We start from the raw sequence: 57671 nt of genomic DNA on the forward strand, positions 1-57671 counted from the left end.
ATATTCTATAAAACATTTGAATTGTTTCATTAATCTTTGAAATAAACCATTGAAAAGTATTGTAACCGCTTTTATAATCTTATTATATCTAAAATAGTTTAGCACTTCATGAATCAAATGAACCATTTGATTAACAAAACTTCGAAGATACCCTCTATCACCTCCCCGGTATCGAAATTTTAAATGATTATAATCATAGGTAAATCAACGGTTATGAACTCTAAATAATACTCCTAAACATATTTTATTTTATAAAAATGTAAAATGTTTTAATAAAGTATTGACTAAAGTGGATAGTATTTGATAAATTTAACAACAGAAATCTTATTTCACGCAATTGAATACGGTTACAAATTCAGATCAGGAGGGGTTCAGATGGTAAAGAAAAAGAGTTGGGTCACGTTTATGCTTCTTATGCTGGTTACTGCACTTGTCTTAGCAGGTTGCGGTGGAGATAGCGGTGGGGCGAGTGGTAACAAAGAACTGACATTTATGTTCCGAGGCGGTACAGATGAACAGAAGGCTTATCAAGCGGTCGTCAAAAAGTTTGAAGAAGAAAATCCTGGCATCAAAGTTAAGTTGATTGTAACGGCTGCGGATCAATATGCTACCAAGCTGAGAGCGGCGATCACGGGCAATAGCCTACCAGATATTTTTTATTTTAACCCTGGTGACGTGAAAGCGTATGTGAACAGCAATGTACTGATGAATCTGACTCCTTATGTTGAAAATAACCCGGATGTGGATCTGAATAATATTTGGAAATATGGTGTGGATTTATATCGTTACGATGGCCAAATGGCAGGACAAGGAGACCTTTACGGTATGCCGAAAGATCTTGGTCCATTCGCACTTGGTTATAACAAAACGCTGTTTGAAAAAGAAGGCATTCCACTTCCAGACAAAGACAAGCCATATACGTGGGATGAGTTCATTCAAGTGAATCAGCAAGCAACGAAAGATACGAACGGAGACGGCAAACCGGATGTATTTGGTACAGGCTTCAACGTAAACTGGGCGCTTCAATCCTTCGTATGGAGTAATGGTGCTGACTGGTTGGATGAGACCAAAACAAAAGTAACGATTGATGATCCGAAATTTGCGGAAGCGCTACAATTTTTCGCAGACATGCAGAATAAATACAAAATCACACCTTCTATTGAAGAAGCACAAACACTGGATACGTACCAACGTTGGATGAAAGGGGAAATGGCATTCTTCCCTGTAGGTCCGTGGGATATGAGTACGTTTGAAGGATTACCTTTTGAATATGATCTGTTGCCATTCCCAGCTGGTTCTAGTGGTAAGTCCGCAACGTGGATTGGTTCCCTGGGTATCGGTGTTTCCGCCAAAACAAAATACCCTGAAGAAGCAGCTAAACTGGTGAATTACCTTACAGCTTCTAAGGATGCAATGCAGCAGCTTGTCGATGCCAAAGTACAGATTCCAAACCTGCTCGACATGGCTGATGAATGGGCCAAAGATACATCAACGAAGCCAGCGAATAAACAGGAATTCCTTGATATCGTTGAAGACTATGGTCGCTCCCTTCCAGGGAACTACACGTATAACGCAGAGTGGTACGATCTGTTCTTCACAGACGTTCAGCCTGTGCTGGATGGCAAAATTACAGCCGCAGAATATGTGAAGCAGCAACAGCCGAAAATGCAGAAGTTGTTGGACAAAGCGGTAGAGCAAGAGAAGAAATCTCAGAAATAAGATAAGCAACGAGAGTATGTCGGAAGCTCCGAACAAGAAGCGAGGAAGCGACTTGCACAAAGTGGATCAGAGTTAAGTTGGTAGTTTCGTGTTGCATAGAAAAGTGATGCCAGCAGCCTGCTATCACGCTGCTGGCATCATTTTTGGATTCCATACTTGATATTAGAAACAGGGGTGAGCGCAGTGAATACAAAGTCTAGCTTGTATCGCAAAGAGAGGCTGTACGGATATTTGTTTATTACACCTCCAATTCTAGGTCTGCTGATCTTTGTTCTGTTCCCTTTCTTATATTCGTTGTACGGTTCGTTCACGGATTGGGATGGCTTGGGACAGATGAACTTTATCGGTTTAGCCAATTTTAAGGATTTGCTCACAGATGATCTGTTTTACAAAGCGATGTTTAACACCTTTTATCTGATGCTGGGTATTCCGATTGGATTGTTACTTGCACTCTTGCTCGCAATGGGCTTGAATCGCAAAATTCCCGGTACAACGACGTTCCGCGTAATCTATTATATTCCGGTTATTTCTTCCCTTGCGGCCGTATCCATCATGTGGAACTGGGCTTATAACGGGGATTACGGATTGGTTAACCAGTTCCTTGCACTCTTCGGCATTGAAGGTCCTAACTGGCTGGCTAACAAAGATACAGTCAAACCAGCTCTCATTATTATGACGGTGTGGAAAGGTCTGGGGTACACGATGTTGCTGTATCTGGCTGCCCTACAAAGCGTATCACGTACATACTACGAGGCGGCTGAGCTGGACGGAGCGAACGGGTTCCAGATTTTCCGTAACATCACCTGGCCGATGGTGAAGCCAGTTACCTTCTTCCTCGTGGTTACCAATATTATTGGTGGCTCCCAGATCTTTACCGAGATGAACATTATGACCCCTACAGGCGGTCCTGAGTATTCATCGGCGTCGATCGTTTTCTACATCTGGCAAAAAGCGTTCAGCAACCTGCAAATGGGTTACGCCTCAGCGATGGCCATGATTCTTGGTGTTTTCATCTTTGTCATTACTTTGGTGCAATTCAAATTAAACGAAAGATCAGCCTATGATGGGGATTGATGGTCAAGGGAAAGGAGTGAACCGGAGATGTCTTACAGTCAAAGAAGGAAAGTAACGAACTCGATTATTTTTATCGTACTCGCGATTGGTGCTATAGCAATGGTTGCCCCATTGATCTGGATGCTGTCCACGTCGTTGAAGGAGAAACAGGATGTATTTGCACTTCCTCCTGTGTGGATTCCAGAAGTATTCCAATTTGAAAAGTATAAAGAAATCTGGGAAGCTGGCCCGTTACTCAGCGGGATCAAAAACAGCTTGATCATTGCATTGAGTGTCACTGTGGTGGGTACATTTACGTCCAGTATCGCCGCTTTTGCTTTTGCCAAATTGAGATTTCCACATAAAAACAAACTGTTTCTTGCTCTGCTTGCATCCATGATGATTCCTTATCCAACTGTCATGATTCCACAATTTATGATGTTCTCTAAGCTGGGCTGGGTAGATACATTACTGCCGCTGATTGTACCCGGATTGTTCGGTAACGTCATTATGATCTTCTTCCTGCGGCAATATCTGCTTAGTGTTCCAGATGCGATTATAGAAGCAGCCAAAATTGATGGAAGCTCCTATTTCCGGCTCTATTCCAGCATTACCTTCCCATTGATCAAACCTGCGATTGCAGCACAGTTAATTCTGTGGTTCATGGGAATCTGGAATGATTATCTGGCTCCAATTATCTACCTGAACTCACCGGAGAAGCAGACCTTACAGCTTGTTATCGCAAACTTCAATGCGACCTATGCGATACAGACGGATTATCCGCTTATTATGGCTGCGTCCATCGTTGCGTTGCTCCCAGTACTCATTGTCTTCTTAGTCTTCCAGAAGCAAATTATTGAATCTGTTGCGATCTCTGGAGTAAAAGGATGATCTCGTTGAGAAAGCGTGGCTGGAACCTAAACAAGAGAGGAGTGGTTGCTTCAGTGCTATTGTTCCTATTGATTGGTGCGACGGGTTGTTCTGGAGAGGGGGCAGAGGCAGATGTGCCTCGCCCGACCTTCCCTGAGGAACCACAAGATACCGTACTTTATGATACTTCCATATTGGATGATGAGTCTCGTTGGACAGTAAATAATGCCCACGACCCAGCGATTATCAAAACAGATCAGGGTTACTATGTATATTCCACAGACGTTCGTGTTGCGGGAGAACCTAAACCTGGTGTGATGGTGCGAAAATCACAGGATCTCATCAACTGGACATGGGTTGGTCAAGCCCTACCAGGCATTCCGCAGGAAGCATTGGACTGGACAGGAGCCGTGAATTTATGGGCACCGGATGTTACGAAGGTAGGGGATACGTACCGCATGTATTACTCGGCTTCTACTTTTGGCAGCACGCGGTCAGCCATTGGTTTGCAGACATCCACTTCTCCAGAAGGGCCTTGGAAAGACGAAGGACTTGTAGTGAGCACATTGGAGAACGAACAGGATAAACTAAATGCCATTGATGCGAATCCTGTGTTGGATGCCGACGGCAATCCGTGGATGGTGTACGGCTCATTCTTCGATGGCATTTATATTGCGCCACTCGATCCAGACACGGGCAAAATTAAGGAAGAGGGTTATGGTACTCGCATTGCCGCACGTGATCGGGCAACCGAAGAGGGGGCAGTGGAAGGACCGTACATCGTATACCATCCTGAGTTCAAAAAATACTATCTATTTGTCTCGTATGATTCCTTGTTCGAGGATTACAACGTAAGGGTCGCGCGTGCTGATTCAATTACAGGCCCGTACACAGATATAAACGGCATGAACATGCTTGATACAGAGCATCTACCACAATACGAGATTGGAACCAAGGTGGTAGGTGGTTATCGCTTTACAGAGGGTGAGGGCTGGGTTGCTCCCGGTCATAATTCTGTATTGCAAGACGGTGACGATTATTACATCGTGCATCATGCCAGAGGGGAGACGGATAAAAACTGGCCGTACCTGCATGTGCGCAAGATGTTATGGACGAAGGATGGCTGGCCAGTTGTCTCGCCCGAACGTTATGCTGGCGAGACAGTACAGGATATTCCTAAATCGATGATTGCTGGGGAATGGGAAGGTATGGAGCTTGATCCGTCTGTTGACGGACAGGTTCAAGCATCTCCATTCACCTTGCAGCGTAACGGCAAAGTCACAAGCGAAAACGATTCAGGTACGTGGACATTCGATGGCAAACACACACTCACGATTGAATGGAAGGAACGTAATTCAAACGGAGCATCCACAGAGGAGCTGCAAGTGATCCCGTCGTGGGACTGGGAACTGAGCAAGCCAGCTCTTGTGGTCACAGGTCTGAATGACCGTGGCATCGCCGTATGGGGGAAACAACTGAGCGAAGAGGTTCGATGAGAACCTTATAGAGCGCGTATGAATAAGCGCAAAGCTTCGCCTTGAAGGGGCATCAAGCAGTGGAGGGGGAGGAAGGGAGCCGAAGGAGCGTGTTTGTCCTCGGATTTCAACTGCTGAAGAGCAGATGGAAGGAAATCAGAGGACAAGAGAGCGACGCAGGCCCATCCTCCCCCGGAACGTCCGCGCTGCCCCTCACCATCAGGTTTGTTACTCAGGTGCAGTCGACAGGAAGGTAGTCGACTGTCCACAACCTATCGAGCCACAATAATGGTTCGATGAGAAACTTATAGAAGCGCGCATGAATAAGCGCGAAGCTTCGCCTTGAAGGGGCATCAAGCAGTGAAGGGGAAGGAAGGAGCCGAAGGAGCGTGTTTGTCCTCGGATTTCAACTGCTGAAGAGCAGATGGAAGGAAATCAGAGGACAAGAGAGCGACGCAGGCCCATCCTCCCCCGGAACGTCCGCGCTGCCCCTCACCATCAGGTTTGTTACTCAGGTGCAGTCGACAGGAAGGTAGTCGACTGTCCACAACCTATCGAGCCACAATAATGGTTCGATGAGAAACTTATAGAAGCGCGCATGAATAAGCGCGAAGCTTCGCCTTGAAGGGGCATCAAGCAGTGAAGGGGAAGGAAGGAGCCGAAGGAGCGTGTTTGTCCTCGGATTTCAACTGCTGAAGAGCAGATGGAAGGAAATCGGAGGACAAGAAAGCGACGCAGGCCCATCCTACCCCGGCACGTCCGCGTTGCCCTCTCTTGCTCAGGTGCAGTCGACAGGAAGGTAGTCGACTGTCCACAACTTATCGAGCCACAACAATGGTTCGATGAGAACCTTATAGAAGCGCGCATGAATAAGCGCGAAGCTTCGCCTTGAAGGGGCATCAAGCAGTGAAGGGGAAGGAAGGAGCCGAAGGAGCGTGTTTGTCCTCGGATTTCAACTGCTGAAGAGCAGATGGAAGGAAATCGGAGGACAAGAAAGCGACGCAGGCCCATCCTACCCCGGAACGTCCGCGCTGCCCCTCACGCCCAGGTTTGCTCGTTTTCACCAGCTTATATCGTTCTCTTCAAACCAATGCCAAATAGAAAGGAAGCAATCTTATGACACAATCCATTACATTTACCAATCCTATTCTGGAACAGCGTGCCGATCCGTGGGTGTATCGCCATACGGATGGTTACTATTATTTTTCCGCTTCTGTGCCTGCATTCGACCGGATCGAAATCCGTCGTGCGCGCACAATTGAGGAGCTCAAGGATGCGGAGCCGGTGACGGCATGGCACAAACGCGACACTGGACCAATGAGCGCCAATATCTGGGCACCTGAGATTCATTTTATCGACGGAAAATGGTATATCTATTTTGCCGCAGCACATACCAGTGAGACGAATGAAGGTTTGTTTGATCACCGGATGTACGTACTGGAAAATGAATCTGCGAACCCACTGGAGGGTGAGTGGGTGGAGAAAGGGCAGACGTTGACGCGCTGGGAGAGCTTTGCTTTGGACGCTACGACGTTTGAGCACCGAGGCATCCGCTATCTCGTTTGGGCACAGAAAGACCCGGATATCCCAGGTAACTCTAACCTGTATATTTCCGAGATGGAGAATCCGTGGACACTGCGCGGAGAACAGGTCATGATCTCTACACCTGAATATGATTGGGAGATCATCGGTTTCAAAGTCAATGAAGGTGCAGCTGTTTTGCACCGAAATGGACGTATTTTCATTGGTTATTCAGCCAGTGCCACAGATTATAATTATTGCATGGGATTACTCACAGCGGATGAGAATGCCAATCTGCTCGATCCAGCAAGCTGGGTGAAGTCACCTGAACCAGTATTCCAGACATGTGAAGCGAACGGCCAGTATGGCCCAGGCCACAACAGCTTTACCGTAACGCCAGATGGGCAGACGGATATCCTCATTTATCACGCCCGTAACTACAAAGAGATCGAGGGAGATCCGCTCTATGATCCTAACCGTCATGCCCGTGCTCAAGTAATCCGCTGGAGAGAGGACGGTACACCTGATTTTGGTGTTCCTGTTCCAGATGGTAAAGCTGTAGCTGGAGTGGAACAATAATTGGATATTTGATAAAATGTAAACAATAGAAGTAGCCCTTGGTCAGTATAATATCTGATTAAGGGCTTCTTTTGTTATTGTAAAAAGGTTTGAACTAACATAAGGCATGAATTGAATCCGTTCTTGCACCTTTCACGTATACAACCTATAAATGAAGTTGATATATAGATAGACTACAGATTTTTAGTTCATGTATATCATGCTGGGAGGACAATATATGGAATCACGCGAGACGTTGGATCAGGAGTTAGAGCAGATATATAAATGGGAGAAAGAGCAGAAGGACTTGTTCATTTGGGACAAAATCGGTCGTCTGCCATTTGCTATGTTAGACAAAGTTATGCCTAAGGCATTGAAAGATAAAATTGGGAACTCGCTTAATGAAGTAGGACAGTATGTACAGCATGGTGGTAAATTTCTCGTTCAGAAGAAGAAGGTGGCGAAGCTGTTACAGGAGGAAGCTCAGCGATCAGGTCATTCGATGTTAGGGCATACGGATCGTCTTGAACAGGAAGCTGAGGAAGAGGACACAGCGAAAATTCACAGTGTGGAGAACCTGCCTCTTGAAGTGTTGGATCGCGTAGCGGATAACATTGCCGAGAGTCGTACCAAGTTTGCGGCAGCGCAAGGAGCGGCAACGGGCATTGGTGGCATCGTGACGATTGCAGCGGATATTCCAATGGTGATGGGGCTTTCTTTGAAAGTATTGCAGGAGATGGCGTTATGTTACGGTTATGATCCAGATGAGCCACAGGAGCGTATTTTCATCGTGAAGTGTCTGCAATTTACATCGGCGGATATCGTAGGTAAGAAGGCAATCATCGATGAACTGACGGATTACGAGAATCCTGATAAACAGGTTGAGGTCATGTCGCAAATGCAAGGATGGCGAGAAGTTTTTGAATCCTATCGTGAGTCCTTTGGATGGAAAAAGCTATTTCAACTCATTCCGATTGCCGGCATGATCTTTGGTTCGGTGAGCAATAAAAACACGATTCGAGATGTAGCCGAGACGGGCAAAATGCTCTACAAAAAACGGCTGATTCTTCAACGATTAAAGTGAGATTTTAATAAGGTCTGCCTGAAAGAGAGGAACAAACATGTTAGACAAACAAGGTTTCTACCACTTATTAGATAGTAATAATATAGAATACGAAAGTATTGAACACCCAGCAGTATATACGATGGAGGAAATATTCTCTTATCAAATTCCACATACAGAGCATATCGTGAAAAATCTATTTCTACGTGATGACAAAAAACGAAACTATTATCTGGTGACTATAGCCGGAACGAAGTCCGTTGATTTGAGAAGTTTGAGCGAAACGATACCTAGTCGCAAACTAAGCTTTGCTAGTGAGAAGGATTTGTTGGAACTCCTCAGACTGGAAAAAGGACATGTGAATCCGATGGGAGTTCTCAATAATGTTCAGCAAAACGTAACCGTAGTCTTTGACAAGGATCTAGTCGGTCAAAAAATCGGAATTCATCCCATGGAAAATACAGCGACTGTATTCCTTGAATTTGAAGATGTTAAGGCATTGATTGCAGCTCATGGCAGTAGCATCGTCATGTGTGACATTGAATAAAACGTGTGAAGTATGAGGTATGAAGGAAGTTAAGTACACGGTATCCTGTCCCGCGAAAAGGGTGGTTAGGTGGTCAGGTTGCCACCAATCAACCAACCAACTCAAACAAACAAATGTAAGCAAAGGGTTCCTACCGCTCTGTATGTACAGAGTGACAGGAACCCTTTACTAATGGTATTACTAACTAACTAGCTACCTAACTAATTAGTTATCTAGCTACCCATCTAGTTACCTATCTATGAATTCTAACGAATCCAATAGGCGCTAATTGGCGATATTTTACTTAATAGAATTTCTAACGAATCTCAGAAGCTTTATTTTCCATATTGAGCCTCGTTATGAAGGATTATCTACTCGATATTTGGAAATAACGACGCTCAGGTTCGTTAGATCGGGAAATCAGCGGTAATTGTGAATATAAGAGTTGTCAGGTTCGTTAGAACACGGACAGACGGATTTAGAGACAATTAACGTGGTTGACCCTTGTCGAACGTAATGTCGAACGTAATCCTAGTAACGATCCGACCCGCTAAGTAAGGTCGAGCGCAGTTCAGAACCACAGAGAACCACAGAGAACCACAGAGAACCGCTCAGAACCGTACAGATCCGACAGATCCGTACAGAACCATAGAGATCCAAAGAGAACGTCCAGAGCTGTCCAGATCGAATGCTCTAGTACGGCTCAGGTACTGTTACCAAGTTCAAGTGAGCTCCAGAACACTCAGACTCTTTCATTTGAGGTTAAGTAAGCACTGGTACGTCCAAGGCATCGTCACACAGTCCAAGCACGTACCAGCCCGCGCTTGCTCATCTATCTTTCTTTACTCTTCGCTACCGTTCTCATCTGACCAACGCTTCAGCAGTTGATCTGAAGGGAGCAAGAAGGTCAATATTCCGAGCAGTGGCAAGAAGCTACACACCTGCATAACTGGTGATACGCCGAATACATCAATCCAGTTGCCCAGTACGAGCGCACCTAGACCGCCCATACCGAAGGCAAGACCTGTGATCAGACCCGAGACGGTACCGATTTTGCCCGGGATCAGCATTTGTGCGTACACGACAGTAACCGAGAAACTGGATAACATGATGAAGCCGATGATGGTTAACAGTACGCCTGTCCAGAACAGATTAGCGAACGGCAGCAACAGCGTTAAGGGAGCTGCACATGCCATAGATAGGAAAATAAGATTACGTTTGCCGAATCGGTCGGCAAGTGGTCCTCCGAAGAAGGTACCCAGTGCTCCTGCTGCTAGGAATAGGAAAATGTAAATTTGTGCGTCAGGTGTAGAAAGGTTAAAACTTTCTATAAGATTAAAGGCATAGAAACTACCAATCGCTGCGATATATAGGGAGCGGACAAAAACGAGCAAGATCAGAATCGTAATCGCTACAGCGATTTTCTTACGTAATGCCGGGTTAGGAATTCGGCGTGCTGCTGCTTGTTTTCGTAAGTAACTGCCTGATTTCAGCATCCGTCCATACCAACGTGCAATGTAGATCTGAACGGCAATACCTGCTGCTGCAATACCTGTAAATCCAATAGCACCGAAGAGACCAAACGGAATGAAGATCCAACGCGTTAGCAGTGGAGCCAAAGATTGTCCTGCATTGCCTCCAACTTGAAAGATCGATTGTGCCAAACCACGACGTGCGCCAGCGGCCATATGAGATACTCTAGAGCCTTCGGGATGGAAGGCGGCGGAGCCGAGCCCGACAAAAATAACAGAAATGAGAACGGCCATATAGTTATCAGCAAAGGCCAACAGGAGCATGCCTGTAAACGTGAAGCCCATACCGATCGGTAGAATGGAAGGGGTTGGCTTCTTATCGGCAAACCATCCAACGACAGGCTGCATGATGGAGGCCGTGAAATTAATAGCGAAGGAAATCCAGCCAATCTGCGTGTAGGTGAGATGCATCGAATCCTTCAGAATCGGGAAGATTGCCGGAATAACCGACTGAATGGAATCGTTGAACAGATGCACCAGACTGATGGCAATTAATATCCGGTATACGGTGCGTTGAGCATCCAATCCGGAGGGTGCCTGAGACCCTGCTGTTGCGTCTTTGGGTAAAGAGGTTTGCATGGACATGTTCATGTTCTCCTTTGGTCGCGGTCACGAGGGATCAGCGCCTTTTGATGTGATTTAAGCATATTGTTACATAATAGGATAGATTTAATAGGTGGGCAAGGGGAACAGGGAAATCGTTTAGGCCGTTTCTATCTTTATTCTCGAAAAGGGTGAAGGATTGAAATATGGGGTTGGTAAGAAAAATTAATATCGAATTTTGCAATGCCTTGTGGTGGGGGCAAGATGCTTAACTGTTATTGATTACCTTCTATAGTGAACGGCTTCATATATAGTAGAAAAGTACCCTTTTGTCATATGTACCTTCCAAAAGCGGATGGCTTCATGTAACGTAAAGTAGTCGAGTGTAACGTGAATCCAACGGCACTATTCCAAAATGCTGGGAGGATAAGTCGATATGAAGCAGCTGAGCCCCTATGTTCTTGCCAGGCGAAATGTAGTGATGACTATTATCTATATGGCCGTGGCCACTTTTTTTGCGATATATGTGGCACCTAAATCTTTGACTTTTGCGATCGTACTTTTTGTCACTTATCAAATGTTTAATATCTTTATGTTACGGCACTATATTCGGAAGATGAAACATTTGAAGGAAGAATGAGCGATCCGAATGGGGAGTAACTACTTGTGCACGTAGACGTGGCGACTGAACAAGATACTGGATAGACCGAGAAAACGGAAAATCTTTATAATCAAAAAAACCAAACCATCCTCTACATGTCTCAAAAAGCCAAAAAAGCCGAGCTCCTCCATCATTGAAGGGCTCGGCTTCCGGTGCGTTATCGATTAACGATTATCAATCGTCTCTGGATACATATCATGGTTCATCATACGGTGGTCGGCCATTTGCTCATATTTTGTTCCCGGTTTACCGTAGTTGGTGTACGGGTCAATGGAAATGCCGCCGCGCGGTGTGAATTTACCCCACACTTCAATGTAACGTGGATCCATCAGCTTGATCAGATCGTTCATGATGATGTTCACACAATCTTCGTGGAAATCTCCATGATTGCGGAAGCTGAACAGATACAGCTTGAGGGATTTGCTCTCGACCATTTTGATATCAGGAATGTAGCTGATATAGATTGTCGCAAAATCCGGTTGACCCGTGATGGGACACAGGCTAGTGAACTCCGGGCAGTTGAATTTAACAAAATAATCGCGGTACGGATGCTTGTTATCGAAGTTTTCCAGAATTCCCGGATCGTATTCAAAGGTATATTTTACGTTCTGGTTACCCAGTAACGTGATATCTTGCATTTCATCAGGTTGTCTCATTGGTTTATAACGCTCCTTATTTCATTATATATCTCAGACGCCGCGCTTGTTTCCCCATACCAATGTATGAAGCTGTGGGAGCACACGGACGTTATTCAGATCGTCAGCTGCACTGACTTGGTCGATCAGCCACTCATAACGAGTGAGCAGAGAAGCCGCAAGATCAGGCGTATCCATTGATGTCACATTCGGATTACCTGTCTGCAAAAATAAATCGGTTCCCGGATAACGTGCATGCACACGCCGGGCATAGTTCAGGTCTGTCTCGTCGAAGATGACGATTTTCAGACTATGACTTCGCTCTGGTGAACCTGCGGCGAGCCTTGCGATCACATCATCCAGCACGTTCCAATCCGTATCCATGCCAGAGCTTGGCGGCTTAGGCGAGACGGTGACTTCGTCGATGTCTGCCAGCCATGGCTGCCAGCGAGAACCTTGTGTCTCTACAGCTGTACGGATGTGATGCTCACGCAATAGCTTAACTAAGCCATCCAGCGAAGCGAGCAGGGCAGGATTACCACCAGAGATGGTGACATGGGAGAAGCGTGATCCGCCAACACGGCGTAATTCGTCCCATGCCTGCTCAGGTGTCATCTTCTGAATCTGGTCTTTGCCGCTGCCGTCCCAGGTAAAAGCAGAGTCACACCAGGAGCAACGGTAATCGCAGCCGGCAGTGCGGACAAACATCGTTTTCTGCCCGATGACCATACCTTCTCCCTGAACGGTAGGGCCGAATATTTCCATTACAGGAATGCGCGGAGCCTGCTCTTTATTAGAAGGTTCAAGCTGATCCTCCTGCGGTTGAAGACGACTCGTGCTACTCATCGATCATCCACTCCCGTCTCGCTTCGGCATAGCTGGTTGGTGTCTCATATAGTCTTACAAACTCCGTACGTCCGCCTTCAGTGAGTGCCGCATATGGCTCCGTCTGAAGCGCGTGTTCCATCTGTTCGAACAGCCATACGACCATATTTTCCGCCGTTGTGTTCATTAAAGGCAATGTTTCATTGAGGTACTGATGATCTAGATAACCTTCAATTTGTGTTTTCCATATATCTTTAATATGTCCAAAATCAACCGTCAGCCCGGTTTCACCCGGATAACCGCTGATGCCGAAAATAACTTTATACGTATGACCGTGCAGGTTCTTGCACTTACCTTCATAACAGTGCAGATGATGTGCCGCGTCAAAAGTAAACTCCTTGCTGACCAGTACACGTTTGCGATGATATCTTAGCTGTGTAGGCAGGATATCCTCGTCAATCCGCTGCAAACGTTCAACAATACGGAATGTTCCAGGCTCTCTCATCGCACATCCACTCCCGTGTGTCCTGTTGCTGTACGTTGCTGCAAGTACTGATCCAATCCAGCTTTGCGCAATTTACAAGCAGGGCATTCTCCGCAGCCATCTCCAATGACACCGTTATAACAAGTGAGTGTACGCTCGCGTACATATTCAAAGGCACCGAGATCATCTGCCATCTTCCAAGTTTGGGCTTTGTCCAGCCACATCAAGGGCGTATGAATCACGAACGGATAATCCATCGACAGGTTAAGAGTGACATTCATTGATTTAACAAATGAGTCTCGGCAATCTGGATATCCACTAAAGTCGGTTTCACATACACCTGTGACGAGATGACGTGCGCCTTTTTGTTTGGCAAGAATAGCAGCGAAGCTAAGGAACAGCAGGTTACGTCCATCCACAAAAGTACTAGGCAACTCGCCTTCATTATGTGTAATTTCCACATCGTTGCGAGTTAACGCGTTAGGGGCAAGCTGATTGAGCAGGCTCATATCGAGCACGGTCTGCTGCACACCGAGATCTTTAGCAATAGCTGAGGCACATTCAATCTCGAGCTTATGGCGCTGTCCGTAATCAAACGTAACCACCTCAACCTCAGCAAATTGCTGTTTGGCCCAGAATAAACAAGTTGTACTGTCCTGACCGCCGCTGAAAACAACGACTGCTTTTTCTTCGTTCAACATAAAAAAACCTCTCCATCTTCTTAAGATCACGCCATGCACTTAGGCATAGGGTGTCGGAAGAACAGAGAAGTCCATGAACTAACATCCATCAAAAAACACACCTTCTTGCAAATCGCTTCAAAAAAGCGGATTTCCAATCCAGTGTCCTTAGTTTTTTACGTACATACTTGTTTGTGTCATCAACACAAAAGCATTGAACTGCTGTACAACAAGTGCATAACACGGTGTCCACATGTTCAATCATGTACGCAAGACTGTACTGACCCATTGGATCAAGTCTTGTAGAGGGAGTTCGCGAACCTCTCCCATGCCTAGTGGCATGGATTTTCTTCTTCAAATGTCTGATCTATTATAACACGAAACCGCTTCGTGGCTACCTCACTGCAATAAAGTGGTTACACTTGCCACTTCGATGACAGAATAAACGTCTGATCGCGGTTATCCCCAGATTTTTTCGTTGGTGAAATGCATTATTTAATTAGAACGTTTCCGAAAGGGATCACTTCTTTTAGAATCCGCTTGAACAGACCTTCATCGTTCACATCCCGTTCCAGTCTACTATTCTCACGTCCTGCTTGAAATAGAACTGAGCCGTGTCCGGTCATCTTCCAATGATAGTTCATATGCTGGCTCGCCAGATGGTTCCCGTATACGGTCAGTTCCAAGTGTGCATTCTCGGGATAAGCGATAATACTGCCTGCGTCGACATAGAGCGGAGCGGTAGGATGCAGCTCTTGTTGGCATACTTGGCCTTGAGTTAACAATCCAATCTTGCCTTTTCCTGAGAACTTCATTTTGACCGCATCTTGGGTGATAAGCATATTTTTAATTTTCTGAATTTTGGTATGCATGGTGACGCCATCGGAGTAAAAAAAGAGATGTCGGAAGTCGTACAGCAGATCACTCTCTACATCCAGTTCGACCTCTTTCATCGTAAAACCGGGAGGGAGCGCAGCGACAAACTGGCAGGGACCAGAGATTTCCGATTTAATTAGCTTCTTCTTGCGGACAATGCCTGAAATGTTCATAAATTTATCATTACGGCTATGGCTGGAGCCGCGGAATGCAACGATTTGCTGTGGATGCAGAATATGAAGCCGGTCGTCCTGAACAAGCGAGAATGTAACGACTTGTCCAGCGCCACCAGCTTCAACGGTATTGAGGTGTATGTGCATGCGGCTGCTCCTGTTCTCGTTTTAGATTCGGCCTGAGCGACGACGCATTCCCAAACGCATGAGACGAATCAAGATAAAGTAACCCAGTATAAGAGCAACGATTGTAATAATCATCGTCTGTATTCGTTTGGCGGTAGCATTTTTGGCGTTTTGATCGTCCTGCAATTGGCTTACCATTTCGGTCAGTTTTTGGTTTTGCGCGATTAACTGATCATTCTGGGCCTTGAAGGCTTCGACGTTGGCCTGGGCTTGTCCCAACTGTGCTGATGTTTCATTAAGCTTGTTTAAGGTTTCTTGATAACTTTGCTGTAGGGCATTCACTTCCCCTGGAAGTTCGGCTACCCGTTCCCATCCGCTGTATATATCTGAAAATATATTGGCACTTGCTGCATGTACTGTAGAAGTCAACGAGGCAGTAAATAAAATGCATGTGGTGAGTAACACCCGAATTAGAGCATGATGAATCGATTTTGGCATTCATAACACCTTCTTTCGATGTTGTAGGTTCAATTGACGAATCATTGAAATTAAATGAAAACATGGCTATTACATTATACGACAAAAGTAACGCATTGGGTTCAGGGTATCATCATTTTTTGCAGATAAATCAATTCGTTTCGTTTACAAAGTGTCAGGGTAATAGAACGATAAGGGAGCACACGGACAGTCTTACTTATCAATATTACCCCAGTTCCGGGTGCTTGCTCTTCACAAAGACGAAAAACTTAATGAAGATAATATATCCGATTTCGGAAGAAGATCGTAAACTAAAGGAGCAGAACAATATGCAATCTACAGAACGAGGAACACCAACCAAAACCATTATGATTACAGTCAATGGCGAGCCAATCGGACGCAAGCTAATTATTGATAGTGTCACGTATGCACCGATTGCAGAAACAGAATGGAATCAGTCGATACCTCAAATTTTAAATAATTCATCTGCAATGTGAGTTAGGTCTTGCCACAAATAATACTTCAAAAAGCATGGTCATTAGCCAGGCTTTTTTGTCGTTTAGTGTCGTAATTAGAGAGATATAGAAGGAATAAATCGTATCTAATTATTTTTGTGTAATTTTTATATACGAACATACGTTCCGTGACAATATAGTGTCCATTCACCCTGATAACTTAGAAGATAATACATAAAAATCGGGGGGAGACGACGTAGTGAACTCAGTCTTTGAAGTTTGTTATTCGTGGAACAAAGAAGCCATACCGACGGGAGGAGCTGACCCCGTGTATATGATGATTGAATGGCGCAACGGTTCCCCTGCCAAAAGACTCAGGAAGTTAGCACCTAAAATTGTGTCTAGAGACTTGGAATTATTGCTCAAACCGGAATATGGAATCGAGCTTAAGGGCATTTACGGATGCCGATCCAAAGAAACAGATATCGGTTGGGTGCTACGGCTTGGAGATGTCTATAAAGGCGAGAGTAAACAGATCTTACTCGAATTTGCGATGGGTTCCAGGTTATCAGGCAAAGCTTCTGTATGTTCAGCCTACTGGAGTACGCGCAAACTGAAACAGAGCCAGCGAGTTTTGCTCCGAAGAGAGCAGTTGTACATTCAATATACGAGTCATTTGGGTATGCTGAGGCAACCTGAGGATCCTAAGGTCGAGAAGACCATTAAGCTTAGTGAGACAGTGCCGTTGATTAAACAGGCTCTACGAGCTTATGAAAGAGGGCGTGTACAAGAAGGAAGTAATCTGCTGCGTCGACATGCGGATGCCCTGCTAATTGAAGCAGCCCGCAAACAGGATTTGGATTATTATGAAGAGGCCGAAATAGTGGAGAAACTGCGCTATCATTATGGAATTACGTATGCTAATCCTTACCAGGTTCGCGGAAAAACGATGTTAGGTGAGTAGGGATATAGAACCATTCATAACGTGATGCCAATAACTGTTTCTACATAGATTTTAAAGGTGAAGTCAAGAAATAAGTCGAATTAACTATGAACATGATAATGGATATTGCAAAAAAACAGAAATGGTAAATAAGTTCAAACATGCAATGTCCTTCATCATGAAAAATGGATGGAGTTGTAACAAATTTATTGAAACAACATCGTGGAGGATCCGGCAAAATGACAGACCGACTGATCCGATTAATGCGCATTATCACGCTTGTGCAGGCCAAACCTGGAATTCTGGCTCGTGAGTTAGCTGAGCGGTGTGAGACAACGGAAAGGACGATATACCGCGATATGGAGGCCCTCAGTGCAATGCATATTCCGATTGCAAATATGGGGCACGGCAGAGGGTATATGTTTATCAGCCAGTTTGCGATGTATCCCTTGAACTGGTCAGATGATGAAGCGGCAGCTTTTTTACATTTGGCTGAGGTTATGGAGCATATCCGCCCGTTGTTGAAGCCAGCTTTTGAGAGTGCATATGAGAAGGTCATCGCTTCAAGTCAAAAAAATAAGACGGAGCGGGTGGAATGGTCGGAGCACATTAGTGGGTTGTTTAAAGTTGGGCTACCCGTCTGGCAAAATGAAAATTCTGATATGATGAATAGTACGCTGGTTACCCTTCTTGAAGCTAGTATTTCTCAGAACACGATTGAAGCAGAGTACCTCACCGAGGGGAAAAAGATCGTCATGCAAATTGATCCTTATAGTCTAATTCCTCGAGAGTACAGATTTGATCTGCTCGCATATTGCCATCAATCGGCAAAGCTGAGGAGGTTTCAAGTGGGTCGTTTACAGAACATACGGATTTTGCCTCGCACATTCCGCAAAGATGACTTCCTGTTACAGAACTATTTCCGAACCCCAAGGGATGGTAAAGCTACCGAGTGGATTGCGTTTAAAATTCGATTTTTTCCAAATGCCGTGGAGCATGTGATGCAGCAGCAATATATCGTACGTCCTCTGCTGACGAGCGAGCCTGGGGGCACGCTATTATTTGAAGTAATCCTGAGTGATGATCGGGAGTTACTAACATGGTTGACCCAGTATGGTCCCAATGCAGAGATTCTTGAACCCAAGGAATATCGAAACCGAATGAAGGAATGCCTAGAACGTTGGCAGCAAGTTTATAAACAAGCTCCTACCTAATAAGCATTCCTTGCGTTGGTCATGCGAGTATAAACTATTCTTTGCTCTTAAAGAGATGAGCCAAGTTTCCAAAAGGTGATTCGTGATCATCATCCTCATTACTGGAATAGACCACCTTGGATGTGATGCCTTCATCATCTGCGGCGCAATTCGTCTCAAGATTAAAACTCTCAAATTGATGGATGAATACTTTGGCTGTATTGACTGCATCATCAAGTGCGCGGTGCTGTGTACCATCGAATTCAATTCCGCATAGTTCAAGCGCTTGAGCGAGTCCGAGCTGGCGGAACTTACCTTCTTTGCGCACAGTGCGTGACCATTGCTTCTGTATATCGTTGTGATTCATGATCCAAGCCACATCGAGCTGATGTGTCCGGCAATGGGAGATTAACTTACTGCGGTCATCTGGCCCCCATGAGCACATGTAGTATGGGTCGCTACCCATCCATGCAATGAATTGTCGTATCGCATCTGGAAAGAGTGGAGCCGCATCAATGTCTTTTTGGGTAATACCTGTGAACTGAATTGTATCGGTAGAGAGTACCGATTTGTTAGAAGGACGAACATAAGTATGGAACGTGTCGGAAACCAACAAGCCGTTATCGCCTTCTATAACCTTTACTGCACCGATATCAATTATTTCGGAAGAGTAGCGAGCATTGCGACTTACGGTAAATTCCAGATCATAAATAATATATGGCATGGGATGAACTCCTTTGTGAAATGTACATGTATAATATAGCGTGACAACGAACTGATTGTTATCTCTCTATATTACAGGGAAGAATCCAACATGTCAGCCACCATGGCACATTTCATAGCAGGAAGAAGAAGGGGCTAGAGAGCACAATACGAAGCGCAATAGACGATTCATTTGAGGGCGCAAGACCCTTTACATTGAAAAATGTGAACTTTATAATGGGTAAAGTTAGGGGAAAGTTCCAAGTTTTTGTTATGAGCATGTTCGAATGGGTAGATCGTTTGAACACAAGAGATCAATGTATAATTTAACATTTCCTGACATGGCCAAGGTCATTGGGAAGTGTTTTTTTTATGACATTAGATTACATATGGGGGTTAGGTTAGGTGGGGAAACGTAAAAAAAGTAGAATAGCTCTAATCGCAGCGGTTGTATTTATCGTTGTATGTAGTGCTGCTTATGGGGCCTTCTATATCTGGAACAAAAACTATAAGTTCAACAATAATTATGTGTGGCAGCCGTTGGAGGCTGTACAATCGACGACCGAGCTAGCTGAATCCTATGATGTTATTGTTGCTGGAACCGACCCGGAAGGCATCACTGCGGCATTGTCGGCTGCTCGAAACGGAATGACTGTATTGCTCACAGAAGCGCGTGACCGTAATATGCTTGGGGGATTAATGACAGAGGGTGGGCTGAATACGCTGGATTTGAATTACTCTCCTGATCAGCCACAATGGTTAAGCAGCTTGCGGCAGGCTGACTTTTTGAACAAAGGTATTTTTCAAGAATGGTTTGATCAGATTGAGGGAAGTTCATTTGATACAAATACCGCTGCGAACGTTTTTTACCAAATGATTCGTTCTGAACCCAACATTGATCTGTTGATGCATGTGAAGCATATGGAACCTGTAACCGAATCTGCTTCGGGTGACCAGAAGACCATCACGGGAATGAACATTACGACGGAGGATGGAACAACTGTACGTATTGCAACGCGTTCGATCATCGATGCGACCCAAGATGCAGATATTGCCGCAGTAGCTGGAGCGCCTTATTCTATAGGCAGGCAGGACATTGGAGACGGCAAGTCTAAGATGGTATCCACCCTTGTCTTCAAGCTAAGTGGTGTTACAGATGAGGTGTGGCAGAAGTTCAGGGACAGAGAAGGAACAGGTGTGGATAAAATGAGTGCCTGGGGTTACGGAGATGCGCGAAACTATGAATCAACTGATCCAGAGCGTGTGAAAATTCGTAGCCTGAACATTGGCAGACAGAATGACGACACCATTTTGATTAACACGATGCAGATCTTTGGAGTCGATCCGTTAGATCCAGCCTCTGTGCAGGAGGGGTTACGGATAGGTAGGGAAGAGGCTCCGCGAATTGTAGACTATTTGCAAAAAAATTACCCTGAGTTCGCCAGTCTTCAGTATGAGGGGACTGCCGATGAACTTTATGTGAGAGAATCACGCCATATCTATGGCGAATATCGATTGACGCTCGCTGACCTCTTGGAAAACCGGGATCATTGGGATGCTATCGCCTATGGCTCTTACGATATTGATATCCAAAGCACAAGTGCCGGGCTTCCAGGTACGATTATGATGAGTCCGATTCAATATGGCGTGCCTTTTCGTGCCTTGGTGCCTTTGAACGTAGATGGTCTGTTGGTTGTTGGACGAGCAGCGAGTTATGACACCATTCCTCACGGAAGCGCAAGAGTTGTGCCGCTAGGAATGGCGACAGGAGAAGCTGCGGGAGCAGCGGTCAAGCTGGCATATCTCCACCAGGAAACGTTTCGCGAGCTATCTGCTTCACAAGAACGGGCAACCGAACTACGTACCATGCTGGAGAATCAGGGAATGGATTTATCCATGCAACCGTTTGGGCAACCAGACTATATGAAGCATAAGGATTACCGAGGTTTAGTAGCTGCTGCAAGTATGTACATGACCTCTGGTAACTATAATAATGATGGATGGGACTTGGATGTTGCCATGAATCCAGAGCGCTTCCTCAGTAAATTGAAGAGGATGCAGGCAATGTTCCCGAGCAGTTACCCTGGGCAAGCTACTGAAGCTATCGCAAACATAACTAATTCGGCTTCAATGCCGCTATCACTCGATCAGGCTGCATACATGATCTGGCTAATGATTGAGCCTGATGGAGCATCCATACCGCCTAGGCAAGCTTTAGCTGAATTGCAGCGGGACAATCTGATCAGCGATGCTACGCTAGATGGGATTGCAGACAAAAACCAGCTCACGAATGGAGATGCATACATGCTGCTCCGTGATGTGGTCGAATATCATTCAGGTAAGGTGTTTGAATAAGCTATAAGACACATCTAGTTGACAATTATGGAGTAATGAACTAATGTGATCAAAAATGGTAACAGCGATCAACAAGGACATGATTACGACGGTTGGCTTCAACAGAGAGAGAACCATGGGTGTGAGGTTTTCGTTGCTGCTTCGTAATTCCCGCCTTGCTAGCTGCGGAGGAGAAGGTCAATGACTGCAACTTCCGCCGGATGAGCCCGTTATGCTCTAGAGGATTGCATGACGGCTGCTTGCTCTTTAGTACGAGCGGCGTTGGCTTATTCAGTGCGCTCAAGTTCAAGAGAACATTAGCGGGTGATCAAGCTGAATCCATGCAGTTAAATAAGGGTGGTACCACGACACATTCGTCCCTTGACGGATGTGTCTTTTTGCTGTTTATCCAATGATTTTAGTGTACATCAGATGACAAAAAGAAGAGGTGTAGCCAAATGCGACAAAGTGAAATTCTAATCCCTACATTACGGGAAGCACCAGCAGAGGCAGATGCAGCAGGACATCGTTGGTTGCTGCGCTCCGGGATGATCCGTCAATTAGCATCAGGGATATATAGCTATCTGCCTTTGGGGAGACGTGTTCTGTTAAATGTCGAACGTATCGTCCGCGAAGAGATGGATCGTGCGGGATGTCAGGAAGTATTGTTGCCGATTATGCAGCCTGCCGAGCTCTGGGAAGAGTCTGGAAGATACAACCAATATGGGCCGGAGCTTATGCGCTTGAAGGATCGTCATGCACGTGAGTTTGCGCTTGGGCCAACTCATGAAGAAGTGGTGACTGCACTGGTGCGCGATGAGGTCAACTCCTACCGGAAGCTGCCATTCACGTTATATCAGATCGGAACGAAATTCAGAGATGAACGCAGACCAAGGTTTGGTTTGTTGCGTGGTCGGGAGTTTGTGATGAAGGATGCATACTCCTTCGCTTCTAATTGGGAAGAGTTAGACCAGACGTACCAAGCAATGAACACGGCGTATTCACGCATTCTGGAACGCTGTGGCTTGAATTATATGCGCGTTGAGGCGGATGCTGGAACGATTGGCGGGCAAGGGGCGACGCATGAGTTTATGGCGCTTGCCGATGTGGGTGAGGATACCATTGTCTCCTGTGAGAAGTGTGGGTATGCAGCCAATCTGGAGAAGGCCGGGTACCAAGCTTCCAGTTCGAATTCTTCGGGTGAAAAAGGCACAGCGAGTCTGCCTGATTCCGAATGGAATCCGGATATTCAGTCTGATGCTAACTCAGATGCAACGTGGACTCGAATAGAAACACCGGGCATTCGTACGATAGATGAATTAAGCTCTTTCTTGAACGTTGGAGCGGAAGTTATCATCAAAACATTGGTGTATCAGGCGGATGGCAAATTAGTTGCGGTACTTGTTCGTGGAGATCATGAAGTTAACGATATTGCATTGAAGCAAGTATTAGGTGTGGAAGAGCTGAACTTGGCTGATGAAGCTGCGCTCGCAGGTCATTCTGAATTGACCGTAGGTTTCCTGGGCCCTATCGGATTGAGCATCCCCCTGATCGTGGATCGGGATGTAGCTGAGATGGTAGCAGCGATTACGGGAGGCAATGAGGCAGATATCCATCTTTCAGGAGTGCGTCCGGGTAGAGATTTCCCTGTAAGCCGTGTCGAATCTGTTCGTTTTGCAACAGAAGGTGATGGTTGTCCTTCATGCGGAGAGTCACTTTTGTTTACGAAGGGGATCGAAGTGGGGCATATTTTCAAATTAGGAACGAAGTACAGTGATGCCATGGGCGCGTCCTTCCTTGATCGTAATGGGCGTCAATGCGCACCTGTCATGGGATGTTACGGTATAGGTGTATCACGTTTAATGGCAGCGGTAGCTGAACAATATGCAGGTGAGGATGGTATACAGTGGCCTGCGTCTCTTGCTCCTTACGATGTACATCTCATCACGCTGAGCTGGAAAGATGAACAACAGCAGAAGTTGACGCTTGAGCTGGAGCAGCAGCTCATTGAGGCGGGATACAGCGTATTATTGGATGATCGAGATGAACGGCCTGGCGTCAAATTCAAGGATGCAGAGCTGATTGGATTGCCTGTGCAGATCGTCATTGGAAGAGGGGCGGCAGAGGGACAGGTTGAATTGGGATCACATGTGTTTACGATAGCTGGGGATTCTAAACGAACCAGTATGGCTGTGCAAGAGGCTGTAAAACTTGTGAAGGAACATCTGTAATTTGGAGCCGATATGCTGAGTAGATATAGGTCCAGTTATTATGCGATAAGGTTAAAATCAGTTATGATGACATCCATAAGCCGGAAAAAGAGGGCTAGAGTCATAGAAAATAATTTCAAATTTTGCATATCGTCATGCTTAACCACTATATTGTTGTATGTTGTATTCTGTATACAACAGGTTTACGTTTAAGGGAGCGAATTGCGTAGCCTTTTCTAGGAATGATTGTGCAAATACGCAACATTCAAATGCTAAAATGGACGATTCAAAATACATTGAAGCCTATCATAATGGTAATTTTAGGGATATCGGCTATAGTTCGCTGCAGTAAATGAAGAAGGAGCTTTTTGTCCAGAGCAGTACGGAAGATGTGTTTTTCGCGCGGAGTCTGGAAAATGAAGCAGGTAGAACCGCAGCAAGGCTGTTAAAGTAAGAAGGTCAGCGTGGTAAGTTCTAGTGAAGCCTTTAAATGGCCGATACGCTTCGTATACTAATTCAGGAGTCTAGCAAAATAATAACGAAGAAAGGGTGTTCCATCAGCCGTTAGCGGCTCTGAGGAACACCCTTTCTTCATTAAAACTATCGTTCAATTCACTAGTTTAGGCTGCACTCACATGCAACGCTAATCTTCCACGCACACTCTTGCTTTGGAATGAAGCTTAAGAAGCCGCTGGCAGTTTCAGTGATTGACCTGGATAAATCCAGTGTGGATTTTTGATTTTGTTGAGCTTTTGCAATGCCTGCCATGTTGTACCGTATTGTTTGGAGATGGAGTACAGGGTATCTCCTGATTTAACAACATGCACTTTAGCTGGTGCTGGCTTGCTTGGTGTAGGTTTGGAAGGTGTTTCTGGTTTCGGTGTTTCTGGTTTTGGCGTTTCTGGCTTCGGTGTAACCGGAGCTGGTGTTTCTGTTACTGGAGCTTCTGGTTCAGCTGCAGGCAACGCAGCTTCTTTAATACGACCGTCTGTTTTGATATCTACAGCACCGAGTTGTTGCATGTATTCAATCAATGCTTCATCCAGTGCACCGTACATGCCAGTTGTTGGATATTTCGCGAACATCGTGTATTCGTCTCCACCAACAGCTGTGAAGTCATTCGTAGCCAGTGTATACGTAGCTTCTGGATCCAGCGCTTGATCTCCAACCATTACGGAATGCACGCGGCTTCCTTTGTCTTGGGAAGGATCAATGCTGAATGTGATACCGGATACTTGCGGGAAACCACCACTTGGTTCAGGGTAGGAGCCTACGCCATTTTCAAGAGCAGCTACAACATCGGAACCTTTCACATCAATCGTTACGACCTGGTTACCAAAAGGAAGAACGGTAATAACGTCACCCTTAGTTACTACTCCTGCTTCAATGGAAGCACGAATGCCGCCACCATTCGTCAGCGCAATATCTGCACCACTTACGTTACGAATAGCGTCTGCAAGCAGGTCGCCAAGGTTTGTTTCTCCTGCACGAACCTGTTCGCGCTTACCGTCCAGCAGAACAGCTGTGTTAGCTACTTCTTCTTTCAGGATGGGTTCTTGTTCTTTCTGAATAGAGTTCACCAAAGTGGCTACTTTCTCATTGGGTTTAATATCTTTTGCTTCTGTTTCATCAATCAATGTAGCTTGTTTTTTCGTTACTTTACCAGCATCTACCCACAGGTCAATAACCCTACGAAATTCGTGTATTCTCCAGCACTAGCGATCAGTGTTCCGTTATCGGAAACCAGACCATCTTGCAGCACAGTGTGGCTATGACCATCAATGAATACATCAATGCCAGGCACTTCTTTAACGACTTTGAAGCTAGTATCTGTACTGGATGCATCTTGTCCAAGGTGTCCCAATACAACAACAACATCTACTTTGCTGCGGATTTCATTCACAAGCACTTTAGCTTCCGCAGTTGGATCTGTAATATCAAGGCCTTCTACGTTTTTCGGATTCGTTTTGTACATTGTTTCCGGTGTAGTCAGAGCGATGATACCGATTTTTACGCCATCTACTTCTTTGATCAGGTAAGGTTCAAAAAGACGAGTACCGTCTTTCTTCTTCACGTTAGCGCTAAGCATTGGGAAATTCATCATGTCCGCAAGCTCAACGAGGCGATCAGAGCCATAATTGAACTCGTGGTTACCAGGTACGATGGCTTGGTAGCCCATTTCGTTCATGACTTTGACGATGCTCTCACCGTTAACCAGTGTGGCAAACGTAGTGCCGTGTACAGCATCTCCAGCATCAAGCAGGAGGGTATTCGGGTTTTCGCTACGGTATTTGTCCGCAATTCCAGCTACTTTAGCGAAACCCATCGCAGGTGAGGATTCAACTGCGCGTGCATGTGTATCATTCGTATGTAGAATGGTAATGTGCTTGCCTGTGCCCGGTGTGGTATCCGCAGCCGCAGCCATGCCTACACTGCCAAACAGCAAACAGACCGTTAGCAGAAGTGAAACGTAATTCTTCCAGATTTTCATATGAATCCGAAACCTCCCAAAATAGTAATCTACTTGAGCGTGTATAGCTCATTTGCTATTTTAGCAGACTACGATTAGGAAATCTCGCGATTTACGTAAAAATAGGTAACCTACAAGTGACATCATATTGTATAGATACAAAAAAGAAAATAAATTTTAACAATAAAGGAACGTATGTTCTTAGTTGGAGTAAAAAAAATGCTGCACTTCACGAGGCAGTCCTGTACGTAAGCAATATTTTTCAAGTGATTCATCGGGCTCTGGAGTTACCCCTGAGGTTAAGAGCTGAATGGCAAAACGATTTGCCTGTCTTTCCAGCTTGCCAGGTGCAAAATAGGAGTGCTCCTCTAAAAAGAAACGGTTGATGCCTTTATGCAATCGGTCATGCCCAGTTCGTGAGCACAAACAAAACGCTGCCATTCTGGAGCCAGGTCATTGTGGATCACAATAAATCTGCGTCGCAGCTTACGAAAATACAAGCCTTTGGTGGACTTTCCGAGATTGGTGAATCGGATGTGTATCCCAAGGGCTCTCGCAATGCTGAAAGGGCAGTTTGTCCGGTGCTTCCGAATCAGCTTTGTTACAATCTCATCCATATCATCTCACCCGCTGCTTCAATTTGGTTCACCCTGTAATGCTTCATTTATTGTCATCTGGATCGGTTGTTTTCTTGCGTTTGTTCATCTGTTTAGCTTCCCAGAATAGCCCTGTAAGAACGTCCTTAATACGCTTCTTGTCCTCGTCATCCAGCGGTATGCCATCAAACATGAGATCATCCTCATCCTCCAGCATTTTCTTAAAGTCTCGTCGATCCTTATAGGTTGCCCATTCAGGTGTGACCAGAGCATCTGTTGCTGTATTCATTTCTTCCATGTATCCAGCTTGCTTCATCATCTCTGCATAAGGAACGGAGAGGGCGTCTGCCAATTTGCGAATGGTTGCTGGTTTGGGAACACCGCGCACCCCATTCTCGATGCGTGAAATCTGTGAGTTACTGATTCCTGCGGAATCTGCTAGCTGATTGATACTATAGCCTTGCAACTCTCGCAGTTGTTTGAGGTAAGATCCAAAAGCATGCTCCACAATTCATGCCACTCCTTCAATTAGTATATCGTATTCAACATCAATATAAGTTCAACTAATGAATATTTACACTTGCCACTCCGATGACAGAATAACCTTCCGATCGCTGTTATCCCCAGATTTTTTTGATTCCCTTCTTTAAAGGGAAAATCCGGCGATAAAGGCGAGCGCTTCGCTTCTTCACGTTATTTCTGTCTTCTCCGTTCTCGTGTAAAAAGTTTAGTTGAACTTATAAAATTCGTAGAAGACGACTTGGATGGAACTCGTTCATTATCTGTACTATATCGTATATATACCATTAGGTAAAGATATTTGAAACAATTATGCCAAAAGGTAAAGAGAATGAGAGAGTGAGTTTTATTATTCGCACAAAATGACCCAAAATGAAGGTTTACTCCAATCTCCAGAAAGTGGTATCCTCGAATAGAAATACGAACACTATACGAACAAAACATTAAGTAGTGAGAGCTGATGGGGTTGAAATATATTATAGATTTTCGCGTTCATAGCTCTCGAAAGTGATTCCAAAAGGCAACAAGTAATTCGGAAATAATTGTAATGGACGGCTATTGTATCATCGGAATGCTAGACAGTAAAAGTTTTTTATTTGAACCTATACTATATATAACAAACATGAATATAAGGAGGAGAATGATGATGGAATTATTGTTACCCGAATTGGATCGCCGAAAAACACAGACTGCGGTTGAGGCAGCTCTGGAGAAGTACCGTATCTACAAAACCATTGCGTTTGAAGAACGAGAAGTGATGGTGACGGCGAGCTATGCCGAACGCTTCCATGGTGCAACGAACGTAACTGGAGATTCTACGGCTCGAACAGCGATCTATAATGTGGATATTCAGAGAGCACGCCAGGCTTATTGTGATACGATTGATTTTATTGTCTCTCGCTTAAGCGAGAAAGAGCGATTGCTTGTGTGTGAACGATATTTGAAAGATGAAGATGTGTTCGATTACAAAGTGTATAACCACGTGTTCGACCCTCCTGTGAGCAAGGATACGTATACGAAGATTCGAACGCGTGCCTTCTATAAGCTGGCACTTGCTCTATCCGATCGCGGCTTGATCAATGTAGAGCCGTTATCTGCAACACGCAAGGAGCGTAAGAAGCTGGGGTAAGCGCCGCGAATCTTCATCCTTTAATATCCATGCTTGATTGGATACAATAATGAACAATACAAGGTTTAGTTAAAGTGTGTGTTCAAAAGGGGCAGTTGGGCTTTTTGGACAACCTCTTAAAAGGAGAGAATCTGCATGTCTGAAGAAGTTAGGATGCAGGAAATGTACACCCTGAAGACGATTGCGGAGACGCTGAATACCTCGAATGATCTGAGCACTATGCTGGATACCGTTATAGGTAAGTTATTAAGTCTTACGGGACTGACAACAGGATGGTTATTTCTGATTGGTGAACGAGCAGAATATTCGTTTATTGCAGATTATAATTTGCCTCCTGCACTACAGCGTGAAGAGAAGCAACCAATGCGATGTGGCACGTGTTGGTGTCTGAATCGCTTCTGGGATGGACGACTAGACAATGCCGTGAATGTTCTTAACTGCAAACGACTTGAGCATGCGCGTGAATATCAATGGGGAGATACCTATGACATCACCCATCATGCAACGGTACCTCTGCGATCTGGTGAGAAGATGTTAGGGCTGCTCAATGTAGCTGCCCGAACAAGGAGCACTTTAGTGAAAGTGAACTGGCACTATTACAGGCGGTAGCTTATCAGATCGGCAGTGCGATTGAGCGGATGCGGTTATATCGTGCTGAGCAGAGGCGAGCAGATCTATTTGCGAAGCTAGGCGGATTCAGCAGTGCGTTAGGACTCGTGGTGAATGAATGTGAGCATGCGGATTCGCTGGCCGAGACAACGGTTAGTCTATTAGGGCAACATTATGATTGGCCATTTGCGGCATTGCTGAAACTCAGAGAGGATCGTTTGGTTGTACAGGCTGCACATGTTGTGGGAGCCTTGCAGCAACGATCATTATATGAAGATTTTCCTTCGGATGGACTGAACGGTCTACAGCGTGCCATTGAACTTCATCGCGTTACGAAATTATCCGCCTCAGAGGTTCAAGAGATAGCTACAAGCAGTGCACGGTCATTAACTGTACCTGTTCTATCTTCAGGTCTCGCCGTCCCCATTCTGAGTATTATTCCGGGAGAGGCAGGCGTATTGGTCGTTGGTTATGCTGAGTCTAGCATTCTCCCTCAGGCGGATCATGAGGTACTTGAGGCGATTGCTGAACACATTACTGCGTCGTGGGAAAGCTTGAAGCTTGCTGAACAACGGCGGGAGTTGGCTCGATTGGAAGAACGGAATCGCTTGGCTCGCGATCTGCATGATTCGGTCAACCAGATTCTATTTTCCTTGTCCCTGACGGCGAAGGGAGCTGAGAGCATGATGTTGGGCTCCGCAGAGCTTGAGCCTGTTAGAGAGGCAATGAAGGATGTTCGTTCTCTCTCTCAGGAAGCGCTGAAAGAAATGCGAGCACTGATTATGCAGCTGCGACCGGCCGGATTAGAGAAGGGGCTAATGAATGCATTACAGGAATATGGTGCTGGACAAGGACTGCAGGTCGTTGTCCATCGTTCTGGTATGGGAAGTCTGCCCCGAAGTGTTGAAGACGGGCTATGGCGAATCGGACAAGAAGCCCTTAACAATGTACGTAAGCATGCGGGTGTGAACGCGGCCGAGATCATCCTACATTTGAGTGATCATGAGGTAACATTAAGCGTAACCGATCGTGGAAAAGGTGGAGCCAAACGGCGCGGAGTTTTGTCTACTCGTTCTCTCGGATTATCGATTATGAAGGAACGTGCTCAAGCGTTGGGAGGTCGATTGGAACTTGTGAGCTCTGCTCGCAAAGGAACAACGGTAACGGTGATCGTCCCGCTTCTGTCCGAAACGGTAGAGAATTAAGGAGGAGAAGAGATGCCGATTAGAATTTTGCTTGCGGATGACCATGCGATGGTCAGGCGTGGGCTTCATGTTTTTCTATCCACACAGTCCGATATGGTTGTCGTTGGCGAGGCATCTAATGGTAAGGAAGCGTTGCAACAAGCGGAAGAACTTGAGCCGGACGTGGTGTTAATGGATCTGCATATGCCTGTACTCGATGGAATAGAAACAGCCAGACAGCTTCGAGTGCTTACGCCCAGTATTCGGATCATTGTACTCACATCGTTCTCAGACCAGGATCATGTTGTGCCTGCCGTGCGTGCCGGGGTCAAAGGATATTTGTTGAAAGACATCGAGCCAGAGAATTTGGCGGTAGCGATTCGCAATGTACATGCAGGACAGGTGGAGCTTCATCCAGCGGCGGCTGGTCAACTTATGCATGTGATGGCTTCTGCTGAACGATCTATGGATGAACAGCAGTTATCGTTAAAGCAAACTGAGCAACAGCCTGTACAAGAGCAACGTCAGGTTAAGGATAAAGATAAAGAAGCACAAACATCCGCACCGGAACTTGATACGCTGACCCGTCGTGAACGGGAGGTGCTGGGCTTATCGCTCAGGGGTTGAGTAATAAAGAAATTGCAGCCCAGCTAGTCATTACTGAGAAAACAGTAAAAACACATGTTAGTCATCTATTGGACAAATTAGGGCTATCTGATCGTACCCAAGCTGCGATCTATGCAGTTCGCAAAGGCTGGGTGGTCTAAGCAGTATGACCACGCCTCAGTCCAAAGTCGTAGAAACTCAGCCGAAAGGTTGAGTTTTTTGGTGCTGGAAGTTAAGCCTTTCTGCTGACGCATCTAAGGGTGAAGAAGGATATGCTAGTAATACATAAGACGAGAACATGATATGAAATAAAAGGAGCGTGACCCAATGAAGTTTATTGTTGTGGCAGGAAGTAACCGTAAAAATGCGACCAGTACACGTCTGGGAGAATATGTGATTCAAGCTATTCATGGTCAAGGACATGAAGGGAGCCTGTTCGATTTGTATCAAACACCGGTTCCTTTCTACGCGGCGGATGAGAAACTCGACGATGATCTACATTTGGCTGATCTGAAGGCCCGAGTGCTCGCGGCTGACGCCATTATTTTAGCTACGCCAGAGTATCATGGAAGCATAAGCGGTGTGCTCAAAAACGCACTGGATCACCTGGGTCAATCCTATTTCAGCGGGAAGCCGGTGTTGTCCATTAGTTCATCGGGAGGTGCTGTAGGTGTAAGTGCACTACTACAGTTGCAAGCGATTGTGCGTAATATGCATGGAATCAATGCATCCGAGTGGATTTCCATTGGCGGTGCGCAGCGTAGAAGGTTCGAGGCAACATACGATGGATACGAGGAATATGAGGGCAGTCAGGATATTGAAGAACGGATTCAACGTGTGCTTGGTTCGTTTTTGCATCTAGCAGAAGCCATCACGTCAGCGCGTAAATAATAAATAATACTTGATAGAGAGGGGGTGCCGCATGATTAAAGGCATATTTGAGACCCATCTAAATGTAACAGATCTGGAGAGATCTCATCATTTTTACGAACAGGTCTTAGGTCTGGAACATGCATATGGACAGCCAGAGCGAGGGAACTCCTTTTACTGGATCGGTGGTAGAGGAAACGCCATGTTAGGCATCTGGCAAAAGGAACCTGATAAAGTTCAGCGGCAACATTTTGCTTTTCATGTATCCGTAGAGGATATGAAACAAGCGGTTTCTTATTTAGAGGGGAAAGGCATTACGACGTATAATTTCTTGGATGATGACCTTGGCGAATTGTACGTGTTTGGCTGGATGCCTGCCGTGTCGGTGTATTTCACCGATCCAGATGGGCACTCGCTTGAATTCATATCCATGCTGTCAGACGAAGCGAAGCCTGAGCTGGGCATGGTACCGTGGAGTACGTGGGAACGCATGCATGGACGTAGGTAATGGAAAAAAGATCGGGTCTGGTTCTTCTCAGAGCAAAAAGCACAGGCACATGCCCTTGAGGTTGTCATCCAAGACGTCCGAAAGCTTCAATGTAGTAAAACGCACGCAAGTGAAGTAAAAATGGAACTGGTCAACAAGGGTGTGCATATCTTCACGAATCGGCTCATTTAATAGAAGTATCCGCGATGTAAGCGGTATATAAAATGAAAAACACTTATTCGATGAAGGAGGGATGAATTATGGATCGACGTTTGTTGGAAGAGGGTCTAATGATCATCGTTTCGAGTCGGGAGCACACAGGGGATCTGTGGCATGCCCATTATGGGGCAGCAGCGATTGCGGCTTACTTCTGGGTGAGGGAAAATCGTCTAACCTCCCTAGCTGCTGGAAGTGTTACAGCTGAAGCGAAAGCAATGCTCCGTAAACATGGTGTGAACTCGGGAGCATCTTCTTCACAAGGTGAGGTGTTGCCGGTGGAAGAAGCGGAAGCACTTATTACCCAGGCACTGGATCGTACCATTGGTGAACTCCACTGGGTTGGGCACCAAGCTATCTATGGGGCACTTAGCCTGAAGGCCATTCGTGAGCTGGAGGGATGGGGGACTGCCCGCGATATACAGCAGCTAGTGGAGCTGATTGATTCATTTGAGCGGACTGTGCCTGGAAGATCGTGGATCAATACAACGGTTAAAGAAATACGCACGCTGCATGTAGATGAATCTGACGGGTTCCCGCATATTGAACGTCCGGAGGATCTGTCTCGTCTCATTCTGGATGAGCTTGGGGCATTTGATACCATCTATCAGGCAGAGGCTCATCATGATCTCATCGGACATATGTTAACGTATGGACATGCACTTAATATGTTGTATGAATTAGGTTATCCAAGCTTGTTCTACCAAGGGCTGACGCCGTTCTTAACCATGGTAAAAGCGTTGCGACTGAGCCGTAACGTGGATCATGAACTAGGCAGGCTGACATTACAGTCTCCTGTGGATCAACTACCGTTGGTACGTGCTGAACGTTCGATTGCACTTCCGCATGAACTTGAATACTGGCTGACAGATCGACGCTCACAAGATTGGAACAGCGGACATGTGTTTAAATTCCCGTTCAGCTTCTATCATCACGCAAGAAACAGCAATTCGGTTCCCGAGAGCTGGGAGAACTTCCGGTATATTATTGCTTAACGAGGCTACGAAAGAAACATTCATTCCATGACGTGGATTGAGTGATTAGATATATAGAATCAATGGACATATGGTAAGGAACGAGGAAATAGAATGAGAAAGAGCACAGCCTTAGAAGTCTAAGGCATGTGCTCTTTTTGGGTATGCGGAGGTAAGCTGATCCTTTGATCTAACGGACGCCTATGCAAATGATGAAAAGAATGAATGTGACTCGCGATAACAATAAAAAGAGGGGTTTCGTCGATGGATTACGTACGACCCAAACTCCCCAAGAACAGGTCAGGGCTGTGCTTATCCAAAAAACAAGTAAAGGCAAGCCCTCTGCTGTGAATGGAAACGTAATTGGAGGTAGAACGGAAAGGCCTGCGCCAAGGAACAACCAAGCTGTCATATAAACGGTAAGGAAGGATGCTAATACAAACATAAGCGTCTGAGACCAGAAACGATATAAACCGACTAGACGAAGAATAAGTATAGAAAGCAGATACAGCAGCATCACACTCGTTGAATACATCACCGCAGTCCATCCCATAAACGAGCCAGTTACTACATCAGCCTCACTATATTGAAGGAGTAGGGCCATCAAATGCATAACGTAACCTGTCGTATACCCACTTATGACCACCCAGAGGTAGAACCAATCTGATCTTTGCATGTAACTCATTCCTTTTGATCCTATAAATCTTCCATTTGTAGTATAAACGTTAGGGAAAGTATTTTAGTTGAGTCAAATCAACTAAAATAATGCCTTCGCAAGAAACCGACCACGAGTCGACGTATTAGCTTCCACAATCGGTCTTAATTCAGGCGGTTAACCGTCAGCGTAGACGTTTAAAAGAGGTAAGATGGTATTATCAGATCAGAAGGAAAGCAACCATATGGATATCATCTATGAATCTACTGGCTAAAGGCCAGTTTTTTAATAGAGGCTAATCGTTCTGATCAGATGCTGAAGGAAAATCCCATTCTCGGAGCAGGAGGTAGCATGATATGAAAAAAGTATTGTATGTCCCACTCGATGATCGTCCAGCCAATCTGGATGACGTCATTGTACAAGGTAAAGCAGCCGGTCTCCATATCGTTACACCGAACCAGAAGGACATCCGAAATCGCTTGGATTCGGAGAAAACAGTAGATGGCACTACATTACTTGGTACATCTACACCTCAGTATGGCAAGCCGTCCAATATTCACGATTTTATTCTGGCGCACGCTGCTGAAGTTGAAGGTTTCATTATTTCAAGCGATATGCTTGCTTATGGTGGTCTGATTGGTAGCCGCGAGCTTCGTGAGAACGGAGGCGGTGACTATCCAAACTATGATCAGGAGACGACTCGGTTATTGGATGTAATCCGCGTTATTAAAGAGAAATATCCATGTAAACCCGTTTACGTGATGGATACAATCATGCGACTTGCGACCACTTCATTTGCAGATGGGCTTGCACTTGATGCCTATAATGAATCGCGAGCATTGATGCAGCAACCTCGTCAGACGTTTACGACCTTTGAGGATATCATTCAGGGTATAACGTATCTCCTGAATCTACAGAGTATGGTGAAACGACCTATTTTGATAAAGAACAATACTATAATACGAGACAGCATAAATTCAAAACGAATCTGTATATCCTCGATCAACTGGCACGTAAGGGATACATTGATTTTCTCGCTGTTGGTGTGGACGATGCCAATACGCAAGGGGTACAGATTAATGAAATCCGTTATGTGGAGAATCGAATTAATGAATGGCTTGGCGGGGTAGCTGGGCAGAATCCAGACCGTGCGATCATTCTTCCGGATGCTGATGGTTTGGGACACTCGCTATTAGCTCGGATGGCGAATCAATTGCTTAATGATGGCGCAAAAACACGTTATGCGGTTACCTACTTTGGTCCACATGGTAATACCATCGTGAACACCTATGAATATATGAATGTACATGAAAATGTAGCCCGCCATATTGATATCGTGGGTGGCGTGCTTGTTGCTGATTCTGCATATCCAGTCCCGGAGGAAGAGACGGATGCTGACCTTGCCACAGGCGAGAAGGTTAGTAAGGAGGAAGCTTTGGTTCAAGCAGCAACGTTTGATATTGCCTCAGAACTTTATCGGATGACCAGCCATTCTCAGAAGAACAAACCAAAGCCAAACCTGGAAATTGTGGCGATTACCGCACTGGAGCAGGTAGAGGCTGCTGTTGAGCGAATTAACGCCAATAGTGAGCAAGGTGTGCCAATGGTTGTGATTGATTTTGTAGGTAAAGGTCCGGCGAATGTAGATGTAGCTGAGGCGCTATTAAGTAGCTCGCACACCGGCCGTGCTCTAGGGTATAGTGCGTGGAATACACCAGGCAATAAGATCGGGATTGCGGTTGGTATGGGACAATCTCGCTATGCCTTCATTACGAAGGAAACGCATGCTTCCGCGCTAGAGGAAGCGATGAACGCTCAAGGGTCGCTATTGTTTAAACGTTTCCTGAAGGATTATTACTACAAAGCGGTTGCGATTGCAGATATTCGCACGTATTCTCGTGCTCAGGCGTTATATACCAATGTGGCTACCCTCGCGGATCAGAATATGCTGTTGTTCAATTCCAGTGAGGATTACGAACACCTGCAATCGTTGCTGCGAGATTTGATGCAGACATACACAACGACACTTGCGGCTAAACCTGCATTTGCCCAAGGTAACGATGCGGTGTTTCAGTTGGAAGATGGGGAACGCACCTATGCTGCGTATGAACATGCAGAGCTGGAGTATACAAACCCTGACTTCATCTGGGGGCGCGCATTCGAAATTACGCTGAACCCCAAGTTACACTAGTGTCTGTCTAACTTAAATCATATAATGTCGTCTTTTTTCCACCCAAGATACACTCTTAATCGCACCGAAGTCATGCCAATCACCATCCGCGTTAGCGATCAACAGGTGTAAGATTGTATTATCGGATCAATCACACAGGGACACACCGAAAGCACATACGCTAGGACGTGATTGAAAACTCCGAAGGACGCAGATTTTGCCGAATTTTCGTTCCAAGTAAGGAAGTTTTCCGCAGGCGTGCCGGGGCACGTCAAGGGAAAGTGACGCAGCAGGGGACGAAAAGGGGGTGAAAGATGCACTTCAGCGAGTTTTCAGACACGTCCTAATGTACAGACCGGCCATCGAGCCGGTCTTTCTTATGCGGTGATGTTGTCTAGTTTGGTTCGATCATAGATTGAAATGCAGATGGAGTGTCAAAGGGGAGTTTATGGCTGCTGCATTGTCGCTGCACAATGCGGGCAGATCATACATTTGCAGCCGAAGGGGGCGAAATAAATGTGTCTATAACAAATGAAGCAAATTCCACAGCCAGTATAGGCAAGATGAGCACGCTCATGAAACAGACACTAAAGCAGAAGCTTGCTGAGCTTGTCCCAGCGTGGCAGGGTCAGGTGCGTGATGCTCTTGCACTGGGCGAGTTGGTAAATGAACCTTGTGCGGTTATTGCTTTTGCCGAAGAAGTACCTAAGTCTAGCTGGGCAGGATATCGCCGAATCATCCGTATTGCTCCATATGTGGGACTCACTGAGGGTGGAACAGAACAGTTGGAAGTCTTGTCTAGCAAGCTGATGGAGGGATTACATCAGGTTCGACTTCAGGATACGGAGGGAAATGCCTTCACCTGTATCTACCTCGGATCTTCTGATTGTGATCGAATAGACTCCAGTGCAAGCTTCATTACACGTAGTCTGCGATTCGGAGTATATGTACCTGAGTTCTTTGAACAAGATCTTGCCATCGAAACGCAGGACTATTCGCTGTGTGCACTTCAGAATTGGACACAAACAGAGCTTGGTTCAACCTGGTCTGTCTATTGTGATACGTGGCCTGGAGGGTACGAGTCCCCTTCTGTCTTGTGGCGACTGGCGAGTTACGATATCGCCGAGGTGGGTGCTTCTACACTGGAGATTCGCAAGCAGTTCGTGGGACATGTCATGACTAGAAATCCAGTGGCGACACGTAACACTGTAATTAGGCTTGTGGAACAGCTAGGGATACAAGCACGAATTGCAATTACTGATGCGGGGAGCGAAGAAACTAGCGAGAGCAGGCGATATGTCACGGTCGATGACGTCTCTGCTGATTTACAGGCTGACGCCTACCTGAATGGACAGATCCGTCTGACCGTACAGGAGCGTATTCGTCGCCCAGGAATAGATGTACCTTTCATTCGTCAGGTGCATCATAGCAGAGGAATAGAATAAGCCTGAATCACAATAAATTTATTAATAATGCGTGTTGAACTTATATCCAAATGAGGTGAGATGGCGTTGACAAGCTCAATCGAACATACCCAACAAGGCGACGCGAAGTACACGCGAGCCGAGCTAATCAATCATGCAGAAGCCCTCTTTGCCGTTAAGGCTGAGGTGCTGTACGGGGCGCTGAGTGAAGCAGCGGCGCAGACGTTTTCCATTGCGGAAGCACAAGAACGAATCAACCAATTTATGAAAGCGAAGGTGAAGGGCTAATGGCAGGCGGAACATGGGAGCAGACGAATCGTCCGGTACTTCCGGGCTTATATATGAATTTTCAGGCGGCAGCAGCATCGTCCATTCAGGCAGGAAATCGTGGAACTGTTGTAGTACCAGTGAAGGCAAACTGGGGGCCGGCGGGGACTTTTGTAGAAGTGGGCAGCGAATCAGCGATTGAACGGATTTTCTCAGCGGGTGCACTGGACAATGGGACAGCATACACCTCCCTGAAGCTTGCGCTACTCGGTGGGCCGAAGAAGCTTTTAGCCTATCGGGTCGTGGGGGAAACGGCGAAGGCGGGAAGTCTTACGCTCAAGGATCGTAATGATGAAGATGTGCTGCAATTGGACGCCAAGTATGTAGGGGATCGGAGTAATGATTTCTACGTCACGATTCAACCTGGCATCATTGATAATACGAAGCATGAAGTGCGTCTCTTCGAAGGAAATCGCATGTTGTATGCGCTGGTGACAGCAGATATCACAGGTGCAGCTCTGGCAGAACAGATCAATGCGGATGAGACCAACGTATGGGTAACAGCCGTAGCGATTGGAGATGGTACGGGCGAGGTGGCAACCGTTGCTGGTGCATCATTCAGAGGCGGTGTGAGTGGTAATGACAGTCTGACCAATGCGGATTACATTGCAGTACAAGAGGCGCTCGAAGGTGAACAATTCGATGTGTTGGCTCTGGATCAAGCTGCGGATGCTCCTCTACTTGCAAGCTTTGGCGCATGGGTTAAGCGTGTACGTAATGAGGGTAAACCGGTTATCGCCGTATTTGGCGGCTCCGCAGCAGATGATACATCAGCGAGTGCTGCTCAGAAGGCATCGGCTCGTTCAGCGCAGTTGAACCATGAGGGTGTTGTTAACGTGGGTACGGGTGTGCGTTTGGGGGACACCTTCTATAGCTCGGCAGAGACCTCTGCGTATGTTGCAGGTCTGATCGCAGGTCAGCGTTTGAATGAATCTACCACGTATGCACCTACCCCGTTCGATGATGTGACACGTCGCTGGACACGAGCTGAACAGGAGCAGGCTGTGCAGAATGGTGTATTTATTTTCTTCCACGATGGTCGTCAGGTGAAAGCGCTGCGTGGTGTGAATACGCTGGTTGCACCCGTGGCCGGGCAGAATAATGCATGGAAAAAAATCCGATCCATTCGTGTGATGGATGCCATTAACGTAGACCTGCAGCGTTCTGCTGAGGACACGTACATCGGTAAAGTGAATAACACGGAGGAAGGTCGCCAGGCATTGATTGGGGCGATGAAAGCCTATCTAGCACTGCTCGCGCAGAGCAACGTGATTGAGGCATCAGGATACGATGTTGTTCTCGATCCGGCGTATTATGGAACAGCTCCGATTCTGAAGCCGGAAGCAGATCAGGTGTACTTGCAATGGAATGTGAAATTGACGGATGTAATGGAGCAATTATTCGGCACTTTTTATGTGCAATAAGATTTGTTAAGAGTGTTATTTCCAGTTTGTGCATAGAGTGTGCTTTTTCAAGTGTGCTGTTTCAAGATAAACGAGTTTAGCTGGCTGTGGAAGTAAGCGAATGAGGCAAAGTTTAATCATATCCATAAATAAAAATATGTGAACGAATGGTTTACGCGAATCGATACGTTCAATGATCCCAAGGAGGAATATTCATGTTAGATGCATCAAGAGTTATTCTCGGTACCCATGGTCAACTGCATATTGATGGTACGTGGCAGACCAATATTAACAAGCTGGAAGCAAGTGTAGAGATTGAGAAGCGTGAGCTGAATCTGGTCGGCAACGACTGGAAGGTGCACAAGAATGGAGCGAAAAAAGGAACAGGTACGATGACAGGGTACAAAGTTACCTCGGATATGATTACACGTGGCTTCACTAAATTCCAGATTATCTCCAAGCTGGATGATCCAGAGTCCTATGGACATGAGAGTGTGTTGTTGAAAGGCTGCATGGTGGACAAAATTCAACTAGCCAACTGGACAGCTGGCGAAGAAGTACCGGAGGAAACGGGCTTTACCTTCGAAGGATTTGAGCTGCTCAATCCGATTGTAGTGAACTAAGATTCGTAGGTTAGCAAGACGAAGGACGGTAGAGGAATAGGTAAAGCAATCAAGGCAACAGCAAGGATAAGGCGAAATTACAGCAAAGAACAAGCAAAGGTAAGGCAGAGAAAAGAAACAAGCAGACTGAGGGGAACTCGGTCTGCTTGTTATGTTTGTGCGGATTCTTTGTAACGCGAGTACATTTTAGGAAGCCTAAAGGAGACATGCCTCGATGAGTATGAATGAAAAGCTGTCAGAAGAGCAAATTTTGGACCAGCTATTTGAAGCGGCAGAGCGATTGCCAGAGGAAAATGTGCGCATTCAGCGGTTGGATCTGCTGCTTACGTTGCGTGGACTGACATCCTCCAAAGTCGATCAGATCCGCGAGCGTTGTACCGTTCGCAAAACGGTCAAGGGTCGCACCGAGGAAAAGGTGGATACCGAGACGTTTAATGCGTTGCTTATTTCCGAAGCGACCGTGAAGCTGCAAGTGCGCAGCCTGGAATTATCCGGCTGGGGCGACAACCGCATTACTGGGCGCATGAAGTTGTCTGGTGGGGAACAAGCGGTTCGCCGCATGCTGCTTGCTGGTGAACTGGATGCGGTGGGTGACAAAGTGCTGGAGCTATCTGGGTTCGGCGTGGAGATTGAAGACCTAAAAAACTAATTCACTCCGGCGGGATGACAACGTTCCTCTATCACATGTGGGTGCGTCATCATCTAAGACCCGGAGAGTTCTGGTCTCTACCCCGAGGCGAACGCTCGCTGTTGCTGGCTTTCTCGGAAGAGGAAATGGATGCAATCACGAAGCAAAACAATCGGTAAGGTAGAGGAATCCATATTGAATGACAGGAGGTGAATTAGATGGCAGAAATGATTGTAGGTCTAAGTAAGTCCAATGCACAGATGCGGGCAACCCTTCGTTATCTGGATCAGATTCAGCGCTCAACCGAACGGCTGGGCAGGGTACGATATCAGAGTCTAATCAAGACAAACAACGAGCTGCGTACGACCGGACGCAGGCTGGAGCATGTGTATAGTACCGCAATTCGATTGAGCAGATTGCGTATCACACCAACGATTGGGCTAAACGATCAGCTAAGCCCTGCCTTGGATCGGGTCTTGGCGAAGCTAAACCGAGTTCAGGGACAGATCGTTAAGGCATCGGGAACAGTGTCTGTCGAGGTGCGCCAGAAGGTTGAAGTGGCGATGGGCAAGATGAACCCGGCGAGCAATCCTTCGCTGTCGCTTAGTATTGGCAGCAATAACAATACGGTTAAGAACGTAGCGAAGGAAGAAGAAAAAGGCTGGTTGGATAAGGGTGCTGATTTTGCAGATTACATTAATAAATTTGGAGATGCAGTAACTCATGTTGCGAATGGAATCAAAAAAGCACGTGATCTATGGAACAAGATTACAGGAAAAAAATCTAAAACAGATGCTACATCCAGCCCCGCCGCTAAATGCGGCTGCTGCTCTGGCGGCAGTATTGGAAAGACTCGCAGAGGTGGTTCAAAGGGTGGTTCAAGAGGTGGGAATCGATCCAGAACCAATTCTCGAACGGGAAATGTTGGTGGTGGTCAAGCCGAGAAAACTCCGCGAAGAGTTTCGGGGGGAGGTCACAGAGGCCGATCCCAGAGAACTACTCCAACACCCACTCCAACCCAATCTAAAATTCATCAAGACTTATCAAACAAGTCCTTCCGCGAATCCGTATCCATGGAGAAGAATAGGCGGATGCGAGGTGGAGGGAAATCCGGTTTTAGCTCAGGCATCTTGTCAGGTTCACCGATGGGCATGTCCAATCTGTTATCGGGTAACGGTATGTTTAGTAAATTAAGCGGTGGTTTAGCCAAGGGAGCAGGAAAATTGCTGGGACCGATCAGCATGTTGGCAGACGTAGCGAATGTGGCTTCTGCTCCAGCTGGAGAGCGTGGGCGAGCCGTAGGCTCCATGATTGGCGGAACTGCGGGTACCGCGATTGGTAGCGCCATTGGGAGTGTGATTTTACCGGGGATTGGCACGTATGTTGGCGGCGCAATTGGCGGCTGGGCAGGAAGTGCTGCGGGCGAATGGATTGGCGGCAAAGCGAAGGATATTGGCAATTTCATGTCGAGCGCAACCGAGAGCGTGGGCAATGCTGTATCTGGTGCGGTAGACTATGTCGCAGAAAAAACGAAAAACATCACGAGCGGCATCTCCAATTTCTTCGGATTTGGCTCGAAGGAAGAAGAGAAGGTTCCTCCTGCACCTGTGCCTCCAGCCCCTTCAGTACAACCTGCATTAGCTCCGCCTTATATTCCTTCCGCGCTCTTGGCCACAGGCCCGTGGGCGTATTCAACATCGATGGGGGTTCAACCCACTTCGGCAGCATTTCAAGGTTCGAGCATGATGCAGATGCAGGCAATGAATGCGGGCAATGGATCGCAGTCTACAGCAGGAGCTAATGGCAAATCATCCCCGATGACCGTACAGATCTCGGAAGATCAGATGAGTAGTTTGTCGAGTTACCTCAAGGATTTCAAGACGGAGACCACAAACCAGATTGCTGTAAATGTTCCCGTAGGTGCGGTACAAGTTACCGTTCGTGAGAATGCCATTGACTATGATGGACTTGCCCGTCAGGTCGGACAGCGTGTGGTGAGTGAGGTACGACGCGCGATGGAGAACCGCAAAACGATCATGGCCTAGGATGAAAGGAGGTCGGGTATGAGTGTAATTGATGACCGAGTGAAAGGGCTGGAGATTGAGTTTACGTTAAAAGACGGAACAACATCATTTCAATTCCCTGTAAATCCGGAAGAACTGAATATTTCCCGTACCAAAGGGTATGAGACGATTCAGATGCTGGAGCATGGTGAGTTTGATTTTGCACAGGGAGAGAGGGTGAAGGAGATCACCTTCTCTTCTTTTTTTCCCAAAGAATACGATGCATCCTACTGCACGTATGCAGATATCCCTGATCCACGTGTAGCGATGAACATACTGAATACATTTCTGGTATCGAAGAAACCGCTGCGCTTCATTATTACGAACACAGGTGTGAATGTGCCTGTCTATCTCGTGTCTCACAATACGACCTTTCGGGGTGGGGAGAGTGGGGATATTTATTTTGACCTCACCATGCGTACTTGGAGGGACTCGAAGGTAGAGAAGACGAGTGCGAAGACAGCAGGCCAGGCAGGCAAGACGAATACTCGCACCGATCTGAAGAAAACAAACAAGACGTACATCGTTAAATCTGGAGATTCGCTATCCAAAATAGCCAAGCTGGAGCTTGGGAGCAGTTCCAAATGGAACGAGATCTACAAGCTCAATGTGAAGACCATCGGCAGTGATCCGAACCGGATCAAGCCTGGACAGAAGCTGGTGATGCCGTGACATATCAAGTCATCATTGACGACCAATATGACGTGACCAAACTGGTGGAGACGATTACGCTGAAGGATTCGCTCGAACAGATTGCCTATCAGGCCAACATCCGGCTGGCGGTGTCTGCATCTTCAGGTCTACCTTCGATATCACCGGGAATGCCGGTGCGGATCAGCGGGGTTCCTTTTGGCGAAAAATCGAAGGTTCCTTTAGTGCATCCAGCCGTCATCTGGGAGGTCGAAAGCTCCAATAGTGGCACGAAGCGATTGTCTCTCACGGTGTACGACCGAATGATCTATTTGGAGAAGTCAGAGGATGAGTTCCTGTTACCGAAGGATCAGACCGCGACGCAGCGGCTCAAAAAGTACGCTAAGGAATGGAAAATTCCCTGTGCCACGCTGCCAGATACGAAAACCAAGCTCGGTAAGGCGGTGTATCGGGCGCAGACGATTTTCTCGATGATGTTTGCCGATCTGAAGGAAACCGCGAAGTCAGGTGGAGACATGTATCATCCTCGGATGACTTCTGGGGGATTACAGCTCTATAAGGTTGGCAGTAACACGAAGGTGCACGAGCTGGATCGGCTCATCGATCTGACTCAGATGCGGACGCTCGAAGGTGCTGTTACAAAGGTAAAAGTCATGGCGGCTTCGGAGTCGGGGAGCGGGAAAGAGGTTCCCTCTAAAGTACTCGCCATTGAGCAGGATGGTGTAGCTGAACTCGGTACATTGCAAAAGTTGGTCGAGGACGACCAAGTGAAAACAGCCGCCGCCGCTAAGAAACTGGCGAAGAGTCGTCTGGCTGGGATTCAGGAGACATTTACCGTAACTGCGCCAGATATCAATACCATTCGAGCCGGGGATGCCGTGTTATTGAAAGGACTGAAGCTGATCGTCATGTCGGTGAGCCGTGATCTATCTGGAGCTGGAACGATGACGTTGGAACTAGCTACGGCGGAGATGGTGAGAAGGAGGGTTTACCTTGAATAACGATGATCCGTATGGACAGTTTGCCGATGTGATGCGTGGTGCGATGAGCAATCATTCTCGTCAAGCCGTTAGTGGAATGGGTGCTGTGTTGGGCACTGTGACGTCATCGGGTGTGAAGCTGGATGATTTCAAGCATGAGGTGCAGGATTACCTTGTTGCTGAGTTTCCCGGAACATTGACGCTGCCGGAGCGTGAGGTTGTTGGCGCAATCTCAGGGATCGGCGATGTGGCGAATGGCGGGACGACGAGCGTAGGACGGTTTCTTTTGCAGGAGAGTGAAGCAGATGAAGCCAATTGGTCGCTGGGAAAGGGCTTGAAACCTGGGGATCGTGTGCTCGCCATGCGTGTGAATAGCGGGAATGACATCGTAGTGCTGTGTAAGGTGGTGAGTGCGAATGCCTAGTCTGTTTCCTGATCGAGGCGTGGTCTGGGGAGATGAGGAGGATCTGTCGGGTACGGCTTCGGAAGAGGTGACGTTTGGACGGAGCTGGCGATTCGACTATGGTACGGGGGATTTTGTGCTGACTCCGAGTGGGAAGGTCGCTGTGGCAGATGCTCATGAGGCCTGGGTGCAGTGGTGCATCAAAGCGGTCAAAACACCTCGGTACCGGCATGTGATCTATTCTCGGAACTATGGCTCCGAGCTTGAGGATCTGATCGGGCAGGGGGATCGCCGGGGTGTGATGGAAAGTGAGATCGCTCGTATGGTGAGTGAGACGTTACTGGCAGATCCGCGCACTGAATCGGTAGATCAGTTCACATTCAATTGGAACCTTGAGCAATGTATGTTTTCTTGTCGGGTGGCGAGTGTGCAGGAAGAGATGTTTATTTTGGAAAGTGAGGTGATCTGACGGGATGGCTGAGATGCCACGTTATTTGGAAGATCAGACCGAGGAACAGATTATGCAGCGCATGCTGGATCGGTTGCCCGCGGATCTGGATAAGTCAGAGGGTTCTTTCTTGTGGGATGCAGAGGCTCCGGTAGCGTTCATGTTATCTGAGGCCGCGCTCTGGGCACAGGAATTGTTACGGCGTGGATTCGCGAGTACGGCTGCGAGCAGTGATCCGAATTTCCGTTCAGAGGAGCTGGATTTACGTGCTGGAGAGCATGGCATTGTTCGGCGGGCTGCGGTGGTGGCGCAAGGTGTAGTCAGATTCGTGGGTACTCCGGGGAAAGTGGTGACAGCAGGTACGGTGGTTTCGACCCTCGCCGATGAAGTGTCGGGGGAAGCCTCGCTAGAATATGAAACGGTTGCCCGTTTGGAGCTAGGTGAAGATGGTTCTGGCATGGTCGGTGTACGAGCACTCGTTGCGGGAAAAGAAAGCAATGTGCCAGCAGGTACGGTAACCGTGCTGTCTACACCAATGAGCGGCGTGACTTCCGTTACAAACGTGGATGTAATCAAGGGCGGAGCGGATATTGAAGCAGATACTGCTTTGCTAGAACGTTTCTATGCCAAAGTCCGCAATCAGGGAACCAGTGGTAACAAAGCTCAATATGTACAGTGGGCAAGCGAAGTTCCGGGCGTTGGAGCGACGCGAGTTATTCCGCTTTGGCAGGGGCCGGGCAGTGTGGGGCTGTATTTGCTGGATACGGACAAGCGAGCTGCGGGCAGTGATCTGGTGACAACCGTGCAGAAATACGTAGATCCAACACAGGATGGACAAGGTGAAGGCGTTGCACCCGCGGGGCCTGTAGTAACCGTCATGCCGGCAGAGGAAGTGCCGATGAACATTCAGGTGAAGCTGACACTGGCGAGTGATACCACGCTAGCCGATGTGAGGAAGTTAATCGAACGCGGGGTGACCGCGTATCTGAAGCAGCTTGCTTTTGCCGATCCGCTCGTTCGTTACACACGTATTGCTGCTATCCTGCTCGACATTCCGCCGATTATCGACTATTCGGAACTTACAGTAAATGGTGTGAGTGACCAGAATATCGAGATGACGGCAAGTCAGGTTGCGGTGTTGGGAACGGTGGATGTGCATGAATAGGTGTAAAAGTCACAGTGGGAAGGAGGACGTAAGATATGAGTAATCCTTCTACGATGAGTGTGAAGCTGACAAGCCCGAAGGGGCGGGAGCTTTTCTCGTATTTGCCCAGTTATTATGAGACTTCACGGGTGATGCGAGCTGATATGCAGTCCAAAGGTACCGAGATAGATCTGCTGTATGAGGCACTGGATGAGACGTTTCATCAATTTTTTGTCCGTACTGCAACATGGGGATTAGGCTACTGGGAGCAAGAACTGGGCATTGAGACAGATCGTCTCAAACCTGTGGAACAACGGCGTGCTGTCGTAGAATCGAAGCTGCGTGGTGCAGGGAAGTTCTCGGGTAGGCTTGTTGCCAACGTGGCCGAAGCGTATGCCGGGGGCAAGGTAGATGTGACGTTTCAGCCGGAAGCGTGGAGCTTTACGGTAAGCTTTGTGGATACGATGGGCATTCCGCCCAATATTGATGACCTCAAGCGAGCAATTGATGAGCTGAAGCCAGCACATATGGCTGTGGAGTACGAGTATCGCTATCTAATCTGGGATGATCTGGACAACAAACAGGTCACCTGGGATGAACTAGACGCCGCGTCCCTGACGTGGAACGAACTGGAGGTGTGGGCATAATGCCAAAAGAAACCGATCGATTGAAGTTACCCTTGCCGCTGGGAAATGAGAGTGTAACCCGGGAGAGTATTAATGGGATTTTTGAGAAGATTGATGCAGGTGTGGCGACACGCGAGGATTTGGATACGCTACGTGAAGCGGTGAGTGAAGATAGATTAGCGGCTCAAAAATATGTGGATGATAAGACTTGGCAGAAATACAAGATTACAGAGGATAACGGTAGGCTCATTTACAAGCCTAACGCTGATCTTAATAAATTAGTCGAACCTGGATTTTATTACAGAAATGGATCAACTGGAACACCATCAAATACGCCAGAATCATCAATCTCTTGGTTCGTGGAAGTGTACATGTATGCTCCTACCATCATTTTACAAAGAGCCACACAAGCGAATACGTCAAAAGTTTTTACTAGACAAACAGACGGTGCAGGAAATTGGAGTGCGTGGGTATTGCAAACACCAAAACGTAACGTTTGGGGGGCGATTATGTAATGACAGACATCATAAAAAATTTATCTTCAAGAATAATGCCCACTGCTGACACTACGGTATACACTGTTCCATCTTCTAAATATGCAGTTGTAAAGTCCTTGACTATGAGCAATAATTCCGCCACGGCTCAGACAATCAATGTAACAATCGGCGGCATACGATTAATGATTAATTATGTTGTCCCTGCAAAAGATTCTTTGGTTATCAATGATCTTGATATACCCATGATTCAAGGAGAAACAATTCAAGTTAGAAGCACGGAAGCGGGGAACAATACAGCAATGTCTTTTGTTGGCTTTGAACGTGATTATGTTGCATCTGAGTATCCTTATGTAAAGTTAAACGGATTGGTTCAAGCGACCGCTACTACCTTGTTTACTGCAAGTGGCGGAGACTGGATTTTAAAAAGGTTAATTATAACGTGCTTGTCGGGCAACGTAATGAAATTTTATACGAGTATTTCTGCCGTGTCGTTTATAGATTATCAATTAAATCCATGGGACACGTTGTATGTTCCTTTGCAAAGGTTGGTAGGTAACGGAACCAGCATTTTGGGAACCGCCGTTGGACTCAACAATTCCCTGACATACGGATTAGTGTTAGAAAAGGTAGTGACCTAATGACGACACTTGATAATTTTTTATTGGGCAAACACAGGTTGAGTGGGGGGGGAGCGGTGGAGTTTATAAGGTGCAAACGCCTAATATACCATATGCTACTTCAATCGTTCCGGCAGGGACGATACCAGTATTGGCAACTATAGCGGAGTTTGATGCAGGAACCAATCTGATAATGATTATGAATAACGCAAACTCCACTGTTTGTCCCGTCGTATATTCTAACAATCCTGGAATGAGTGTTGCTTTTGCGTTACAAGATTCAAAAGGAAGACGTAATTTATTAGGAACTTATATAAGTAGTACAGGATATTTGAATTTGCTACATGCTCAAATTGACTTAATAGGAAAAACAATTGGCACATTATATTATTTTGGCAGCGGCAGAGCAACCACTGGTACTTCTACAACGTTTTCACTCTATACAAATGGAATAGACTCAAGCTTTGATGTATCAGGCCCGTTGAAATTGGTGGCAATTGTATACTCTCACACTACTGACACCTCAAACGCAACAGTTGGATGGGCATTTCAACAATTTAAAATAACATCATTATAGTTGTTACAGTTAGTTTGTTAATATTTTCAATTAAAGAAAGGTAGTGGGAAAGTGAACGAACAAGAGCCGAAAAATAAAATCGGTATGAAGGTATACTATGACATACAATCCGGGAACGTCATTGTCATTACGCCGGAGAGTTCCGGGGTAGCTATCGAAACGACGAAAGAGCAAGATTTTAATTTATATCAAGCCTTGGCCGATAAAGTACCGAAAACCGTGGGTGTAGTCCAATTGGAACATGGCGCATATATCATGGACATTGTGAGAGGTGGATTCATAGAAAGGATTGACCCGGGAACATTGGAACCACTTTTCAGTTATCCGTCAGAAGCAGACGAGGAACCTCCGCAGTCAGCGGTTTCGTTCACATCTCAAATTGCCGAATTGGCCGCTGATAATGAACGTATGCAGGCAGAGAACAACGAATTAAAACATGCTGTCGCTGAATTAAGCCTTGTTCTTACGGAAGTCATGGGAGGAGGTGGATAACTATGACATACACTAAAGATAGCGGTTTGGTTAAAGTATGGGTAGGTCTGGTGTTGAGTGATGTTTATAGGCTGGATCAAGTACCAGCTCTGTTTAATCTAAAATCCGTAGTGACAGAAGTAGTGACTGGTACTGTAACTGTAACAGCTTAATCGGCGTACCCAAGAGATGCTATTTTTATGCCCCTGACGTGGTCAAGGGGGTGTCATATTGAAAAGAAGGGAGGGGGAAGTGAGTTGGAGACGGTAGGTAAATGGCTTGTGGCTTTTTGGAGCATGACAGCCTCATACTTCTTTGGTGGTTGGTCGGGTGTGTTGGGTGTATTGCTAGTTTTTGTGGCATTGGACTATATGACAGGTTTTGCAGCGGCAGCTATGACAGGCACGCTTAAGAGCAACACAGGATTGTTCGGCATTGCCCGAAAGGTATTTATTTTTGCAATGGTATCGGTGGCTCATCTGGTGGACGGTGTTCTGGGAGACGGACATTTGTTCAGGGATGCGGTCGCCTTTTTTTATATCGCGAATGAGTTGTTGTCTATTATTGAAAATGGTGGCAAGCTGGGCGCGCCCATTCCACCTGCGATTCGACAGGCGATTGAAGTACTCAAGGGTAAGGGAGGTGCCGGGGATCACCCCGGTAACCTCCCTTTTAAGTCTAATGAATCTTTTGCTCAAACGGATGATGATAGTGACGTACAAAAGAAAAAAGATAAAAAGTAATTGCATCTTTACATTGTTCATCTACCGTACAAAAAGCAAATCAAATAGCAATTCTAATAGTGTGTTGAAAGCAAACCTATAGCAAACTGAATAGGACTAGCTCGAAGAATATTTTAGATTCATTTAGCTAATAAACTAGGAATAGAGTAGATCCAACAGTTTTATCTATCACTAAAATGTTTAATCTTACTCTCATAATAAAAGATTCAAAATCTATGGAGAACACCATACGAAGAGAGCTCTGTCATTTTAGTGATTAGTACCTAACCGCTAAACGAGTTTTGTTTTATAACACACCACACCAACCCTAACTATTCCAGCAACCAACGAACTTAATCCCAACAACATTCCCTCTAAACTCCTCAAAAATTCCAAAAATCAGGACATGCACACAGGCAAGCTACCTTGTCCTGACATCTACTATATACAAACGGCAAACTTGCCGCGTAAAGGGTGTGAGAACCATGCAAACGAGAACGCCAGGTAACACACAGGGCATTGACGTCTCCCGTTACCAGGGCACGATTGATTGGGCCAAAGTTAAGGCAAGTGGCATGACATTTGTGTTCATCAAGGCAACGGAGGGACGAACGTATACCGATCCAAATTTTCAGCAAAATGTGGCTGGTGCACTTGCGGCTGGCATGCTGGTGGGGACGTATCATTTTTTTCGTGGAACCTCTACAGAGATCGCCAAAGCAGAAGCTGCGCATTATGTGAACACTTTGCAGAAGATTGGGGGTGCGAAGGCATTACAATTACCTCCTGTCATGGACTACGAGAATAACCCCGGTAATTTGAGCAGAGCGCAGATGAACACTGTAGCCAAAGCCTTTTTAACCGAATTACAACGTCTTACTGGCATAAAACCAATTATATATACGGGCAATTCATTTGCTGGAAATTTTGATGCCTCGCTAGGTACGTATGATCTATGGATCGCGCGTTACAGCAACACACGGGTGCCGGATGACCAGCCTGCTTGGAAACGTTGGACGTTCTGGCAGTACACGGACTCAGGTAAGGTGAATGGCATTGCGGGCAATGTCGACATGAACGAGTTTGAAGGGACGGCAGCGCAGCTACGAGCCAGATATGCACCTGCAACGACACCTCCTAATCCTCCTAAACCGACAGAACCCACGAATCCGCCGAACCCAGCCGAACCACCGAAAGGGGGCGAACCGATGACAACCGAAGAGAAAGCAGCGTTTGATGCGTTGAAGGCACAGGTGGAGAGACTACAGGCACGCCAGCAAATGGAGGTTCCGGTATGGGCCAAAGCGGCTGTAGATGCAGCACTAGCCTATGATTCGAAGAACCCACTGTTCAGTATTGATAACGGAGCAAGTTACGATTTTTATCGTTTTATCACGGTTATGTACCGTAGAGGTTTGTTTAAAAAGTAATACCAAAGACGCCAATCTCTAATGAGATGGCGTCTTTCATTGTTTAGAGCATAAGAAGAGATTGGTACACCAAAGGTAGTATTCATAGACAACGTGGTACAATCAGGGATCTTCAATGTAGGTTGAATGTTTGGAAGTCCAAAAAATACATAATAAAAGCACCCGTTCCGGGTGCTTTTATGTTTAATACTTACACCGTGCTCTTACTGAGCATAGCTGAACTCTATGTTACATCTACTCATATCTTTCTAATCGAAACCTTAAGACCACATTTTACTTTGAAATTAACTCTTCGAATCAATTATCCTATTGGTTTAGCTTACTGATCAGTGTGTAGTAGTAGATCAGTTGACCGAGGTACTCATCTTCTTTCGTAAGACTAGCCCGGTATGCCGCTGAGGATGTTTCGAGATGTTTTCTTTTGGCTTGCAGTGTTGCTATCAGCCCTTTGATTTTTTTAATTTGTTTGTTGTAGTAAGCCATTTTTTCTTGATATGTACTTTCTTTCTTTTTGGTGGCAGCTTCAACGCTTGGCTGAATGATAACAGCTGAAGTCGCTGAAAGTAAGACGGTTAAGCTAAGTACGGCAGTTAATAGCTTTTTCAATGTTTTTCCCTCCTAAGAATGATTGCTATGATTAAATAATGGTCATCATGTCCTGGGTAGTCTAACATACGATACCTGATTTTGCTACATATATTCAGAGTTATACGAGAGTAGGGAAAATGGGTGCAAACTGAAGTGAGGTGATCAACTTTATTTTCTAAATTCACAATAACTTGAAGGTAATGAAACCTAAAAAAACTAAGTCACATCAACCTTCAAGACTGTTCTATCATCTAATTCACAAGCGCAACCAACCCTTAATTCTGTTTCTCCAACAAAGGCACAAAATACGAATCATAGTACCGCTGAAATGCTTCTTTGGTGCGATCATCTTCTAATGCCCTTTTGGATAGAATCATCGCTTGTAAATCAGAAACGTGTAGATAGTAGTGCTTCTCATCTTCCCGTACAACGACAAACTGATTCCATGCCAAGAAATTTTGATTGTTCTTCGTCGTTCGCGTGATGCCTTGCTCATCTAACAACATCGTATTAGGGCCAAGGACGCCATTTAAATTCTGTTTTTTCATCATCCGAACTATGGAGAAGAGTGTTAATTTTTTGTATAGGCTAGGGAAAACGATGATCCATAGTAGAATGGTTCCAATAATCACAAGTGAAACGGGTCGCTGAAAAATGAGATTTAAAAATAACAAAGAAATAGGAAACGCAGAGAGTAAAATATATTTTACCTTACGATGATGCTTGGATTTTGAGATCACATTTTTCTGTAGGTCGATTAGATCGTCAAAGGATAGGTTGAACTGCAGCTTCACAATGAATCGCCTCCATTCATATCTTCTAAATTGTAACGTATTTCAGTAAAAATGGAAAAATAAAGCTTTTATCTAGTGATTACATAACTCGCATCTGTCTAGCAATTCAAACGAAATGATAAATAGACAGAAGGAGATACCAAGACATTTTTTGTCGATCTATGTTCTATTTTTGTGCTTTATGTAACTTAAAATGACATATATGATAAAGTTGAAGCATGTTGTATGTAAATCTCTTGTCTAAATGATTAATGTGATGTAAAGTAAGTTACACAAAATGGTTTTTTGCCACAGTTTATGAACATAATCCTCCAATCATGACAAGACTATAACACCCAAAGTTATTGTAATGTCTCCCTGTTGTATATTCCAACACCCTTGAATACCACTCCCATGTCAGTTTCTATCTGAAAGATTCCTATGATAATGAGTATATGTGCATACCCAAAACAAGTGACCAAGCTTTTACTCTTTTCAATTGACCTTTGTTTAATTGTTTGATTTCTCTCTTTCTCTCTCAATTTGTCTTCTATTCCCAACGTGATTTTCTTAATTTTATTAAAGGTATCATGGGCATGTTAAGCCCTTAATAGATACAGATAGTATGTGATACACGCATCAACGATTTCTTGAATCAGCATTTTGCATGTTGTGCGTAACAATCTTGAAAGCAAAATGACTGATCGTGTATCCACTATCCATCCATCGGAATCATTGTTTTGGCACGCCAGCATCACACACATTTTGAGACAGGGAAGGGTGTTGTACGTATGCGAATGAGAAAAAAATGGTTGTCCGGTTTGATGGTTATGGCAATGAGTACGGTTTTGGTTTTATCAGGTTGCTCTAGCCAGGAGGGGACGAACACGCCTGCTCCAGCAGAAGGTAACGATCCACCAACGGAGGAAATAGCAGCGCAGGATACGATGATTATGGGACGAGGTGGAGACTCCGTTGCTCTAGATCCGGCCATTGTAACTGATGGTGAATCCCTCAAGATTGGACATCAGGTATTTGATTCATTGCTTGATTATAAGGAAGGTGGAACAGAGGTTATCCCTGGACTTGCGGAGAGCTGGGAGATTTCGGCGGATGGACTTAAGTACGAGTTCAAGCTGAAGTCTGGTGTGAAATTCCATGACGGAACTGACTTTAACGCCGAGGCTGTTGTATTCAACTTCAATCGTTGGAGTGATCCTGCGAGTGAGTATAAATTTGAAGGTGATTCCTTCGATTATTACGATTCCATGTTTGGCCCAGAGGATGGACGCGTGATTAAGGAAGTGAAGGCGATTGACGAGACTACGGTGGAGTTCACATTGAACCAACCACAAGCGCCTTTCCTGCAAAATATCGCGATGACGCCATTCGGCATTGCTAGCCCAACCGCCATTCAGGAGAAGAAGGAAAACTTCAAAACCGATCCTGTAGGCACCGGTCCTTTTGTATTCAAAGAGTGGAAGCGGAATGACTCCATTACACTGGAGAAAAATCCAACCTACTGGAAAGAAGGATTGCCGAAGCTGAACAAAGTTATTGTTCGCTCCATTCCAGATAATACAGCTCGTTTCAACGCTTTGCAGAACGGCGAGATCGATGTGATGGAGGATCTGAATCCGGATGATCTGTCGATTCTGGAGTCGAATGCTGACCTGCAGAAGATTGAACGTCCACCATTCAACGTGGCGTATATCGGTTTTAACTTTAAGAAGAAACCCTTTGATGATGTAAAAGTGAGACAGGCGCTGAACCATGCGGTGAACAAACAAGGCATTATTGATGCGTTCTTTGCTGGACAAGCTCAGCCTGCGGTCAACCCGATGCCACCAACATTATGGGGATACAACGATAGTATTGAGGATTACCCGTATGACTTGGAGAAAGCAAAAGCATTGCTTGCCGAAGCCGGCTTCCCTGACGGATTGCCAGATCCGGTGACCTTCTATGCGATGCCAGTATCTCGTCCGTACATGCCTGATGGTAGAAAAGTTGCTGAAGCGATCCAAGCCGATTTTGAGAAAATTGGAGTAAAGACTAACATTGAATCTCCCGAGTGGGCGACGTATCTAGATGATGCCAAAGCCGGGGAGAAGGACGATATCTATATGCTCGGTTGGACGGGTGATAATGGTGACCCAGATAACTTCTTGTACACGTTGCTGGATAAAGATGCAATCCCAGGTAACAACCGTAGCTTCTATGTCAACGAGGAGCTGCATGTGTTGCTGACGGACGCACAGAAGGAAACGGATCAGGATAAACGGGCAGAATTGTATGAGCAGGCTCAAGTCATTATTAAGGAAGACGCACCATGGATTCCGCTTGTGCATACCACGCCAATTCTCGCAGGTAGTGCGAAGTTGAAAGGCTTTGTTCCTTCGCCGCTGGGTAGCGAATCCTATGCAGGTGCCTATTTCGAGGAATAGGTAGAGGTTGTAAGCTGTGATCTATGTCTAAATTTTAGAGCGCTGGCGCACACGCAATGCTTAGCAGAACCATCATCTGGACGTAATCATCTTGCAGCATACGTGTCCGCTAGCGTTTTTTATTTTACCTATTCGGTTGTTCAAAAGGCGGGTGAATGAGGATTGAATAGTTACATCGTCAAACGAATATTGGTACTGCTGCCTGTTCTGTTAGGCATGACGTTAATCGTTTTTTCCATCATCCATGCCATTCCGGGTGACCCGGCGGAAACCATTCTGGGACAGAAGGCAACAGAGCAATCCAAACAGGCTCTCCGAGACCAACTTGGCTTGGATAAGCCTTGGTTTCAGCAATACTTTGCATATCTCGGTGATCTGGTCAAAGGCGACCTAGGAACTTCGATCCGCACCAAGGTTCCGATTGCCCAGGAAATAGGGCCGTATCTAACTGCAACGTTTGAATTAACGATGGCAAGTATGCTGTTCGCCATTATCGTTGGTGTCAATGCAGGGATCGTCAGTGCGTGGAAGCATAACTCCTGGTTTGATTACTGCTGCATGGTCATTGCGCTGGTTGGAGTTTCGATGCCAATCTTCTGGCTTGGCTTGATGGAGCAATGGCTGTTCGCTAACAAACTTCAGTGGCTACCATCCATCGGCAGGATGAATCCGCGTGATCCGATTGAAGCGGTAACCGGTCTGTACGTACTGGATACGATGATTGCTGGACGCTGGGATCAGCTATGGACGGTGACGAAGCACTTGTTGCTGCCAAGTATTGCGCTGGGTACGATTCCAATGGCAGTCATTGCACGCATGACCCGTTCCAGTATGCTTGAGGTGATGAGTTCGGATTATATCCGTACTGCAAAAGCCAAGGGACTGGGTCCATTTTTTGTCGTGTATGGACATGCGCTGAAAAATGCATTCATTCCCGTGCTTACCGTGATCGGCATTCAGACCGGATCACTGCTCGGGGAGCGGTGCTGACCGAAACCATCTTTGCATGGCCGGGCGTGGGACGCTATATATATGAAGCAATTAGTTCAAGAGATTATCCGGTGATTCAGAGCGGCATCCTGATCGTTGCTTTTTTCTTCGTGGTGATCAACCTGATTGTGGACTTACTTTACGCCGTTTTTGATCCAAGAATCAGTTACAAATAGGAATCCATCATTTGGTTTGATGGATGATTCTTAGATATAAAATATACGAGTTATCTAAATTTCTACTTGCGAACGGAGAGGACAGGGAAAACCTGGAGAAGTGGAGCGCTCGCCTTTATAACCGGATTCCTTCCTTTAGAAAAAAAGGATAAAGGGAATCAGGGGATAACAGCGATCGGAAGGTTGCTCTGTCAGCGGAGTGACATGTAGTAAATATTTTACGTTGAACTCGTATATTTTATATTTCATTCATATCCAAGAAGGGGATGCCGCATGGCCAAATTATCGACGAATACGGGCGCTTCCGTGGATGTTGCAACCAAATCGACTTCAGGCCCATGGCGGGAGGCTTGGAGAACATTTCGTAAAAATCGGCTAGCGCTTGCCGGGCTGGTCATCATTGTATTTTTCATCCTGATCGCCTTCATTGCACCTTATATTTCACCTTATGACTACAAAGAGCAGGTTCTTACAGATCGACTGCAAGCTCCATCGGCAGATCATTGGTTTGGCACGGATGATCTCGGACGGGATGTGTTCTCCCGAGTGTTGCATGGGGCAAGAATTTCGTTATGGGTCGGCTTTTTCTCCGTCATCGGTTCGATTATTGCTGGCGCATTGTTAGGGCTGGTTGCCGGATTTTATGGCAAATGGGTGGATATGTTTATCTCACGTCTGTTTGATATCTTGCTTGCCTTTCCAGGCATTCTCCTCGCGATTGCGATTGTCGCTATACTGGGGCCGTCTCTGCAAAATGCCTTGCTCGCCATTGCCATTGTCAACATCCCAACCTATGGGAGACTTGTGCGGTCGAGGGTACTTAGCTTGAGGCAGGAGGAGTTTGTGACGTCGGCACGTACGCTTGGGGCAGGCAATGCGCGAATCCTGTTTCGGCATATCTTGCCGAATAGTCTTACGCCTCTGATTGTACAGGGCACGCTTGGCATTGGTACGGCGATTATTGAAGCGGCTGCGCTCGGATTCTTAGGAATGGGTGCACAGCCACCTGATCCAGAGTGGGGCAAAATGCTGTCGGATTCCCGCCAGTTCATCCAAAAAGCTCCTTGGACGCTTATTTTCCCGGGGCTTTCCATTATGCTTACCGTGCTTGGCTTTAATCTGCTCGGAGATGGGTTACGAGACACGCTTGATCCAAAAATGGCGAAAAAGTAGACTAATATGCGATGAGCGCACATGATTAATAAGGTCAGTAAGTTTATGGATTCAATAATTGATTGAGTTCAATAATTCTATAAATCCAAATTAGATTAACCATCAAACAATCAATGCACTTTCTAGCTCAGATCCGCTTTTAGGCGCGACATTTCAATGATTAGTTCACTCCACTTTATGATCTATTTATTCCTATTACATTCCTAAAAGTCGGTTCGAACCTTGGTTTGAGCCGGCTTTTGTGTTGTCTAATGAAATAGGCTAAAATTGTTGGGGATACGCTCAATTTCAAGCGATAATCAATCATTTTGTTAAAATATCCGCCATCATGTTGACACCCAATTTTCCCATATGTTATATAAAAGGTAGGG

Annotated in this window: 52 protein-coding genes and 5 pseudogenes; 43 read left to right on the plus strand and 14 right to left on the minus strand. The window is 46.1% G+C overall.

The window, feature by feature from the left end:
• Positions 1-375: 375 nt before the first annotated feature.
• The 7 genes from DMB88_RS06080 to DMB88_RS06110 all read left to right on the plus strand — a co-directional run bounded on the left by DMB88_RS06080 (position 376) and on the right by DMB88_RS06110 (position 8806).
• On the plus strand, positions 376-1719 hold the full coding sequence (locus DMB88_RS06080; protein WP_128100632.1) for an ABC transporter substrate-binding protein: 1344 nt from the start codon (positions 376-378) through the stop codon (positions 1717-1719).
• A 183-nt stretch (positions 1720-1902) separates the two neighbouring features.
• On the plus strand, positions 1903-2793 hold the full coding sequence (locus DMB88_RS06085) for a carbohydrate ABC transporter permease (protein ID WP_128100633.1): 891 nt from the start codon (positions 1903-1905) through the stop codon (positions 2791-2793).
• A gap of 27 nt (positions 2794-2820) precedes the next feature.
• Entirely contained in the window at positions 2821-3663 is an 843-nt protein-coding gene (locus DMB88_RS06090) for a carbohydrate ABC transporter permease (RefSeq protein ID WP_128100634.1), read from the plus strand.
• 53 nt (positions 3664-3716) lie between these two features.
• The gene (locus DMB88_RS06095) at positions 3717-5138 is read left to right on the plus strand and encodes an arabinan endo-1,5-alpha-L-arabinosidase (RefSeq protein WP_128104336.1); all 1422 of its coding nucleotides are present in this window, start codon (positions 3717-3719) and stop codon (positions 5136-5138) included.
• 1095 nt (positions 5139-6233) lie between these two features.
• Positions 6234-7217, plus strand: a complete 984-nt coding sequence (locus tag DMB88_RS06100) for a glycoside hydrolase family 43 protein (protein WP_128100635.1) — start codon at positions 6234-6236, stop codon at positions 7215-7217.
• Positions 7218-7434: 217 nt separating this feature from the next.
• Positions 7435-8280: an EcsC family protein gene (locus DMB88_RS06105; protein ID WP_128100636.1), complete on the plus strand. Its 846-nt coding sequence runs from the start codon at positions 7435-7437 to the stop codon at positions 8278-8280.
• Positions 8281-8317: 37 nt separating this feature from the next.
• Positions 8318-8806: a prolyl-tRNA synthetase associated domain-containing protein gene (locus tag DMB88_RS06110; RefSeq protein WP_128100637.1), complete on the plus strand. Its 489-nt coding sequence runs from the start codon at positions 8318-8320 to the stop codon at positions 8804-8806.
• 821 nt (positions 8807-9627) lie between these two features.
• On the opposite strand, the gene DMB88_RS06115 is transcribed toward DMB88_RS06110, so the two are convergent.
• The 7 genes from DMB88_RS06115 to DMB88_RS06145 all read right to left on the minus strand — a co-directional run bounded on the left by DMB88_RS06115 (position 9628) and on the right by DMB88_RS06145 (position 15818).
• Positions 9628-10896 carry an MFS transporter gene (locus tag DMB88_RS06115; protein ID WP_128104337.1) on the minus strand — a complete coding sequence of 423 codons (1269 nt, stop codon included), beginning with the start codon at positions 10894-10896 and terminating at the stop codon, positions 9628-9630.
• A 789-nt stretch (positions 10897-11685) separates the two neighbouring features.
• Positions 11686-12177, minus strand: coding sequence for a preQ(1) synthase (queF, locus tag DMB88_RS06120; RefSeq protein WP_128100638.1), 492 nt, complete (start codon positions 12175-12177; stop codon positions 11686-11688).
• A gap of 33 nt (positions 12178-12210) precedes the next feature.
• Positions 12211-12921 carry a 7-carboxy-7-deazaguanine synthase QueE gene (gene queE / locus DMB88_RS06125; RefSeq protein WP_254438618.1) on the minus strand — a complete coding sequence of 237 codons (711 nt, stop codon included), beginning with the start codon at positions 12919-12921 and terminating at the stop codon, positions 12211-12213.
• A 73-nt stretch (positions 12922-12994) separates the two neighbouring features.
• Positions 12995-13486 (minus strand): 6-carboxytetrahydropterin synthase QueD, encoded by a 492-nt coding sequence (gene queD / locus DMB88_RS06130; protein WP_128100640.1) that lies wholly within the window; start codon positions 13484-13486, stop codon positions 12995-12997.
• On the minus strand, positions 13483-14163 hold the full coding sequence (gene queC / locus DMB88_RS06135; RefSeq protein ID WP_128104338.1) for a 7-cyano-7-deazaguanine synthase QueC: 681 nt from the start codon (positions 14161-14163) through the stop codon (positions 13483-13485). Before queC ends, queD begins: the two co-directional genes overlap by 4 nt.
• Before the next feature lie 473 nt (positions 14164-14636).
• Complete coding sequence (locus tag DMB88_RS06140) at positions 14637-15341, minus strand: AIM24 family protein (RefSeq protein WP_128100641.1); 705 nt, start codon at positions 15339-15341, stop codon at positions 14637-14639.
• Between the two features lie 21 nt (positions 15342-15362).
• Positions 15363-15818: a hypothetical protein gene (locus DMB88_RS06145; protein ID WP_128100642.1), complete on the minus strand. Its 456-nt coding sequence runs from the start codon at positions 15816-15818 to the stop codon at positions 15363-15365.
• Between the two features lie 308 nt (positions 15819-16126).
• Here DMB88_RS06145 and DMB88_RS30155 point away from each other — a divergent pair, with 308 nt between their 5' ends.
• From DMB88_RS30155 to DMB88_RS06155, 3 genes are all read left to right on the plus strand, one after another.
• Complete coding sequence (locus DMB88_RS30155) at positions 16127-16294, plus strand: hypothetical protein (protein WP_164848622.1); 168 nt, start codon at positions 16127-16129, stop codon at positions 16292-16294.
• A gap of 217 nt (positions 16295-16511) precedes the next feature.
• Positions 16512-17216 carry a hypothetical protein gene (locus DMB88_RS06150; protein ID WP_128100643.1) on the plus strand — a complete coding sequence of 235 codons (705 nt, stop codon included), beginning with the start codon at positions 16512-16514 and terminating at the stop codon, positions 17214-17216.
• A 218-nt stretch (positions 17217-17434) separates the two neighbouring features.
• Positions 17435-18409, plus strand: coding sequence for a helix-turn-helix transcriptional regulator (locus DMB88_RS06155; RefSeq protein ID WP_128100644.1), 975 nt, complete (start codon positions 17435-17437; stop codon positions 18407-18409).
• 34 nt (positions 18410-18443) lie between these two features.
• On the opposite strand, the gene DMB88_RS06160 is transcribed toward DMB88_RS06155, so the two are convergent.
• Positions 18444-19112: a 3'-5' exonuclease gene (locus DMB88_RS06160; protein ID WP_128100645.1), complete on the minus strand. Its 669-nt coding sequence runs from the start codon at positions 19110-19112 to the stop codon at positions 18444-18446.
• Between the two features lie 383 nt (positions 19113-19495).
• On the opposite strand from DMB88_RS06160, the gene DMB88_RS06165 reads away from it, so the two are divergent.
• Both DMB88_RS06165 and DMB88_RS06170 read left to right on the plus strand, forming a co-directional pair.
• Positions 19496-21445: an FAD-dependent oxidoreductase gene (locus tag DMB88_RS06165; RefSeq protein WP_128100646.1), complete on the plus strand. Its 1950-nt coding sequence runs from the start codon at positions 19496-19498 to the stop codon at positions 21443-21445.
• Positions 21446-21882: 437 nt separating this feature from the next.
• Entirely contained in the window at positions 21883-23655 is a 1773-nt protein-coding gene (locus DMB88_RS06170) for a proline--tRNA ligase (RefSeq protein ID WP_128100647.1), read from the plus strand.
• A 659-nt stretch (positions 23656-24314) separates the two neighbouring features.
• Here the strand turns inward: DMB88_RS06170 and DMB88_RS06175 are convergent.
• The 3 genes and pseudogenes from DMB88_RS06175 to DMB88_RS06185 form a co-directional block, all read right to left on the minus strand.
• Positions 24315-26125 (minus strand): annotated as a pseudogene (locus tag DMB88_RS06175) (5'-nucleotidase C-terminal domain-containing protein).
• Positions 26126-26305: 180 nt separating this feature from the next.
• Positions 26306-26721: pseudogene (locus DMB88_RS06180) on the minus strand (ImmA/IrrE family metallo-endopeptidase).
• A gap of 43 nt (positions 26722-26764) precedes the next feature.
• Entirely contained in the window at positions 26765-27211 is a 447-nt protein-coding gene (locus DMB88_RS06185) for a helix-turn-helix domain-containing protein (protein WP_128100648.1), read from the minus strand.
• A 654-nt stretch (positions 27212-27865) separates the two neighbouring features.
• Between DMB88_RS06185 and DMB88_RS06190 the strand changes: the two genes are divergently transcribed.
• The 7 genes and pseudogenes from DMB88_RS06190 (at position 27866) to DMB88_RS06215 (ending at position 33315) form a co-directional block, all read left to right on the plus strand.
• Entirely contained in the window at positions 27866-28348 is a 483-nt protein-coding gene (locus DMB88_RS06190; protein WP_128104339.1) for an ArpU family phage packaging/lysis transcriptional regulator, read from the plus strand.
• Between the two features lie 135 nt (positions 28349-28483).
• Positions 28484-28957, plus strand: a complete 474-nt coding sequence (locus DMB88_RS30880; RefSeq protein WP_254438480.1) for a GAF domain-containing protein — start codon at positions 28484-28486, stop codon at positions 28955-28957.
• A 29-nt stretch (positions 28958-28986) separates the two neighbouring features.
• Positions 28987-30162, plus strand: coding sequence for a sensor histidine kinase (locus DMB88_RS06195; protein ID WP_254438481.1), 1176 nt, complete (start codon positions 28987-28989; stop codon positions 30160-30162).
• A gap of 12 nt (positions 30163-30174) precedes the next feature.
• Positions 30175-30908: pseudogene (locus DMB88_RS06200) on the plus strand (response regulator).
• Between the two features lie 166 nt (positions 30909-31074).
• Positions 31075-31638: an NADPH-dependent FMN reductase gene (locus DMB88_RS06205; protein WP_128100649.1), complete on the plus strand. Its 564-nt coding sequence runs from the start codon at positions 31075-31077 to the stop codon at positions 31636-31638.
• Between the two features lie 31 nt (positions 31639-31669).
• Positions 31670-32125: a VOC family protein gene (locus DMB88_RS06210; RefSeq protein WP_128100650.1), complete on the plus strand. Its 456-nt coding sequence runs from the start codon at positions 31670-31672 to the stop codon at positions 32123-32125.
• A gap of 239 nt (positions 32126-32364) precedes the next feature.
• Complete coding sequence (locus DMB88_RS06215; protein WP_128100651.1) at positions 32365-33315, plus strand: hypothetical protein; 951 nt, start codon at positions 32365-32367, stop codon at positions 33313-33315.
• A gap of 169 nt (positions 33316-33484) precedes the next feature.
• On the opposite strand, the gene DMB88_RS06220 is transcribed toward DMB88_RS06215, so the two are convergent.
• Positions 33485-33970: a hypothetical protein gene (locus tag DMB88_RS06220; protein WP_128100652.1), complete on the minus strand. Its 486-nt coding sequence runs from the start codon at positions 33968-33970 to the stop codon at positions 33485-33487.
• A gap of 335 nt (positions 33971-34305) precedes the next feature.
• Here DMB88_RS06220 and DMB88_RS30885 point away from each other — a divergent pair.
• From DMB88_RS30885 to DMB88_RS06315, 21 genes and pseudogenes are all read left to right on the plus strand, one after another.
• Positions 34306-34692: pseudogene (locus DMB88_RS30885) on the plus strand (DUF4127 family protein); the annotation flags it as partial.
• A gap of 263 nt (positions 34693-34955) precedes the next feature.
• A complete protein-coding gene (locus DMB88_RS30890; protein ID WP_254438619.1) occupies positions 34956-36140 on the plus strand; it encodes a DUF4127 family protein in 1185 nt (394 codons plus the stop codon).
• 497 nt (positions 36141-36637) lie between these two features.
• A complete protein-coding gene (locus DMB88_RS06230) occupies positions 36638-37564 on the plus strand; it encodes a hypothetical protein (RefSeq protein ID WP_128100653.1) in 927 nt (308 codons plus the stop codon).
• A gap of 60 nt (positions 37565-37624) precedes the next feature.
• The gene (locus tag DMB88_RS06235; RefSeq protein WP_128100654.1) at positions 37625-37831 is read left to right on the plus strand and encodes a YqzN/YkzM domain-containing protein; all 207 of its coding nucleotides are present in this window, start codon (positions 37625-37627) and stop codon (positions 37829-37831) included.
• Positions 37831-39294, plus strand: a complete 1464-nt coding sequence (locus tag DMB88_RS06240) for a phage tail sheath family protein (protein ID WP_128100655.1) — start codon at positions 37831-37833, stop codon at positions 39292-39294. Before DMB88_RS06235 ends, DMB88_RS06240 begins: the two co-directional genes overlap by 1 nt.
• Positions 39295-39488: 194 nt before the next feature.
• Positions 39489-39896 (plus strand): phage tail tube protein, encoded by a 408-nt coding sequence (locus DMB88_RS06245; protein WP_128100656.1) that lies wholly within the window; start codon positions 39489-39491, stop codon positions 39894-39896.
• 214 nt (positions 39897-40110) lie between these two features.
• Positions 40111-40545 carry a phage tail assembly chaperone gene (locus DMB88_RS06250; protein ID WP_128100657.1) on the plus strand — a complete coding sequence of 145 codons (435 nt, stop codon included), beginning with the start codon at positions 40111-40113 and terminating at the stop codon, positions 40543-40545.
• Positions 40546-40742: 197 nt separating this feature from the next.
• Complete coding sequence (locus tag DMB88_RS06255; RefSeq protein ID WP_128100658.1) at positions 40743-42569, plus strand: tape measure protein; 1827 nt, start codon at positions 40743-40745, stop codon at positions 42567-42569.
• A gap of 54 nt (positions 42570-42623) precedes the next feature.
• Positions 42624-43259, plus strand: a complete 636-nt coding sequence (locus DMB88_RS06260; protein ID WP_128104340.1) for a LysM peptidoglycan-binding domain-containing protein — start codon at positions 42624-42626, stop codon at positions 43257-43259.
• Entirely contained in the window at positions 43256-44239 is a 984-nt protein-coding gene (locus DMB88_RS06265; RefSeq protein ID WP_128100659.1) for an XkdQ/YqbQ family protein, read from the plus strand. Before DMB88_RS06260 ends, DMB88_RS06265 begins: the two co-directional genes overlap by 4 nt.
• 31 nt (positions 44240-44270) lie before the next feature.
• Entirely contained in the window at positions 44271-44642 is a 372-nt protein-coding gene (locus DMB88_RS06270; RefSeq protein ID WP_128104341.1) for a hypothetical protein, read from the plus strand.
• Entirely contained in the window at positions 44635-45090 is a 456-nt protein-coding gene (locus DMB88_RS06275; protein ID WP_128100660.1) for a DUF2634 domain-containing protein, read from the plus strand. Before DMB88_RS06270 ends, DMB88_RS06275 begins: the two co-directional genes overlap by 8 nt.
• A 4-nt stretch (positions 45091-45094) precedes the next feature.
• Positions 45095-46234, plus strand: a complete 1140-nt coding sequence (locus DMB88_RS06280) for a baseplate J/gp47 family protein (protein WP_128100661.1) — start codon at positions 45095-45097, stop codon at positions 46232-46234.
• Between the two features lie 35 nt (positions 46235-46269).
• Positions 46270-46860 carry a YmfQ family protein gene (locus DMB88_RS06285; RefSeq protein ID WP_128100662.1) on the plus strand — a complete coding sequence of 197 codons (591 nt, stop codon included), beginning with the start codon at positions 46270-46272 and terminating at the stop codon, positions 46858-46860.
• The gene (locus tag DMB88_RS06290) at positions 46860-47354 is read left to right on the plus strand and encodes a pyocin knob domain-containing protein (RefSeq protein WP_128100663.1); all 495 of its coding nucleotides are present in this window, start codon (positions 46860-46862) and stop codon (positions 47352-47354) included. The genes DMB88_RS06285 and DMB88_RS06290 overlap by 1 nt, the downstream gene beginning before the upstream one ends.
• The gene (locus tag DMB88_RS06295; protein ID WP_128100664.1) at positions 47354-47974 is read left to right on the plus strand and encodes a hypothetical protein; all 621 of its coding nucleotides are present in this window, start codon (positions 47354-47356) and stop codon (positions 47972-47974) included. Before DMB88_RS06290 ends, DMB88_RS06295 begins: the two co-directional genes overlap by 1 nt.
• Before the next feature lie 70 nt (positions 47975-48044).
• Complete coding sequence (locus DMB88_RS06300; RefSeq protein ID WP_128100665.1) at positions 48045-48530, plus strand: hypothetical protein; 486 nt, start codon at positions 48045-48047, stop codon at positions 48528-48530.
• A 51-nt stretch (positions 48531-48581) separates the two neighbouring features.
• Positions 48582-49022, plus strand: a complete 441-nt coding sequence (locus DMB88_RS06305; RefSeq protein WP_254438482.1) for a hypothetical protein — start codon at positions 48582-48584, stop codon at positions 49020-49022.
• Between the two features lie 2 nt (positions 49023-49024).
• Positions 49025-49174: a hypothetical protein gene (locus DMB88_RS30160; protein ID WP_164848623.1), complete on the plus strand. Its 150-nt coding sequence runs from the start codon at positions 49025-49027 to the stop codon at positions 49172-49174.
• 27 nt (positions 49175-49201) lie between these two features.
• The gene (locus tag DMB88_RS06310; RefSeq protein ID WP_128100666.1) at positions 49202-49744 is read left to right on the plus strand and encodes a phage holin family protein; all 543 of its coding nucleotides are present in this window, start codon (positions 49202-49204) and stop codon (positions 49742-49744) included.
• A gap of 464 nt (positions 49745-50208) precedes the next feature.
• Positions 50209-51153 carry a glycoside hydrolase family 25 protein gene (locus DMB88_RS06315; RefSeq protein ID WP_128100667.1) on the plus strand — a complete coding sequence of 315 codons (945 nt, stop codon included), beginning with the start codon at positions 50209-50211 and terminating at the stop codon, positions 51151-51153.
• Between the two features lie 306 nt (positions 51154-51459).
• Here the strand turns inward: DMB88_RS06315 and DMB88_RS06320 are convergent, their stop codons facing one another.
• Complete coding sequence (locus DMB88_RS06320; RefSeq protein WP_128100668.1) at positions 51460-51759, minus strand: hypothetical protein; 300 nt, start codon at positions 51757-51759, stop codon at positions 51460-51462.
• A 257-nt stretch (positions 51760-52016) separates the two neighbouring features.
• Positions 52017-52535 carry a YcxB family protein gene (locus tag DMB88_RS06325; RefSeq protein WP_128100669.1) on the minus strand — a complete coding sequence of 173 codons (519 nt, stop codon included), beginning with the start codon at positions 52533-52535 and terminating at the stop codon, positions 52017-52019.
• Positions 52536-53311: 776 nt separating this feature from the next.
• Between DMB88_RS06325 and DMB88_RS06330 the strand changes: the two genes are divergently transcribed.
• The 3 genes and pseudogenes from DMB88_RS06330 (at position 53312) to nikC (ending at position 57300) form a co-directional block, all read left to right on the plus strand.
• A complete protein-coding gene (locus DMB88_RS06330; RefSeq protein ID WP_128104343.1) occupies positions 53312-54961 on the plus strand; it encodes an ABC transporter substrate-binding protein in 1650 nt (549 codons plus the stop codon).
• A 162-nt stretch (positions 54962-55123) separates the two neighbouring features.
• Positions 55124-56127 (plus strand): annotated as a pseudogene (locus DMB88_RS06335) (ABC transporter permease).
• Positions 56128-56400: 273 nt separating this feature from the next.
• Positions 56401-57300 (plus strand): nickel transporter permease, encoded by a 900-nt coding sequence (nikC, locus tag DMB88_RS06340; protein ID WP_128100670.1) that lies wholly within the window; start codon positions 56401-56403, stop codon positions 57298-57300.
• The last annotated feature ends 371 nt before the right edge of the window (positions 57301-57671 follow it).

Origin of the sequence: Paenibacillus sp. DCT19 (genome assembly GCF_003268635.1) — a bacterium.
GTDB lineage: Bacteria > Bacillota > Bacilli > Paenibacillales > Paenibacillaceae > Paenibacillus.

Excerpts from the sequence above, each read along its gene's own strand:
- DMB88_RS06080 (WP_128100632.1), top strand. The coding sequence starts at position 376 with ATGGTAAAGAAAAAGAGTTGGGTCACGTTTATGCTTCTTATGCTGGTT.
- DMB88_RS06090 (WP_128100634.1), top strand. The coding sequence starts at position 2,821 with ATGTCTTACAGTCAAAGAAGGAAAGTAACGAACTCGATTATTTTTATC.
- DMB88_RS06100 (WP_128100635.1), top strand. The coding sequence starts at position 6,234 with ATGACACAATCCATTACATTTACCAATCCTATTCTGGAACAGCGTGCC.
- DMB88_RS06105 (WP_128100636.1), top strand. The coding sequence starts at position 7,435 with ATGGAATCACGCGAGACGTTGGATCAGGAGTTAGAGCAGATATATAAA.
- DMB88_RS06110 (WP_128100637.1), top strand. The coding sequence starts at position 8,318 with ATGTTAGACAAACAAGGTTTCTACCACTTATTAGATAGTAATAATATA.
- DMB88_RS06115 (WP_128104337.1), bottom strand. The coding sequence starts at position 10,896 with ATGCAAACCTCTTTACCCAAAGACGCAACAGCAGGGTCTCAGGCACCC.
- queF (WP_128100638.1), bottom strand. The coding sequence starts at position 12,177 with ATGAGACAACCTGATGAAATGCAAGATATCACGTTACTGGGTAACCAG.
- queE (WP_254438618.1), bottom strand. The coding sequence starts at position 12,921 with ATGGAAATATTCGGCCCTACCGTTCAGGGAGAAGGTATGGTCATCGGG.
- queD (WP_128100640.1), bottom strand. The coding sequence starts at position 13,486 with ATGAGAGAGCCTGGAACATTCCGTATTGTTGAACGTTTGCAGCGGATT.
- DMB88_RS06140 (WP_128100641.1), bottom strand. The coding sequence starts at position 15,341 with ATGCACATACACCTCAATACCGTTGAAGCTGGTGGCGCTGGACAAGTC.
- DMB88_RS06145 (WP_128100642.1), bottom strand. The coding sequence starts at position 15,818 with ATGCCAAAATCGATTCATCATGCTCTAATTCGGGTGTTACTCACCACA.
- DMB88_RS30155 (WP_164848622.1), top strand. The coding sequence starts at position 16,127 with ATGCAATCTACAGAACGAGGAACACCAACCAAAACCATTATGATTACA.
- DMB88_RS06155 (WP_128100644.1), top strand. The coding sequence starts at position 17,435 with ATGACAGACCGACTGATCCGATTAATGCGCATTATCACGCTTGTGCAG.
- DMB88_RS06160 (WP_128100645.1), bottom strand. The coding sequence starts at position 19,112 with ATGCCATATATTATTTATGATCTGGAATTTACCGTAAGTCGCAATGCT.
- DMB88_RS06170 (WP_128100647.1), top strand. The coding sequence starts at position 21,883 with ATGCGACAAAGTGAAATTCTAATCCCTACATTACGGGAAGCACCAGCA.
- DMB88_RS06190 (WP_128104339.1), top strand. The coding sequence starts at position 27,866 with ATGGAATTATTGTTACCCGAATTGGATCGCCGAAAAACACAGACTGCG.
- DMB88_RS30880 (WP_254438480.1), top strand. The coding sequence starts at position 28,484 with ATGTCTGAAGAAGTTAGGATGCAGGAAATGTACACCCTGAAGACGATT.
- DMB88_RS06195 (WP_254438481.1), top strand. The coding sequence starts at position 28,987 with ATGCGGTTATATCGTGCTGAGCAGAGGCGAGCAGATCTATTTGCGAAG.
- DMB88_RS06205 (WP_128100649.1), top strand. The coding sequence starts at position 31,075 with ATGAAGTTTATTGTTGTGGCAGGAAGTAACCGTAAAAATGCGACCAGT.
- DMB88_RS06210 (WP_128100650.1), top strand. The coding sequence starts at position 31,670 with ATGATTAAAGGCATATTTGAGACCCATCTAAATGTAACAGATCTGGAG.
- DMB88_RS06215 (WP_128100651.1), top strand. The coding sequence starts at position 32,365 with ATGGATCGACGTTTGTTGGAAGAGGGTCTAATGATCATCGTTTCGAGT.
- DMB88_RS06220 (WP_128100652.1), bottom strand. The coding sequence starts at position 33,970 with ATGCAAAGATCAGATTGGTTCTACCTCTGGGTGGTCATAAGTGGGTAT.
- DMB88_RS06235 (WP_128100654.1), top strand. The coding sequence starts at position 37,625 with ATGGCGTTGACAAGCTCAATCGAACATACCCAACAAGGCGACGCGAAG.
- DMB88_RS06240 (WP_128100655.1), top strand. The coding sequence starts at position 37,831 with ATGGCAGGCGGAACATGGGAGCAGACGAATCGTCCGGTACTTCCGGGC.
- DMB88_RS06245 (WP_128100656.1), top strand. The coding sequence starts at position 39,489 with ATGTTAGATGCATCAAGAGTTATTCTCGGTACCCATGGTCAACTGCAT.
- DMB88_RS06250 (WP_128100657.1), top strand. The coding sequence starts at position 40,111 with ATGAGTATGAATGAAAAGCTGTCAGAAGAGCAAATTTTGGACCAGCTA.
- DMB88_RS06255 (WP_128100658.1), top strand. The coding sequence starts at position 40,743 with ATGGCAGAAATGATTGTAGGTCTAAGTAAGTCCAATGCACAGATGCGG.
- DMB88_RS06270 (WP_128104341.1), top strand. The coding sequence starts at position 44,271 with ATGCGTGGTGCGATGAGCAATCATTCTCGTCAAGCCGTTAGTGGAATG.
- DMB88_RS06275 (WP_128100660.1), top strand. The coding sequence starts at position 44,635 with ATGCCTAGTCTGTTTCCTGATCGAGGCGTGGTCTGGGGAGATGAGGAG.
- DMB88_RS06280 (WP_128100661.1), top strand. The coding sequence starts at position 45,095 with ATGGCTGAGATGCCACGTTATTTGGAAGATCAGACCGAGGAACAGATT.
- DMB88_RS06285 (WP_128100662.1), top strand. The coding sequence starts at position 46,270 with ATGAGTAATCCTTCTACGATGAGTGTGAAGCTGACAAGCCCGAAGGGG.
- DMB88_RS06290 (WP_128100663.1), top strand. The coding sequence starts at position 46,860 with ATGCCAAAAGAAACCGATCGATTGAAGTTACCCTTGCCGCTGGGAAAT.
- DMB88_RS06295 (WP_128100664.1), top strand. The coding sequence starts at position 47,354 with ATGACAGACATCATAAAAAATTTATCTTCAAGAATAATGCCCACTGCT.
- DMB88_RS30160 (WP_164848623.1), top strand. The coding sequence starts at position 49,025 with ATGACATACACTAAAGATAGCGGTTTGGTTAAAGTATGGGTAGGTCTG.
- DMB88_RS06310 (WP_128100666.1), top strand. The coding sequence starts at position 49,202 with ATGCCCCTGACGTGGTCAAGGGGGTGTCATATTGAAAAGAAGGGAGGG.
- DMB88_RS06315 (WP_128100667.1), top strand. The coding sequence starts at position 50,209 with ATGCAAACGAGAACGCCAGGTAACACACAGGGCATTGACGTCTCCCGT.
- DMB88_RS06330 (WP_128104343.1), top strand. The coding sequence starts at position 53,312 with ATGAGAAAAAAATGGTTGTCCGGTTTGATGGTTATGGCAATGAGTACG.
- nikC (WP_128100670.1), top strand. The coding sequence starts at position 56,401 with ATGGCCAAATTATCGACGAATACGGGCGCTTCCGTGGATGTTGCAACC.